We start from the raw sequence: 55,362 nt of genomic DNA on the forward strand, positions 1-55,362 counted from the left end.
GGTGCGGCACTGCCAGTTTCCGGTCATGTCGAAATCGGAGAACGGCTGAGGTTTTTTGGCAACGATTGTGGCGAGAACATCCACCTCACGCTTGAGGCCACCCTTGGCCTCGTCGAGCGCCTCTTTGCGGGTGGCGTCGTATTTCTCGAGCTTGGCCTTGTCTGCCGGCGTAATCAGCTTCTGGACCACGCCGTCGGCGTGGGCAACGCCTGACGATACCAGCAGGAGTGCTGCAAGCGTCAATTTGCGAACGAGCATCGGACCTCTCCCGAACGTGCCTGTTCCTGTTGCGGAATCAGGCGTTCAGCGATTTGCCGCTGCAGACGTCGCGTTGGCAAGTGCCTGGGTGAGGTCGCCATAACCGGTGGCGCGACGCTCATAGACAAGGCCGAGCATTCTGGCGGCATCTTCCGCCACCTTGTCGAGGGCGGGGTCGTCGGTCTGGGCGAGGTAGATCAGCTTTTCATAATTGCCGAAATAATCGGTCACCAGCTCCGGGTGGCGGTCGAGACCGAGTGGCTTGATGAAGAAAGCCTGGAACTGGCGGCACAGGAAATCGGTCATGTAGAACGACATCATGTCGTCCTCGGCGACCTTGGCGTAGGCTTCGGCTCCCTGATAGAACGCAAAGCAGTGCGGCCCTTCGATGCGCTCGACGCCGTGCTTTTCGCAGACGCGGTCGAGCAGGCCGCCGGTGCCGCAATCGGCGTAGCCGACATAGATGTTCCGGTAGCCCTCCTGCCTGGCCTCGGCGATCGCCTTGTCCATGGCGGGCGCGATGCGGTCGGGATGGAAATGGAAGTCGGCCGGCAGGCAGGTGAGTTCGAGATGGTCGAGGCCGAGCCGCTGTTTGACCGCCAAAATCTCGCGCGCGATCATGCCGCAGCCTATGACCAGCACCTTGTCGGCGGATATCTGATGTTGTGTTCGCGGCGCGCTCATGCGACCAGTTTCGCAGGGTTTAGGGTCTCGGGGGCGAGTCTACAGAACGAGGGAGACATCGTCCATGAAGCTGTCACATCTGGCGCCGATCGCCGTCATCGCCTGCGCATTGGCGCTTTCATCCTGCGCCAACACCATCCGCGGCGTCGGCAAGGACGTCAAGGGCACCGCACACGCCATCCAGGACACGGTCCGCTAGGACGGCCCCCTGGGGCATAAACGAAAAGGCCGCGCTGCGAGGCGCGGCCTTTTCTGTTTTGGATTACGCCGAGGCGCGGACGTTGTGCCGGCGCTTCATGAAATCCTTGGCGGTTTCCACCGCAACGGCGGCGTCGCGGCAGTAGGCGTCGGCACCGACGGCCTTGCCGAATTCCTCGTTGAGCGGCGCGCCGCCGACCAGCACGACATAGTCGTTGCGGATGCCCTTTTCCTTCATCGTGTCGATGACGACCTTCATATAGGGCATGGTGGTGGTCAGCAGCGCCGACATGCCGATGATGTCGGGCTGATGCTCCTCGATGGCGTTGAGATAGTTCTCGACCGGGTTGTTGATGCCGAGGTCGATGACGTCGAAGCCGGCACCTTCCATCATCATGCCGACGAGGTTCTTGCCGATGTCGTGGATGTCGCCCTTGACGGTGCCGATCACCATCTTGCCCTGCTTCGGCGCGCCGGTGGCGGCGAGAAGCGGACGCAGGATGTGCATGCCGGCCTTCATGGCGTTAGCCGAGAGCAGCACTTCCGGCACGAACAGGATGCCGTCGCGGAAATCCTCGCCGACGATGCGCATGCCTTCGACGAGGGCCTCGGTCAGCACCTTGTAGGGCACCCAGCCGCGTTCGAGAAGGATGTTGGTGCCTTCCTCGATCTCTTCCTTGAGCCCGTCATACAGGTCGTCGTGCATCTGCTGCACGAGTTCGTCGTCGGAAAGCTCGGACAGGATGATTTCGTCGTCGGACATCTTGGAAGGCTCCCTGGTGCAGGCCGTATCGCGGCGTGCGGATACTTCGCTATTCCTAGCCTGCAAGCATTCCAAATCCATAGCTGATTTGCGACTTCCTGCAAGACGAAAGCGACTGACAATCTATCGTTTTTCTTGTCGAATTTGCGACAGCTCTTGGCGCTGACAAGCCGTTTCGATAAGGGTGCATGGCTACGATCCGGCAAGGAGCCGCGACAGGCGGCGCAAAACGGATTCAGGGAAGAAACGACGATGAGCGATAACCCGTCAGTCGATCAGGAACAGGCAGGCGGCAGGCGTGGGCGTGGCGCAAGCGGTGGTGCCGCGGCACGGCGCGCGGCGCGCAGCGGCGGCGGTCCGGGCACCCAGCTCACCTATATCAAGCGCAAGGTGAACGTGTACGAGGTGCTGAACGAGGAGGGTCTTGCCCTCATCGAGAGGAATGCCGACACGGTGCTGGAAGAGACCGGCATCGAATTCCGCGATGACGCCGAGGCATTGCAGCTGTGGAAAGAAGCCGGCTGCGACGTCAAGGGCGAGCGGGTCCACTTCCCCAAGGGCCTCTGCCGCGAGCTGCTGAAGACGGCACCGTCCATCTATACCCAGCATGCGCGCAACCCGGAGCGGTCGGTGCAGATCGGCGGCGACGCCACTGTTTTCGCGCCGGTCTATGGCCCGCCCTTCGTGCGCGATCTCGACGGCAACCGCCGCTACGCCACGATCGAGGATTTCCGCAATTTCGTGAAGCTCGCCTACATGGCGCCGTCGATTCACCATTCGGGTGGCACGGTGTGCGAGCCGGTCGATGTGCCTGTTAACAAGCGCCACCTCGACATGATCTACAGCCACATCAAATATTCGGACAAGCCGTTCATGGGCTCGGTGACCGCGCCCGAGCGCGCCGAGGACACGGTGGCGATGGCCAAGATCGTTTTCGGCGACGACTTCGTCGAAAACAACACGGTGCTGACCAGCCTGATCAATGCCAATTCGCCGATGGTCTTCGACGAGACCATGCTTGGGGCGCTGAAGGTCTATGCACGCCACAATCAGGCCTGCATCGTCACGCCTTTCATCCTCGCCGGCGCTATGAGCCCGGTGACGGTCGCGGGCACGCTGACCCAGGTTCTGGCCGAGGTTCTGGCCGGCGCCTCGTTCACCCAGCTGATCCGCAAGGGCGCACCTGTGCTGTTCGGCACCTTCGCCTCGTCGATCTCGATGCAGTCAGGAGCGCCGACCTTCGGCACGCCGGAGCCGTCGCTGGTGTCTTACGGTGCAGCGCAGCTGGCACGGCGGCTCGGCCTGCCGTTCCGCACCGGCGGTTCGCTCTGCGCCTCGAAGGTCCCGGACGCGCAGGCAGCCTATGAAAGCGCCAACACGCTCAACTCGACGCTGCTTGCCGGCACCAACTTCGTGCTGCATTCGGCTGGCTGGCTCGAAGGCGGTCTCGCCTCCTGCTACGAGAAGTTCATGATGGACATCGACCAGCTCGGCATGCAGCAGAAATTTGCCGAAGGCGTCGATCTCTCCGAGAACGGCCAGGCGATGGACGCCATCCGCCAGGTCGGCCCGGGCAGCCACTATCTTGGCTGCGACCATACCCAGGCGAACTTCCAGACGGCCTTCTACCGTTCGAACATTGCCGACAACAATTCCTACGAGCAGTGGCTGGCCGAAGGGCAGAAGACAGCACCCCAGCGCGCCAACGAACTGGCCCGCCGCTGGCTGGAGAGCTACGAGGCGCCATATCTCGATCCCAGCATTGACGATGGGCTCAAGGACTTCATCGCCGCGAAGAAGGCGTCGATGCCCGACGCCTTCACTTGAAGGGAGCCCGATACAGGCGGGGCTAAAGTCGCCAGCATCATCCACAAGGAAGTCTGGCGGAGCGCATTCTCCGACCCGGACCCGAAGGGGTAGCGCTTGCCGTCCCCCGACGTGGACATAATTTCCGCCGCGCTGGCCAGCCATGGCCTCATCCAGCGCGGCGGTTTCGTTTTCGGCAATGAGGAGACGGCACCGAATGGCCCGACAGGCAGGCCGGCGCAGTCGGTGCTGCTGATCGGGCAGGCGGGGGCGGCGCCGTGGCCGCATTTTCAGCGATGGCGCGCAACGCAGCCGGCCAAACTCGAAAACCCGCTCGACAGCTGGTCGCGTGAGGTGATCGGCGATGTCGCGAAAAAGTTCGGCGCGCGCGCCGTGTCGCCATCCGACAAGCCCTATCTGCCGTTCCAGCAATGGGCCATGCGGGCCGAAGGGCTCAAGCCGTCGCCGCTGGGCATCCTGATGCATCCCGAATATGGGCTCTGGCATGCTTATCGCGGGGCATTGCTGTTCGATGTCGGGCTGGAGTTTGCCGAGCTTCGCGAACAGAGTCACCTTTGCGATCTATGTGTCGGAAAGCCCTGCCTTAAATCCTGTCCTGTGGAAGCCTATTTGGTTGCGGGTTTTGCCTATGAACGATGCCTTGCGCATGTGCGCGGCCCTGACGGCGGGACCTGTCGCACGGCGGGGTGCGTTGATCGCAATGCATGCCCATATGGGACGGCCTATCGCTACCCGGCCGATGTTCAGGCCTTTCACATGAAGAGCTACGCCGGCCTCTGAGCTCGCTCGGCTGGCCCAATCGCTTTCCCGGCTCGCTTGTTGCCTTTGCCGGCCGACAGGCATATTCAAAGTCATCAGATGACTTGATGAATGTTGCCATGCAGCCAGCCACCCGAACCAATCTCACCGACAGCGCCGCCGACAGCCTGCGAGCCGAAATCGTCAGCGGCCGCTGGGCCGTGGGCGAGCGTATTCCCAATGAAATGGCATTGACCGACCTGTTGTCGGTAAGCCGCGGCACCGTGCGCGAAGCCGTGCGTGCCTTGGTCTCGCAAGGTCTGCTCGATACGCGGCAAGGCTCCGGCACCTATGTCCGCTCGGCAGTCGACCCTTCGGCGGTGCTGGACCGCGTCAAGCGCGCCGGCCTGCGCGACCAGTGGGAAACGCGCGCCGCCCTGGATGCGGAAGCGGCGCGGCTGGCAGCATTGCGCCACACACCAGCGGATCTGGTGAAAATGCGGCGGTTGCTCGAGGCGCGCGGCACCGTGGCCGATGGCGGGCACGAAGCCTTCATCCGCCGCGACATCGACTTCCACAAGTCGGTTGTCGAAGCTTCCGGCAACCGGGCGATGATCGAACTCTACGACTTCTTCACCGGAGCGATCACCGAGACCATCAAGGCGACGCTGTCGGGCGAACTGCCCGAGCCCGATGCGCCGGCCCATGAGGCCATCGTGGATGCCGTGGCCTCCGGCGATCCGGACCGGGCCGCAGCCGCGGTTCGCGCCTTCATGGCGCCCGTACTTTTCGAACTCGACAGGTTACTTGCCCAATGAACCAGACTTTTGTTCCCTCGGGCCGGGCCGCTGAGGCGGTGGCCATCGAAGGTCTCGACGACCAGCTGATCGATGCCGAGGTCGACAGCCGGCCGGCACCGCAGGCGCCGGTTCTGCGCAGCGGCATGGCGCGTTTCGTGCTCGGCGCCAGCCTGGTGCTGATCGCCTTCAATCTCCGCCCGATCTTTTCCAGCCTGTCGGTATTGTTGCCCGAGGTGATGCAGGCGACGGGCCTTTCGCCGGTCGGCGCCAGCATGCTGACGACACTGCCGGTGCTTTGTCTCGGCCTGTTTGCGCCGCTGGCGCCCAAACTCGCGCAGCGCTTCGGCGCCGAGCGTACGCTGCTCATCGCATTGTTGCTGCTCGCCTTCGGCACAGCCCTGCGGGGGCTTGGCACTGTGCCGCTGCTGTTTGCGGCAAGCTTCATGGCGGGTGCGGCAATTGCCATCGGCAATGTGCTGCTGCCCGGGCTGGTCAAGCGCGACTTTCCAGACAAGGCGGCGATGATGACCGGGCTTTATACCATGGCGCTGTGCGCGGGGGCCGCTTCGGCGTCCGGCCTCACATTGCCCATCGAACACCTTGTTACCGGGTCCTGGTCCGGGGCGTTGGCTGTCTGGGCGGTGCCGGCCTTCATCGTGCTGCTGATCTGGACCCCCCAGGCACTCGGCAGCCGCAGGCAGGTTAGCCACAGCGGCTTCCGCGTCGTTGGGCTGTGGCGCGACCGGCTGGCCTGGCAGGTGACGCTGTTCATGGGGCTGCAGTCGGCGCTCGCCTATTGCGTCTTCGGCTGGCTGGCGCCGATCCTGCGCGAACGCGGCTTCGACGCCACGACCGCCGGCGCCATCGTGTCGCTTTCGGTCATGGCGCAGGTGGTGACCTGCCTTGCCGTGCCATCCATCGCCGTCCGCCGCAAGGACCAGCGCGGCGTCAACGTGGCGCTTGCCGCGGCTGCGGTCATTGCACTGCTGGGCATCCTGTTTGCGCCGACCTCGACCATCCTGTTCTGGGCGGTGCTGCAGGGCATCGGTCAGGGCGGGCTGATTGCGGCGGCGATGACGCTGATCGTGCTGCGCTCGCCGGATTCGCATGTCGCGGCCCATCTCTCCGGCATGGCGCAGGGCGTGGGTTACACGCTGGCTGCCATCGGCCCGCTCCTGGTAGGGCTTATCCGCAACTGGACCGGCAGCTTCGCTGCCTCCTCGGTGCTGTTCGTGGCGCTTGGCCTCGGCGTCGCCGTGATGGGGCTGGGCGCGGGCAGGGCGCTACATGTCGGTGCCCGCGCGGAGCCGATCGACGCCGCCTGAGCTTGTCTGGCTGGCCGGAGTCCCTATGTTCGCGACGGGACATCAGAAGGAGCTTTGCCATGGCGACCAAGCGCGACATCGAAATTGTGACGGCGGATGGCGTCGCCAAGGCCGGACTGTTTGGACCTTCGAATGCGAAAGCCGGTGTGATCCTCTACATGGATGCCTTCGGGCCGCGAGCCGCGCTTGACGAGATGGCCGAGCGGCTGGGCAGCGACGGTTACGCGGTGCTAGTGCCCGACCTGTTCTATCGTGCCGGCGCCTATGGTCCCTTCGACGCCAAGACTGCCTTCTCCGAGGAAAAGACGCGGACGGAACTGCGGGCTCTGATCGGCGGCACCACGCAGGAGATGACGATGCGTGACACCGGCGCCTTCATCGAGGCGCTGGCGGATGCTGGCGTTGCTGGCCCGGTCGGCGCCGTCGGCTATTGCATGGGCGGCTCGCGCGCGCTCAATGCGGCCGCGACCCATCCCAACCGCATCGTTGCCGCGGCAAGCTTCCATGGCGGCAATCTTGCCGGTGATGCACCCGACAGCCCCTGGCGCAACGCCGCCAGGCTCAAGGCGCGCATCTATGTCGGCTCAGCCGGCGTCGACGGCAGCTTTCCGCCCGAACAGTCGGCGCTGCTCGCCGAGGCGCTGCGTTCGGCCGGGGTCGACCACATCCTCGAAAACTATGTGGGCATGGGCCATGGCTGGTGCGTGCCCGATCATGGCGTCTATGACGAGGCGGGCGCCGAGCGCCACTGGCGGCGCCTGCTGACGCTGTTTGCGGAGACGCTCAGCTAGCGCCCGGCTTTGCCAATTCCATCGATGTCGGCTATCAGGCCGGCACATGCGTCCGGCTTGCCGTCGGGCGCCGATTTTTTGCCAGCGGAAAATCCTGATGCAATCCTTTGATGTGGTCGTGATCGGCGCAGGCGCAGCCGGCATGATGTGCGCTGCCGAAGCGGGCAAGCGCGGCCGCTCGGTGCTGATCGTCGATCATGCCTCGGCACCCGGCGAAAAGATCCGCATCTCCGGTGGCGGACGCTGCAACTTCACCAACATCAACGCCAGCCCGAAGAATTTCCTGTCGCAGAACCCGCATTTCTGCATTTCGCCGCTCAGCCGCTACACCCAGCGCAACTTCATCAGTCTCGTCGAGCGTTACGGCATCGCCTATCACGAAAAGACACTAGGGCAGCTGTTCTGCGACGGCTCGGCGCGCCAGATCATCGATATGCTGGTGACCGAGATGCGCCACGGCGGCGTCGAGCTGCGGCTTGCGACGTCAGTCGAGAGCGTGACGCGCTCGATTGACGGCTTCGACCTGAAGCTGGACGGCAACAAGGTGCGCTGCAAGTCGCTGGTCGTTGCCTGCGGCGGAAAGTCTATCCCCAAGATGGGCGCCACAGGCTTCGGTTACGAGATCGCCGCTCAGTTCGGCCTGCCTGTCGTCGAGACGCGGCCGGCGCTGGTGCCGCTGACCTTCGACGCCAACACGCTCGAGCGGCTTGCGCCGCTGTCGGGTGTCGCCGTCGACGCCGAGGTTTCCTGCAACAAGACGCGTTTTTCCGAAGCGATGCTGTTCACCCATCGTGGCATCAGTGGCCCGTCCATCCTGCAGATCTCGTCCTATTGGCGCGAGGGCGACGAAATCGCCATCTCGATGCTGCCGGGAACTGACGTCGCCGCCATTCTGCGCGATGCCAAGCGGGGCAACGGTCGCCAGGCGGTGCAGACCGTGCTTGCGGCCCATCTGCCCAAGAAACTCGCGCAGACGATTGCCGAACGGCTCGGCTTCAACGGCAATCTCGCCGATTTGAACGATGCCCACCTGAGGTCGGTCGACGCGGCGGTCAACCAGTGGCGCATCAAACCGGCGGGTTCGGAAGGCTATCGCACGGCCGAGGTGACGCTGGGCGGGATCGACACGCGTGTGCTCGACCAGAAGACCCTTCAGGCGAAGACCGTGCCCGGCCTCTATTTCATCGGCGAGGTTGTCGACGTCACCGGTTGGCTCGGCGGCTACAATTTCCAGTGGGCCTGGTCGTCCGGCTGGGTCGCCGGGCAGGCCGTCTGATCTCTCCGGTCTCTGTCGCCGATCTGCATCCGGTGCGGAGGGCATCGCGACATCCTGCGGATACATAGGTTTCCGATACCGACCGACATCTTTCTCAATCAGAAGGTGTGGTGCGGATGTCGTCAACAATCAAGGCGTTTGCTGTTTCACTGGCGCTCGGAGGCACTCTGGCGATGCCAGCTTTGGCCAACCAGCAGCAATGCTCGTGCGGGAACCTGCAAAGCGTCCAGGAAGAGCTGAAGAACGCGGACTATCTGGCCAAGTTCTTCGCTGACATGGCAGCCCAGCTCAAGGCGGTCGAGGACCCGCTGATCGAGGCGCACAGGGACCCGACGCACCCCGATTCCGATGTCAGCATCCACGATCGCTCGTCGCGAAGGCGGGCCGAGATTATGTTGACGTTCAGGCTGCCCCATCGCCCCGCGCATGGTTACACGGGGCCGGCAACGGTGGATATGAGATATGGCAGCTGCGAGCAGAAGCCGGCCATGCTCGAAGCCTTGCGGGCAGGTTCCCAGTGCAAGGAACTTGCCGACTTTGCCTTGGAACACGAGGCCGCGCATCGCACGAAATGCACAAAAGACACCGTTGCCGCCTACTGGGACCGGTATCCGAGCCAGTTCGCTGCCGAAGAAGCCGAGCGCTACCGCGAGCAGGCCAAGGCCACGCGCGCGTTGCTCAAACGTATCATCGACGAGGGTACCGTTACCATCGAGGCGAAGCTCGAACCGCGCATTTCGGGGCCGCAGTTCGACGTGACCTATTCTTACGTCACGCAATCGGCGGAGATGGAAGGCAACAGCTCGCCGGGATCTGACACCTGGACGCTGAAGGGCAAGACGCGACGAGCGGGCAAGATCAAGAACATCAAGCTTGCCGGCATGTCGTGCACACCGAGCGGCCAGATAAACGACGATATCGACCTGGCGCTGAAGCTCGACGGCCTGACCATGGGGCTCGACAGCAAGTCCAAGGGCAAGCCGGGCGACGTCAAGATCCGCTGCAAGGGTGGTCACGGCATGTCGATGCGGCCGCAGGGCGAGGTCTCTGGCGGCAATATCTTTGCCGATGAAGCCTTCACCATTGGCACCGACGTGTCGCAGGACGTCCGCAGCTTGCCATTCGCGAGATACGTGCCCAGCGGCATGTCCGTCAGTGGAACGAACACGGTCAGCGTCAAGCTGGTCTGCCCGGGCAACTGAGGGAGGCGAAAAAAACTTCCCACCACCCCAAGGATCGCCCAAAAGCTTTCGTCCAAGTGGCGATGATGGCGATGATGCTGGAAGAGGGCGAGGCCTCCGACACTGATCTGGTCGGACGGGCCCGCGATGGGGACAGGCAGGCTTTCGGCGAACTCGTCGGGAGACATTACGACTTTATCCATCGCGTCGCCTGGCGCTGGTGCGGCAACGCATCTGATGCCGAAGACATCGCCCAGGACGTCTGCGTGCGCCTGGGGCGCGCCGTGAGGGACTATCGCGGCGGTGCGGCCTTCACCACCTGGCTCTACGCGATGACGCTGAACGCCGCGCGCGACGCCTTGCGCAAATCGTCAAGGGAAACCGCCAAGACCGCGGCCTATGGTGTTCACACGCTGGTCGCGGAAGGAGCGGCGCCGGTCGAAGACCCGGCGGAAGCCTTGTGGGCGGCGGTCAGGCTGCTGCCGGACAAGCAGCGCGACGCGGTGCTTCTGGTCTATGGCGAGGGCCTGTCGCATGCCGATGCGGCAGAAGCCATGGCAATCGCCGAAGCCACCGTCTCGTGGCACATCCATGAAGCGAAGAAACGGCTGAAGCTGCTCATGCGCTCGGCCGGGGAAGTATGATCATGGTCGACGACACCGAACTGGACATGCTCAGGGGCATGAAGCCGCCGGCGCCTGGTGCAGCCGCCAGGTCGCGCGCGATCGCTGCCGCCATGGCTGCTTTCGACGAAGAAAAAATCGCAGCTACGCCCCAAGGAACCGAACCGGGCAATCGTCTCACCGAGCGAGCAAGGAAGCTCTGGAGAGACATCATGCACAAGAAGCTGATCGCGGCGCCGGCACTGGCCGGACTCGTCGCCCTGCCGATCGCCGGCTACGCCACGTTTTACCTGATGGAGCAGTCGCCGTTCCAGTTTTCGGCGCCAGAGAAGGCGGAACTCGCACGCCAGCGCGCCGAAGCCCCTGTCACAACGGCCGAGCCCCTGCAGAAGCCAGATACCGAACTCGGCAACAGCGTCGCCAAACCGTTGGCGGCCTCGGGGGCGGCCAAGCAGAAGGCGGAAAGCGCAAGCGGCGAGGCTGCCGTCATGAGTGAGATTGCGCCTGCCAGCCCGGTTGCGCCTGCGCCGATGGCGGATGCCGCGGCACGGATGAGCGTGCAGAACATGCCGACGCTGATGGTGCAGCCGCAAGCCACCATCGCGCCTGGCGACATGCCGATGGCGCCGGTCGAAAACCGTGACCGCATCCAGGACTTCAAGACCAACCCGGTGCGCTCGGCGCTGGAGGACCCTGTCTCGACCTTCTCCATCGATGTCGATACCGCGTCCTATTCCTTCGTTCGACGCTCGCTGAAGGAGGGCGTTCTTCCCCAGCCAGACACCGTCAGGGTCGAGGAGATGGTCAACTACTTCCCTTATGACTGGAAGGGGCCGGACCAGGCGTCCGTGCCGTTCAACACGACAGTCAGCGTCATGCCTGCGCCGTGGAACGAGCACACCAAGCTGATGCATGTTGCGATCAAGGGTTATGACGTGCAGCCGACTGAGCGGCCCAAGGCCAATCTGGTGTTCCTGATCGACGTCTCGGGCTCGATGGACGAGCCAGACAAGCTACCGCTGTTGCGCTCGGCCTTCCGGCTTCTGGTCAACAAGCTGTCGCCGGACGATACAGTCTCGATCGTCACTTATGCCGGTGACGCAGGCACCGTGCTCGAACCGACCAAGGCGTCGGAGCGCGACAAGATCCTTGGCGCCATCGATACGCTTTCGCCTGGTGGCTCCACCGCAGGCGAGGCCGGCATCCGCGAAGCCTACCGGCTGGCGCAGAAGTCGTTCGTCAAGGATGGCGTGAACCGGGTGATGCTGGCAACCGACGGCGACTTCAATGTCGGCCAGACCGACGACGACGACCTCAAGCGGCTGATCGAGGACAAGCGCAAGTCGGGCGTGTTCCTGTCGGTGTTCGGCTTCGGCCGCGGCAACCTCAACGACCAGATGATGCAGACCATCGCCCAGAACGGCAATGGCACGGCCGCCTATATCGACACGCTGGCCGAAGCCGAGAAGGTGCTGGTGCAGGATGCATCGTCGACGCTGTTCCCGATCGCCAAGGATGTGAAGATCCAGGTCGAGTTCAATCCGGCCGTGGTCGCGGAATACCGGCTGATCGGCTACGAAACCCGCGCGCTAAACCGCGAGGACTTCAACAACGACCGCGTCGATGCCGGCGAAATCGGCTCGGGCCATTCGGTGACCGCGATCTACGAGATCACGCCCAAGGACAGTGCTTCGCTGGCGATGGATCCGCTGCGCTACGGCCAGGCCTCGACCGGCACAGGCGGTGTCGTCAACGCAGACGAATATGCCTTCGTGAAGATCCGCTACAAGGCACCGGACGGCGACACGAGCAAGCTGATCACCACGCCGGTGACCAAGGCCAACGAAGTCGCGAGTTTCGATGCGGCAGGCACCGACCAGCGTTTTTCGGTGGCCGTGGCAGCTTTCGGGCAGAAGCTGCGCGACGAAGATGCCACCGACAAGTTCGGCTTCGACAAGATTTCCGAGATCGCCTCGGCGGCGCGCGGAGCGGACCTCTACGGCTATCGCGCCGAGTTCCTGTCGCTGGTGCGGCTCGCATCGTCGCTTGAGGGCAGCAACAGACCCTAAAGGTACCGCTGGGGCAGGTGGGCCGGCCGGCGGAAAGGGGGCTTTCCGCCGGCCATTCTTCAATGATCTCCAGGCGGCGGAAAGGGGGCTTTCCGCCGGCCGTTCTTTTGTGATCTCTAGGCGGCCAGCCGAAAACGGGTGGCGCTTCGGAGAATGTTGATGGCTGACCGGCAGCTTGACGAATGGGATATCGCGCATGGCGGCCTGCGCTCGCTGTCGTCGCGTGAGATCAAGATTTTCTGGGACGGCTATCTCGCTCGCCGCAACGACCCCAGGATACGCCATGGCAGCCTCTATTCGCGCTGGCGGCATGTCGCCGACGATCTGGTGGTTTCACTCTACCTGACCAACCGAAGCGTCGGGCTGTTCGTCAGGGGCCAACGCGGCGAGGGTTTTACAACCACCTTGAACCGGCTGTCAGCCTTCGAGCCGGCGTTGGGCAAGGCGCTCGGCGTCAGCCTGCGTGGCGAGTATGCCCTCTGCTATCTGTCCAACCATCGGGTCGCAATGATCGATCCGGCCAACTGGCCACAGGCCTACGAGTGGCTGGAGAGACAGGAAAAGCACTTCAGTAATGTCCTGAGCGACATGGTTGTCGGCACCTAGACGTCTGGCGAAGCGAAATTTTCTATCGGCAGCCGAAGTGCTCGCCAGAACATATCTATTCACCTGTAACTATCTGAAAATCATCGGAAAACCGATCTGGCAACAGGCTGGAAAGGGAAGTCCTTGCCCGCCCTTTTCCGCACGCGGTCCAGCCGCGGGCGCAGAAATCGTTACGTTCTATCTTGCAAAAGATATATCTTTGAATAGATATAGCGGCATGAAGCAAACATCCTGGAGAGGTACTCACATGTTCAATCACCCCAATTTCAACGATCGTTGCCGCGGAGAATGGTCCATGTCGGGCCAGAACGAAGGCGGCAGGGGCGGCGGCCGCCACGGTCGCGGCGGTCCCTTCGGCCGCCATCGCGGCGGACCCTTCGGCGGCCGCGGCCCGCGCATGTTCGATCCCGGCGCGCTGCGCCTGGTCGTGCTCGGCCTGATCGCGGAGGAGCCGCGCCACGGCTACGACATCATCAAGGCTCTGGAGGCTAAATTCCAGGGCGCCTACAGCCCGAGCCCGGGTGCGATCTATCCGATGCTGCAGATGCTGGAGGAGGCCGACCTCGTCGTCTCCGTCGCCAACGGCAACAAGAAGCTCTATTCGATCACCGAAGCAGGCCAGGCCTATCTGGACGAAAACGCCGCCGAGCTGGCCAAGATCAATGGCCAGATCGAGGAAAACTCGACCCAGGTCAGTGGAGTCGCCCTCGGCGACGAGGTCAAGGCGCTGAACTTCGCCGTGTTCAGCCGGCTGCGCAGCGGCTCGCTGACGGCTGAGCAGGCCGAGAAGGCACGCGAGATCCTCAAGAAGGCGCGCCGCGACCTCGAAGACCTCTGATTCCCGAGACCCGCAAGACTGCTGGAGCTCCCGTCGCAAGGCGGGAGCTTTTTTGTGCAAAACTGAGCAAAAGGCCAGATTTGCGAGCCGTTACGAACAATTCAAGTTAAAGGCAGAGCTCTTCCAAAACCTGATCGCAACGATCCTTGGCTAATATAGCTGCGGGTGAACAAAGGGTGGCTTGAGAATGCAGGTTGGTGGCGTGATGTCGGGTGCGGTTTCGAATGTTCGCACCGCCGACCCCTTGGTGATGCCCGCGAGACCGGAGGCCGCAAACGACGCGGCGCAGGTCGAGCAGGCGGCCGCCAACAGCCATATCTATGTGCCCGCCAGGCCGATCCAGCAGGTTGAGCAGGGCTCAGTTCGAGGCCCGTCGCCATCGCGGATGAGCGCCATCGACGATGCCCACCGCACGGCCTGGTCGGCGCTCAACAACGAACGCTTCCGGCTAGCCATGGAAAAGCTGGCCGACGTCAGGACGTTGGATGCGGTGATGATGATGCGTCCGGTCGAAGGTGCCGGCACCGACGTCAGGTCGGCGCTTGCGCGCTACGAAGAAAACAGCTGACGCCAGCGCATCGCCCCCGAAAATCGGAATCGATTTTCGGAAAACAGAATGCACAGCCCCAGTGAATTGTCTCAGCTGCGGCGGCGACGCTCGCGGCGGCCTTCGCTCGTTTCCGGAGCGTTCGCTTCGGCAAGCTTGTTGCGCATCGGGCCGATGCGCTCGATGATCGCCTCGACGGTCGGGCGCGCGTCCTTCTTGTGGGCGTCGAGCGCCTTGCGCATGGCGGCCAGGTGCTCGAACGAGGTGCCGCAGCAGCCGCCGATGATCTTCGCACCGCCATCGACCGCGAGGCGGACATAGTCCGACATCAACTCGGGTGTGCCCGAATAGTGGATTTCGGTGCCGCGGAATTCCGGGATACCGCAATTGCCCTTGATGATGATGGTGGCGTCGGGCTTGGCTTCGCTCATGTCGAGCAGCGAGGCCAGGATGTCGGAGGCGCCGACGCCGCAATTGGCGCCCACGCCCAGCGGCGCCTCGGTTAGGCCATCGGACACCGCATGGATGTCCTTGGGCAACAGGCCCATCATGGTGCGGCCAGCGGTGTCGAACGAGCCCGTGTAGGTGTAGGGCAGGCCGACGCGGATGGCAGCCTCGGCCGCCGCACGGATTTCGTCCGGCGCGGACATCGTTTCGATCCATGCGACTTCGGCGCCACCGGCCTTCAGGCCTTCTATCTGCTCGGCGAATGCGTCCACTGCCTGGTCGTAGGTCAGCGCCCCGAGCGGCACCAGCAACTCGCCGGTCGGACCGACGGAACCGGCGACGATCACCTTGCGGCCGGCCTTGTCGGCGACGGAACGCGCGATTTCGGCGGCGCGCTTGTTGAGTTCGAAGACGCGGTCCTGGGCGTGGTGGAGCTTCAGGCGATGGCGCGTACCGCCGAAGGAATTGGTCAGGATGATGTCGGCGCCGGCGTCGACGAATTTCTGGTGCAGCGTCTCGATCTTCTCGGGCGCGCTCTCGTTCCACAACTCAGGCGCTTCGCCGGCCTCGAGGCCCATGCCGAAAAGATTGGTGCCGGTGGCACCGTCGGCAAGCAGAACGCCTTTTTCAGCAAGCAGGGCATAGATCGGATTGGCGGTCATCGAGACGGCTTTCATCTATCTGGAGGATGGATAAGGATATAAAGAAGTCTTTATGTCTCGTCAATGTCCGGTGTCGCCGCCGGCGAACACCTCGACCGCAATCTCGGTGCAGATGCCGCCGTTGGTCGGGTAGTGGTCGACCGAGCAGGCGGTGACCACGACCAGCAGGTCACATTCGGCGCGCAGGGTGACGTTGCCGCCGGGCGGATTGATCGAGGCAAATACGTCGATCGTGCCGTCGGGCTGGGGCAGTGAGTTCTGGAACAGGTCGACCGGATCCGGCGTGAAGGGCAAGACGAGGCCTTCCGAGGCGAGGGCGGCGTGCAGATTGTCCTGGCAATTGGGGTGCTGGTCGAATCCGGCACGAACGTAAAGAGCATGGTTGCAGGCCGGATACAGCATGTCGTGCGGGCCCGGCGATGCGTCCTCGATCAGCGTCAGCAGCTTGTTTCCCGTCGTGCCGTAGAAATGTTCGCCAACCTTGGGGAACAGCCGTTCGCCGATGTCGCGGGTGTTCGACGTGCTCAGCCAGTCCTTCATGTCCGATGTGAATGCCCAGAGGTCGGCCACCTGCTGGCCCTTCACATCGGTGATGCGGACAAGCTCGCCCTTGCTGACGCGCAGGGCGCGGCCGGATTGCGGCGGGATGACGATGCTGTGCACGGATTTTCCCTCTGGAGAGCGGCTTGCGGGATCGTTGCGCGAACTTCAACTATGCCTGAGGTAAGCGGTCAACTCGTGAAGAACGAGTTCGCCAGCTTGCGGGCAAAACCTGCCGTCTCATGCGGGTTGATGTCGGCGGCGCGGATCAGCTGCTCGAAATGGCGGGTCAGCGTGCGGATCGGCTCGGTCGCATAGAGCACCAGATACATGTCGCCGACATAGATGGCCGCACGCGCCTGACCGAAGATCGTATAAGGGACGGAATAGCGCAGGCGGCCGTCATAGAGAAACAGCCGGAATGTCGGATAAAGGTCGTCGAGCAGATCGGCCATATGGCGCAGCTGCGCCTTGCGATGGCGATCGGGGAAACCGGACCATACGCCGAGCCCACGGGCGAAGATCTCCAGCGTGTGGCGCGGCATGCAGACCTCCATGTCGGTCTCGGGGCGCCTGTTGTAGTCGATGCGGTACTGGGTCTCGCCGGCCTGCGTCTCGCGGCTCTTGTTAGAGATGTCGGCCTCGTAGTCGACCAGCGCCTCGGTGCGCAGCAGATCGGGAATGCCCGCCGGCACGTAGCGGATCTTGGTGCCGGCAGCTTCCGCGTGCCATTTGGCGATGAGCGTGCGCTCGAAGCCGCCCGACGCCTCCTCGATCTCCAGGCTTTCGCGGATTTCGCCGGTCATGCCTTCGTCCTGGCTGACGCCGAGCAGCCAGTCGAGCGACACCTTGTGGACCGAGACGATCGTCAGCAGCGTCTCGGCGCGCGGAAGGCGCGTGGTGGTGCCTGACAGAAGCTGCGACAGCGCCGAGCGGTCGATGCCGACAGATGCGGCAAAGGCCGACTGGTTCTGGCCCGAGCGCTGCACGAGGATGCGCAGGCGCTCCCTGAAGACATCAGATAGATCGCGTTTGTCCATGCCCTGGCACCTCCCGGATTCAAATTGCCCCGAGGGCAAGTTTGCCTGCGGAAAATAGATTCATCGTCCTGTGTGTTTACTAAGTGTAACATCTGCGGCCTAAGCAGCGCAATGTAAACATTATGTGCGCATTGTCGCGTTGAAGCAGCGCATGATTACTGACAACATTATGTCAGGAATCATTAGGTTCCAGCATTCGGGGACAGCAGGCATAAGCATGGCACAGCGAGGCAAAAGGCGCGGCACGGCCACGGCGGTCGAGTGGCCGACGGTATTTCTCATCGCCGCCTGTTACGGTGCGTGGCTGGTGGCGGGCTTCTTAATCTGGCCGAACTATCCCCTGGTGGCGCTGGCGCTGATGATTTTGACGGTTGGGCTGCAGTCGTCGCTGGTCCACGAGGTGCTGCACGGACACCCGACGCGCAACGCGCGCCTCAACGAGGCGCTGGTTTCGCTGCCGATCGGATTGCTGTGGCCCTACAGGCGCTTCAAGACCATCCACCTGCGCCACCATGCCGACGACAAGCTGACCGACCCGTTCGACGATCCGGAGAGCTACTACCGGGCGCTGTGGCAGCACGACAACCTGCCGGAGGCGATGAAGTTCGTGCTCAAGGTCAACAACACCATGGCCGGTCGCTTCGTGCTCGGGCCGCTGCTCTCCTGCATCGGCTTCTTCATTGACGACGCCAAGGCGATTGCCGCTGGCGACAAGGCCATCCGCAAGGCGTGGCTGCTGCACGCCGCAGGGCTCGCCATCGTGTTGCCGGTGATCCAGTTTGGCTTCGGCCTGCCGCTCTGGCTCTATGTGCTGGTGCCGGTATGGCTCGGACATTCGCTGATCTCGATCCGTACATTCGCCGAGCATCAGTGGTCGGAGCATCCGGAAGGGCGCACTGTCATCGTCGAGCGTTCGCCGCTGGCGATCCTGTTCCTCAACAACAACCTGCACTTCGTCCACCACAAGAGCCCGACGGTTGCCTGGTACAAGCTGCCGGCGCTGTTTCGCGAACGCCGCGAGCACTGGCTCAAGCTCAACAAGGGCTATGCTTATCCGAACTACCTGTCGCTGGTGCGCGCCTATGCGTTCCGCGCCAAGGAGCCGGTCTGCCATCCGGCACTGCGCCGCGCGCCCGAGCCGGGCAGGGCATTTGCGCCGCGTGTCAGGGCGCGCAACGTCAACGGCCTGGGCACTGCTCCCGTGCCAGCGGAACCACCGAAGGAATGATATCGGTTCTGCTTGCCCTGATCTGCATTCAAGCCTGAAATGACATCATGAGCGACTTCATCGCCGCATTGCCCATGTATGACTGGCCCGAGATGCGGGCCGAAGTCGACGCCCGATGGGCGCAACTGCGCGACCGGCTGCACGTCATGGGCGTCGATGCGCCCGTTTCCGTTGTCAGGCGCAATGGCGACATGCCAGCGGTTTCCGGCGGCATCCGCAACGCCGCAAGCGAACTGGTCGCGCCAGATCCTGCGACGCTGCCGCCCGACGAACTCCACCTGCCGACGCTCTGGAGGCATCCGCGGCTCTTGTTCGGCCAGACCTGCTGGGGGCCGATGGAAACAACCGGCCTCGCCGGCGATGTGCGCGTCATCGGCCAACCGAGCTATGACGGCGTCGAGGGCGGGCGCGGAGGTGACTATTCCAGCGCCATTGTCATGCGGCGTGGCGTGGTCGCCGGTGACGTGCCGGCGCCTCGGGGCGAGGCAGCATCCGTGCCGCTCGATCTGATGCGCGGCAAGCGTTTTGCCTTCAACAGCCATGATTCGATGTCCGGCTACGTCGGCATTTCGCGCGATCTGGCCGCGCTGGGCGAGAGTCTGGCGATCTTCCCTGATCTCCATGAAAGCGGCGGGCACCGGGCGTCGATCGTGGCAATCGCCCAAGGGCGGGCCGATGTCGCGACCGTCGATTGCCAGAGCTGGGCGCTGGCCCAGCGTTTCGAGCCTGCCGCCAAAGAGGTCGTGGTCGTCGGCTGGACGGCCAAGCGCAAGGGATTGCCCTATATCACCTCCAGAACAACGCCGGAGGCTGTCGTCGGGGTGCTTGTAGAGGCGCTTCTGGCTTAGAGCTTTGTGCCTCCGAATGGACGCGCAGTGTTTCGATGAACGGAGCGCGCCTTCCGAAAGCCTGCTGCGGTTTGCTTCGCGGCCCTTTGGTCCTGGCCGCTAACCGAGCAGGCGCTTGTCCAGCGGGTAGCTCGACAGCTGCTCGTAGCCGGTTTCGGTAATCAGGATCTGTTCCTCGATCTTGACGCCTTCGTGCCCGCCGAGGCGGCCAATATAGCTTTCGACGCAGACCACCATGCCTGGTTCCAGCACACCGTCCGGCGTGTCGGCAGTCCAGTCGGAGGCATGGGGTAGGGTGGGATATTCGTCTGCGAGGCCGACGCCATGAAACAGCACGCCATAACGCGCTGGATAGCAGTCGGGCGGCGGCACGGCTGCACGCTCGACCAGTTCGCGGAAGCCGATGCCGGGTTTCAGCAGCGCGGTGTTGTAGGCGATCTGGTCGGCGGCGATCCTGTAGAGCTCGCGCTGTTCATCAGTGGGGTCGCCATCGCCGCACAGCCAGGTCCGCGACAGGTCGGCGCAAAAACCGTAGGGGCCGATGAGGTCGGTGTCGAAGGCGACGAGGTCGCCCGCCTCGACAACACGCGACGAGCATTCCTGGAACCACGGATTGGTGCGCGGGCCCGATGCCAGCAGCCGGGTCTCGATCCATTCGCCGCCGCGGGCGATGTTGCCGCGATGCAGTTCGGCCCAGAGCTCGTTTTCGGAAATGCCAGGGCGAAGTGCTGCCTCCATTTCGCCCATCGCCGCCTCGCAGGCTGTGATTGAGCGGCGCATGCACAGGATCTCGTCCGGCGATTTGATCAGGCGGGCGTTTTCCATCACCGCTTCGCCGTTGCCGACCGAAATGCCCAGCCTGGCAAGAGCGTCGACGCCCTCATGGTCGAGGTGGTCGACGGCGATGCGCCTGGCGCCGCCGCCATGTTCGCGGACGACGTCGGCAATGCCTTGCGCCCAGCGCTCGACCTTCATGTCGGTCAACTCGCCGCTGTAGAGATACATCCACGACACCGCCGGACGAACCTCGTCGACGATGCCGGAATGGTCGGACAAATGCTCGCAGGAAAAATAGTCGAACAGGACCACCGGGCCGTCGGTCGCGACGAAACAGTGGCGGGTCGGATTGTGCGCCACCCATAGCTGCATGTTGGTCGAGTCGGTGGCATAGCGGATGTTGACGGGATCGTAGAGCAGGGCGCCGGCATAGCCGCGCCGCCTGAGTTCGGCACGGATGCGCTGCAGCCGGTATTGGCGCATTGCCGGCATGTCGGGCGCCGCGATCCCGGCTGCTGCCCATTCGGCTTCGGCTTGCGCGCCGTAACCAAGGATGTGGCTGTTGAGCCCGGCAGCCTTGGTGCGGGCCTGCTCACGCAGGTCTTCCACCGAGCCCGGCTCGAACGGCATGATCTTGCGGTGGCGGCCGAATTTGCCTTTCGTTGAGGCGTCCATCAGCGAGGATCTCCCCCCTTGTGGGGGAGATGTCCGGCAGTACAGAAGGGGGCGACGTAGCGCATCTGTTCTCCTGAGGCCTTATCCCCGCATCTTCTCCCCGCTCGGGTCGAATGGCGGCTCGACATTGATGCGGGCAGGGCGGCGGTGGCCGAGTATCTCGATCTCGAACAGGCCTTCCGCCTCGTTTTCGGCGAGTGCGGCCGGCACGTAGCCCTGAGCCATCGATTTCTCGACATAGTGGGCGTAGCCACCCGAGGTGACCCAGCCGACCACACGCCATTCGCCGTCGACGATGCCGCGCACCGCCGATGCGCCACGGGCGGCGTCCGAGCCGCGCACTTCCTTGCCGGCCTCGTCAAAGCGGGGTGCGCCATAACCATGCGGCTTTTCGATCGTTCCGTAGTCCTTGGCTCCGATCCTGGCCCAGATAGGTTCGTCGCCCATCACGTCGGCATCTGCAGCGTCGACATAGAAGGAGACGCGGCGCAGCTTCGGACCGTCGGCGTGCTCCTTTGCGGCAGCCTCGCGGCCGATGAAGTCGTTCTTCTCGAGCTTGATGAAGCGGTCCATCGCGCCTTCGAACGGGCCGTAGATCGGACGGAGCTCGCGGAACCAGGTCGGGAAGTTCTTTTCGAGGCGCATGGACAGCAGCGCACGCATGCCGAAATCGACAATGCCGAACTCTTCGCCGGCATCCTTGATCGCCTTGTAGACCAGGCGCTGATAGGCCGGCGCCATCCAGATCTCGTAGCCGAGATCGCCGGTATAGGTGATGCGGTTGACCATGCAGGGCGCGCCGCCGACGGCCATCTCGCGGAAATCCATGAAGCGGAAGGCCTTGCTCGACACGTCGACATCGACGAGCTTCTGCAACAGCGCCTGCGACTTCGGGCCGGCGATGGACAGGCCGACAAGCGTCTGGTCGAAGCGGTGGATGCGCACCGAACCATCGCTGGGCAGGTGCTTCTCGAACCAGCGCATGTGGTACTTCTGCGCCGCCGACGAGCCCCAGATCATGAATTTGTCGTCGCCCGTCTTGGCGATGGTGAAGTCGCCGATCAGGCGGCCGAATTCGTTCAGCATCGGCGTCAGCACAATGCGGCCCTTTTTCGGCATGCGGTTGGTCATCAGCCGGTTGAGGAAATCCTCCGCTGCCGGGCCCGACACCTCATACTTGGCGAAGTTTGCGATCTCGGTCACGCCGACGCGGTCGCGCGTGGCACGCACTTCATTGCCGATGTGCTCGAAGTCGTTTGAACGGTGGAAGGAGACGATGTCCTTTGGCTCGGTTCCCTTGGGGGCAAACCATAGCGGCGTCTCCAGGCCCCAGCTGTCGCCCATGACGGCGTTGTTGGCGACCATGGTGTCGTAGAGCGGGGTGGTCTGGGCAGGGCGGGCTGCCGGCAGCTCCTCGTTGGGAAAGCGGATCGAGAAGCGGCGCGAATAGTTCTCACGGACCTTGGCGTTGGTGTAGCGCAGGCTGGCCCATTCACCCCAGCGCGCGACGTCCATGCCCCAGACGTCGAAGCCCGGGTCGCCGTTGACCATCCAGTTCGACAGCGCGAGACCGACGCCGCCGCCTTGGCTGAAGCCGGCCATGACGCCGCAGGCGACCCAATAATTGGTCAGGCCCTGGACCGGGCCGACCAGTGGGTTGCCGTCGGGCGCAAAGGTGAAAGGGCCGTTGATGACCTGCTTGATGCCGGCGTTGGCGATGCCTGGGAAGTGCTGGAAGCCGATTTCCAGCGACGGTGCGATACGGTCAAGGTCGGGCGCCAGCAGTTCATGGCCGAAATCCCAGGGTGTGTTGACAGGCGACCACGGCTTGCAGGCCTTCTCATAGGTGCCGAGCAGAATGCCGTTGCGCTCCTGGCGCGTGTAGATCTCGCCCTTGAAATCGAGCACGCCGATCATTTCGCGGCCGGTTTCCTTGTTGAAAGCCTCGACCTCCGGCATCGGCTCGGTCAGCAGATACATGTGCTCCATGGCGAGCACCGGAAGCTCGACGCCGACCATGCGGCCGACCTCGCGCGCCCACAGGCCGCCGCAATTGACGACGTGCTCTGCCCTGACGGTGCCCTGTTCGGTGACGACGTTCCAGGTGCCGTCGGGATCCTGGGTCAATTCCTTGACCGGGTTGCGCAGCACGATCTCGGCACCGAGCTTCTTCGCCGCCTTGGCGTAGGCATGGGTCGTGCCCGAAGGATCGAGATGGCCTTCGACCGGGTCCCACATGGCGCCGACGAAGTGCCTTTCGTCCATCAGCGGGAACATCTTTTTGGCTTCGGAGGGCGTGATCAGCTCGGTGTCCATGCCGAGATAGCGGCCCTTGGCGTGCGCGAGCCGCAGGAAGTCCATGCGCTCCGGGCTATCGGCCAACATCACGCCGCCGGTCAGGTGCAGCGAGCAGGACTGGCCGGAAATCTCCTCCAGCTCCTTGTAGAGCTGGACCGTATAAGCCTGCAGCTTGGCGACGTTGGGGTCGCCGTTGAGAGTGTGGAAGCCGCCTGCGGCGTGCCAGGACGAGCCGGAGGTGAGCTCCGAGCGCTCGATCAGCATGATGTCGGTCCAGCCAGCGCGGGCGAGGTGGTAGAGCATCGAGCAGCCCACAACGCCGCCGCCGATGACAACTGCTTTCACATGGGATTTCATAAGGTTATGTCCGGTTTTGCGTAAGATGAATCAGGAGTAAGGTCGCGCGTCAGGCGGTGGCGACGCCTTCGATTTCGAGCAGCCAGGCCTCGTCGAAGATGCCGGCTATGATCACGGTCATTGCGATTTTCCTCTCACCGAGAACCTGAGCGCGTATGCGCCTGTTATCGAGGGCATGGGCGCGGTCGGACAGGAAGACGGTGACCTTGACCAGATTGTCGAGGTTCATGCCTGCTGCGTGCAACTGGGCCTCGAGATTGCGCCAGGCGAGCCAGCATTGGCCTTCGAAGTCGTCGGGAATGGCGCCGTCCTTGGCAACGGGGATCTGCCCGGAGATGTAGAGCGTGCGGGCGTTGTTGGTTACTTCGATCGCCTGGGCGTAGCCACCGGCGGGAAGCGGAGCGTCGGGCGAGTTGATTTCGCGCTTGTGCATAGAGCCCTCCTAGAAATCCGTCGGCGCGCCGCCCTCGGCCTTGCGCTTGTCGACGAAGGCGTTGAGCTCTTCGCGGATGGCGGGGTCCATCCATGGCTCCTCATAGGAGGCGAGGCGCTCCTTCCAGACGCGATTTGCCTTTTCCACCGCGGTCGGGCTGCCCGCCTCGGCCCAGGTCTCGAAATTGCGCCAGTCGGAGATCACAGGCGAATAGAAGGCGTTCTTGTAGCGCGACTGGGTATGCGGCGTGCCGAAGAAGTGGCCGCCGGGGCCGACGTCGCGGATGGCATCGACGGCGAGCGCGTCCTCGGACAGGTCGAGCGGGGTCAGGAACTCGGCCACCATCTGCAGCATGTCGATGTCGAGGATCATCTTCTCGTAGGAGCAGCGCAGTCCGCCTTCGAGCCAGCCAGCGCCGTGCAGCATGAAGTTGGCGCCGCTCTGGACGGCGCCCCACAGCGAGAAGACACTTTCATAGGCGGCCTGCGCGTCGACGGCGTTGGCGGCGCAGACGTTGGAGGTGCGGTAGGGAATATTGTAGCGGCGCGCGAGCTGGCCGCCGACGAGCTGGGCCTTCATGTATTCGGGGGTGCCGAAGGCGGGCGCGCCCGACTTCATGTCGACATTCGAGGTGAAGCCGCCATAGCCCACGGGCGCACCCTTCTTGACCATCTGGGTGAAGGCGAGACCGGACAGCGCTTCGGCGTTCTGCTGCACCAAAGCACCGGCAATGGTGACGGGCGCCATCGCGCCCGACAGGGTGAAGGGGGTGACGATCACCACCTGGCCCATCGACGACATCTGGATGATGCCTTCCATCATCGGCACGTCGAGCTTGAGCGGCGAGTTGGTGTTGATGATGGTGTAGACCGAGGGCTCTTCCATCATCTGCTCGCGGGAAATGCCGCGGGCGATGCGGGTGATCTCGATGCCGTCGACATTGCGTTCCTTGCCGAGCGAATAGATGTGGAACACCTTGTCGGTCAGCGTCGCGAGGTCCCTGATGCATTCGAGGTGGCGGACCGAGGGGTGGATATCCACCGGCTCGACCGGATAGCCGCCCGTCGTGTTCAGGATGTTGTGCATCTGGGCGAGCTTGAGGAAATTGCGGTAGTCGGCCTGGTTGCCCGGGCGACGGCCGCGATCGAGATCCGAGCAGTTGGGTGCCGACGCCATCTGCGAAATGACGAAATTGTTGCCGCCAAAGCGTACGTTGTGCGCCGGATTGCGGGCATGCAGGGTGAATTCGGCCGGCGCATGCGAGATCAGCTCGAGGATCATGTCGGAATCGAAGCGGACGCGCTCGGAGCCGTCGCGCACGTCGGCGCCATGCGCCTTCATGATGCGGCGTGCCTCGTCGTGCAGAACGTCGACACCGATTTCCTTGAGCACCCTGAGCGAAGCGAGATGGATCGATTCCAGCTCGTCGTCCGAGATCAGCTTGGTCGGTGTGAAGGGAATCTTGAGCTGGCGGAATGGCGGCTGCTCGAAGGCCTGAGAGCCGCCGGCGCGCTTGCCGGCACGGCCGCCACGGCGAGCGCGGTCGGAGGCGGGAGCCTGTTCGGCTGTTTGCAGGGCCACGGTCATGGAATCCTCACGGCAAGCTTCAGTATCGCGGGCATAATGGACTGGGGCAGCGAAGCTCATTGCGGTGGCGGCGACCAGTAGCGCGAGGGAAACGACATTGCCGGTGGGCTGTTGGGGACTGTGGCCAATGGGACTGGACCGACGTTCTCCGTCGTGGTGAAGCATCCGGCACATGGCCGTCCCTCTGTAGGATCGGCGCTGATCGATTCTCGTGGTGACAAACTTGTCTTCTCCCGCTTCCACTGCCGCCGAACCGCCGTTGAGGTGGGCTCCGCTTGTCGGCGTCACCGCAGCACTTGCGATGTTCGGCGCAGCCCAAGGGCTGAGCTATCCGCTGTTTTCTCTTTTGATGCAGAAGCAGGGCATGTCGCCGGCGATGATAGGCCTGTCGGCAGCGATGATGCCGATGGGGCTGATCGCGTCAGCGCCATTCGTTCCGGCGGCGGTGCGACTGTTCGGCGGGCGCAGGCTCGCAGTGTGCTGCTCGATTGCGGCTGCAGTCTGCTTCCTGCTGATCGGCTATCTGCAGGACTGGTTCGCCTGGTTCGTCGTGCGCTTCATGATCGGCGTCGTCATCAACCCGCTCTACATCCTTGGCGAAGTGTGGGCGCTGTCGATGGCGCCACCGTCGCGGCGTGGGCGCGTCATGGGGGTGTTCAACACGCTGATGGGCATAGGCTATGCCAGCGGGCCGCTGGTGCTGACCTTCGTCGGCACGGCCGGCTGGACGCCGTTCGTCATCGCAATCGTCGGCTTCCTCGCCTGCGCCGCCGTCCTGCGCATCATGTCGGTCCAGTCGGGCTTCGAGGAGGACGGCCAGTCCAAGGGCGGCGTGCTCGGCTTTGCGGCGCTCGCGCCGGCGCTGCTGTTTGCCGTTCTTGTCTCTGCTGCCAACCAGCAGAGCACCTATTCGCTGCTGCCCGTGTTCGGCGCGGCTCATGGACTGCCCGAAGCCATGCTTGCGGCCATGCTGACGGCACTGTCGATGGGCAACATCCTGCTGCAGATACCGCTTGGGCTGATGGCCGAGCGGGTCGGAGGGCGCACGATGATCCTGTTCTGTGCCGCAGCGACCGCAACCTGCGCCGTGCTGCTGCCGCTGCTGATCGATACACCGCTGATCTGGGTTGTGCTGGTGGTGATGGGAGCCGTCGGCTACGGCGTCTACACCATGGCACTGGTCGAGCTTGGCAACCGGTTCAATGGCAGTCTGCTCGTTGCCGGAAATGCTGCGTTCGCGCTCATGTGGGGCCTGGGTGGCATTGTCGGCCCGCCGAGCTCCGGGCTGGTGATGCAGAGCTTCGGACCGATCGGCCTGCCGGCGGTGCTGCTGAGCCTCAATCTGGCCTTGCTCGCCTTCGCCTTTTATCGGGCCGCGGCGCGCAAGCGCAGCGGAGGCTAGCGAAGCGGGGAAAGGGTAGGCAGGTCGACGCGGCGGCAATCCAAGACAGCGGTTTGCGCCGGGTCATTGAGCCTTGGCGACGTGCCACTTTCCACCCATGTCGTTGCCTTTCATTTCACCGGCTTTGGTGTCGAGCGCAAATGTGTAGAGCGGCCTGCTGTCGTAGGCCCACATATGGGAGCCGTCCGGTCGCTTGACGATCGTCCATTTGCCTTCGGCCTTGGCGTCAGCAGCTGCCTTGAAGGGCAGCCAGGTTTCGGTACAGGTTGCCTCGCAATTGGACTTGCCCTTGGCGTCTTCGTCGAATGTGTAGAGGGTCATGCCCTTGGCTGTGGCGTAGATCTTGCCGCTCGGACTGTCCATCACCTTGGCCGGGGTGGCGGCCAAGGAGACGGCCGAGCTTGCGAGCAAGACTGCAAATGCCGAGAGTATCGTTTTCATCGTGATCGCTCCCTTTTTTGCAGTGGCCGGGGAACATTCCGGCGCACCCCCGATAACGATTGTTGCCGGGGCGGTGTTCCCGATCTACGAGGGATGAAGACGCCTGGCACCTGTCGGCGGGCGCGCAGGCACAGCGGGAGCCGAACGAGAGGTTAGGCGAACCTGCGCGGCAGCCGAAGGGCGCCGCGCAGGGAAAAAAATCAGTTGGCCTTGGCTACATGCCAGACGCCGCCCTTGCCGTCGCCGGCCATATCTCCGGCTTTCTTGTCGCCGACAAATGTATAGAGCGCCTTGCCGTCGTAGGCCCACATATGCGAGCCGTCCTTGCGCTTGATGAGGGTCCATTCGCCCTCGGCCTTGGCGTCCGCTGCAGCCTTCAGCGGCGGCCAGTTCTCGGCGCAGGTGGCTTCGCAGCTCGACTTGTCCTTTGCGTCCTTGTCGAAGGTGTAAAGCGTCATGCCCTTGGCATCGGTGTAGATCTTGCCGGCCTTGCTATCCATGACCTTGGCAGGTTCGGCCGCGTAGGAGGCGGCCACGCTGGCAAGCAGAATGGCAAGTGCAGAGACTAACGTTTTCATTGATGTGCTCCCTATCCAGAAGACCGGCCAGAAAAGGCCGGCCACACACAAGGACAACGAAGCTGGAGGCGCTGGTATTCCGGGGCATGCGCGAAAGGGTGTCGCCGGTGCTTGTCGTGTCGCGAAATGCCGGGTTAGACTGTGGTCATGTGCGCGCTCAACGCCCATACTCCGCTGCAGGAGGCCGCATCGAAGCCGTCGCCGCGCACGCGGCATACGGAGCTTCTGCGTCTTTGCGCGCGCATCGGCTATTCGCCGCCTTGCCGTCTTTGAATCCGCCCCGGCGCTTGCCGGATTGATTCAAGAGAAAGGCACAAGCCAATGACCTATCAGAACTATTCGCTGACACAGCTTCAGCAGATCGACGCTGCGCATCATCTCCATCCCTTCACCGACCACAAGGAACTGCGCGACATCGGCTCGCGCATGATCACCCGTGCCGAAGGCCCGTTCATCTACGATTCGGAAGGGACGGAACTGCTCGACGGCATGGCCGGCCTCTGGTGCGTCAATGTCGGCTACGGGCGCACCGAACTGGCGGAGGCTGCCTATCAGCAGATGAAGGAGCTGCCTTACTACAACTCCTTCTTCAAATGCTCGACGCCGACGCCGGTGCTGCTGTCCAAGAAGCTCGCGGAATTGGCGCCGAAGAACATCAACCAGGTATTCTATGGCTCGTCGGGTTCCGAATCCAACGACACTGCGCTGAGGCTCGTCCGTCACTACTGGGCGCTCGAGGGCAAGCCGCAGAAGAACCGCATCATCTCGCGCAAGATGGCCTATCATGGCTCGACTGTCGCCGGCACCTCGCTCGGCGGCATGGACGGCATGCACCACCAGCTTGGCGGCGCAGTGCCCAACATCGTCCATGTGATGATGCCTTATGCCTACGAACTGGCGCTGCCGGGCGAAAGCGACCATGATTTCGGCCTGCGTGCCGCAAAGTCGGTCGAGGATGCTATCCTGGAGGCAGGTGCGGAAAACGTTGCTGCCTTCATCGGCGAGCCGATCATGGGCGCCGGTGGCGTCAAGATTCCGCCGGCGAGCTATTGGCCTGAAATCCAGCGCATCTGCCGCAAGCACGACGTGCTGCTGATGCTCGACGAGGTCATCACCGGTTACGGCCGCACCGGCGAATGGTTTGCCGCCCAGACCTATGGCATCGAGGCCGACACCATCACCACCGCCAAGGCGCTGACCTCGGGTTATCAGCCGCTGTCGGCTCTGCTGGTCGGCGATCGCATTGCTTCTACGCTGGTCGACAAGGGTGGCGAGTTCTACCATGGCTACACCTATTCCGGTCATCCGGTCGCCTGTGCGGTCGCGCTCAAGAACCTCGAGATCATCGAGCGCGAAGGCCTGGTCGAGCGCGTCAAGAACGATACGGGCCCGTATTTCGCCCAGATGCTCAAGGATCGTATCGCCGGTCACGGCCTCGTTGGCGAGGTACGGTCGGTCGGCCTGATGGGCGCCATCGAGATCGTCAAGGACAAGGCGACCAAGGAGCGGTTTTCGCCCGGTGGCAGTGCTGCCGTCGTTGTCCGCGATCACGCCATTGCCAATGGCATGATGATGCGGGCGACCGGCGACTCGATGATCCTGTCGCCGCCGCTGATCTGGACCCGCGCCACCATCGACATGGCCGGCGATCGCATCGTGAAAGCGCTCGACCTTGCCGAGCGCGATCTGAGGAAGGCCTGATTACGGGGCCGGGCAGGGCAACCTGCCCGGCCTTTTCCAACCAGGGAGGAAATGATGAGCGGAAAACCGATCGTGCCATTGATCGAGTACGAGCAGGCAAACGAAGCCGTTCGCGCCGTCTATGACGACATCATGGCAACCAGGAAGGTCGATTGGGTCAACAATTTCTGGAAGGTGCTGGCGCATGACCCGGCATTGCTCAAGCGCACCTGGGACACGCTGCGGGAAGTGATGGCGCCGGGCGCGCTTGATCCGCTCGTCAAGGAAATGATCTACATCGCGGTTTCGGCGACCAATGGCTGCGAGTATTGCACATATTCGCACACCGCTTCGGCGCGCGCCAAGGGCCTGAGCGAGGCGCAGCTGATGGAGTTGCTCGCGGTCGTCGGCATGGCCAACGAGACGAACAGGCTCGCCAACGGCCTGCGTCCGCCCGTCGATGCCGCCTTCGAGCCCAAAGGCTGATTGCTTCCTGCTTGTTCATGACAGGCTTGTGGCATATATTGTGCACTGCACAATAATTCTCGACCGCCACTGGCGATCGAGGCGGGCCTGTTGCCCAGCAGGAGTGCCTTTCGCATGAAAAGACACCAGGCGATGAAGGCGCAGCGGCAGTCGACGGCCATTGCCGGCAGCTTGATGCTGGCGCCGATGGTGATGGCGATGCGGCTGCCGGTCATGGCGACCGAGGCCCACAGCGGCAGAGTGCTGAAAGGCGAGAGCCTTGCGGCAGTCACGGAAAAGACGGCGGCCATTGCCGAGGGCATGGTTGCTGCCCAGATGTCCTATTTCCAGTCGGCGATGCAGTTCTGGCCGGAGGTGCTTTCCGGCAAGACGCCGTCGGTGCTGAATGGCGTGGCGGCACAACGTTCGGTCACGGCGGCCCTTCGCCCGGCCAGTAAGAGGGTCAAGGCGAACTTCCGGCGCCTTTCGACAAAGGCAGGCGGGTAAGAAAGCTGAGATAGGGGCTGAACGCAAAAACCGCGCCCCTGACGGGAACGCGGCTTTGCCACTTTCAACGCATGGCCCTTCGCAACTGACCCGCGAAGGTTACAGCTCCGGTACGCGATACCTGATCCGGAGCGCCGGCGGCTGCGATGACCGCCTTGCAAACCGTTTTAGCGGAACATCGTTACCGCCCGGTTATCGAGAGCTTAATCAATTCTAAATTTTAGCTTTTTTTGACTTAATCGATGCGCAGGACAGGCGGCACTTGCCGCCGAACATAGCTGTCCTCGACGACAGGAGTATTTCTGCGCGTCATTCAGGCGCGCAGGAAGCTGTTCGATCCTGGAGGCGCGGTCAGCCGACGTCGCCGCGCAGGAACTTGATGATGCCGGAGAAGTCGGTGCCGCCATGGCCCTGGCCGGCGAAGAGCGAATAGAGCTGCGTTGCCTCTGCCCCGAGCGGGGTCGCGGCACCGGCCTGCTGGGCTGCCTCCTGCGACAGCTTCAGGTCCTTGAGCATCAGTGCCGCGGCGAAGCCCGGCTGGTAGTCGCGGTTGGCTGGCGAATTGGGCACCGGGCCGGGCACGGGGCAATAGGAGGTCAGCGACCAGCACTGGCCTGACGAGGTCGAGGCGACGTCGAACAGTGCCTGGTGCGACAGGCCGAGCTTCTCGGCCAGCACGAAGGCCTCGGCCACGCCGATCATCGATATGCCGAGGATCATGTTGTTGCAGATCTTGGCGGCCTGGCCGGCGCCGGCGTTGCCGCAATGGACGATGCGCCCGGCCATCGGCTTCAGCACCGGCTCGGCCGCATCGAAGGCTGCCTTGGCGCCGCCGGCCATGAAGGTCAGCGTTCCCGCGGTCGCGCCGCCGGTGCCTCCGGATACGGGAGCGTCGACCGAGAGCAGGCCGTGCTTGGCTGCAATGGCGTGAGCCTTGCGGGCGGAATCGACGTCGATGGTCGAGGAGTCGATGAGCAGCGCGCCTTCCTTCACCTTGGGCGCGATGTCTTCGTAGACTGACAGCACATGCTTGCCGGCCGGCAGCATGGTGATGACGACGTCGGCGTCTTTGACCGCCGCGACCGCATTGGCCATGACCACGACGCCGTTGCTCCTGGCCGTCTCCAGATGCTCGGGCATCAGGTCGAAACCGTGGACGGCATGGCCGGCCTTGACGAGATTGGCCGCCATGGGATTGCCCATGTTGCCCAGACCGATGAAGGCGACAGTTGTCATTGGGTGGTTCCTCCGGTGAGAAGGGAGTAGCGAACGGCGAATAGAAAGAGGGCTGGGAGGACAGCGACGGCTTACGTTCAGCTTGCTCTATTCCCTATTCGCCCTTCGCTATCTCCCGATCAGATGCCTGGCGATGATGACGCGCATGATCTCGTTGGTGCCTTCGAGAATCTGGTGGACGCGCAGGTCGCGGACCAGCTTCTCGATGCCGTAGTCGTGCAGGTAGCCGTAGCCGCCGAGCAGTTGCAGCGCGTTGTTGGCGACGTCGAAGCCAGTGTCGGTGACGAAGCGCTTGGCCATGGCCGACCATTTCGAGGCGTCGTGCGCCTTGCGGTCGAGCTTCGAGGCGGCCGCATAGAGGAACAGGCGGGCGGCCTGCAGTTCGGTCTCCATGTCGGCGAGGCGGAACTGCAGCGCCTGGAAGCGGTCGATGGTCTGGCCGAAGGCCTTGCGTTCGGCAGTGTAGGCGAGTGCCTTGTCCAGTGCCGACTGGGCGCCGCCGACCGAGCATGCGGCGATGTTGAGCCGGCCGCCGTCGAGGCCTGCCATGGCAATGCCGAAGCCCGCGCCCTCGTCGGACAGCCGGTTCTCGACCGGCACGCGGCAATCGGTGAACATCACCTGCCGCGTCGACTGCATGTGCCAGCCCATCTTGTGTTCATTGGCGCCGAAGAACAGGCCCGGCGCGTCCTTGGGCACGACGATGGTCGAGATGCCCTTGGGGCCATCGACGCCGGTGCGCACCATGACAACATAGATGTCGCTGTCGCCGGCGCCCGAGATGAATTGCTTGGCGCCGTTGATGACGTAGTGGTCGCCGTCACGCACGGCGCGAGTGCGCAGGGCGGCGGCGTCGGAGCCGGAACCGGGTTCGGTCAGGCAGTAGCTTGCCAGCCATTCCATCGAGATCAGCTTGGGCAGGAAGCGCTGGCGCTGCTCCTCGTTGCCGAAGCGGTCGATCATCGACGCGGCCATGTTGTGGATGGAAATGAACGACGAAAAACCGGGACAGGCCTGTGCCAGCTGCTCGAAGACGAGCACCGCGTCGAGCCGGGTCAATGCCGAGCCGCCGACATCGTCTCTGACATAGAGCCCGCCAAAGCCGAGCGGGCCGGTCTCACGGATCACATCTGCGGGGAAGGTCTTGGCCTTGTCCCATTCGAGGGCAAAAGGGGCCACCCGCTCGGCGGCAAAGCTGCCTGCGAGTTCGCGAATCGCCAGTTGGTCTTCGTTGAGTTCGAATTGACCGGCAGTCGCTTCGTTTGCGGCGTCCATGTCGGCCTCCCTGACGTTTTTGGCTATGCGCGAAGTTCAATCTAGACCAATGATGCGGCCGCGCAACCCGATGACTGACAGAGCGGCTGTGCGCAAATGCATATGCGGGAAGCGACGTGACGACAAATTTTGATGAGCTGCTGGCGGCGTTTCGAAGCTATTTGCAAGACTGCAGCGCCAACCCTGTTGTGACCAGCTTTCTGGCCGAAATCGACTGGTCGATGCCTGCCCGGACACTGGAGCCGAATGCCGTCGCATGTTCGGTCCTCCTCGATCGCGCCATCATTCTTGCATCGGATGCAACGCGGCCACTGACCGAGTTGCTGGCCAGGCATCGCGACGAACTGCGCTGGGGACAGACCTACACGGCAGCCGATTTCGGTCAGCATTTCATCGACAACTATGGCTGGGTCGAACTCTTTGGCACGCGTGGCCATTTCGCCAATGAGCAACTGGCGGCGGGTTTTCTGGTCCTTGGCCCCGATGTCGAATATCCCGACCATCACCACCTTGCCGAAGAGCTCTACATCCCGCTGTCAGGCGGCACCTGCTGGCGCATGGGCGGTGAGCCGTTCCGCCTGCGTTCGGCAGGCGAGATTGTTCACCACGCCTCCAATGTCAGCCATGCGATGCGTACGGGCAACGAGCCGCTTCTGGCGCTTTATCTCTGGCGCGGCGGCCCATTGGCGCAACGCTCGACAATCTCTGCGACGGGAGCCTGACATGGCGAAAGCGATCATGCTCCAGGGCACCGGCTCCGACGTCGGCAAGACAGTGCTGGTGGCAGGACTGTGCCGGGCCGCGCGCAACCGCGGCCTCAGCGTCCGGCCGTTCAAGCCGCAGAACATGTCTAACAATGCTGCCGTCGCCGATCTTCCAGGCGAGGTGGGCGGCGGCGAGATCGGGCGCGCGCAATGGCTGCAGGCCATAGCCTGCGGGGTCAAGCCGTCCATCCACATGAACCCGGTTTTGCTCAAGCCGCAGAGCGACATCGGCAGCCAGGTGGTGGTGCAGGGCAAGGTATTTGGCCATGCCAAGGCACGTGACTACCAGCAGCTCAAGCCGCAGCTGATGGGGGCGGTGCTCGATTCATGGGAGAAGTTGGGCGACGGCGCCGACCTGATCATCGTCGAGGGGGCGGGCTCGCCGGCCGAGATCAATCTCAGGCCACGCGACATCGCCAATATGGGCTTTGCCACCCGCGCCGACGTACCCGTCATCCTGGTCGGAGACATCGACCGCGGCGGGGTGATCGCGTCCGTGGCCGGCACACATCTCATCCTGCCCGACGATGACCGGCGCATGATCGTCGGCTACCTCATCAACAAGTTCCGCGGCGACGCCAGCCTGTTCGACGAGGGCATCGACGCCATTGGCCGCTTCACCGGCTGGCGCTGCTTCGGCGTGGTGCCGTGGCTGAAGGCGGCAGCACTGCTGCCGTCGGAGGATTCGGTGATCCTCGAACGCCTCGCCGGCGGCGAAAAGCGGGCGCTGAAGGTCGCGGTGCCGATGCTCGGCCGTATCTCCAATTTCGACGATCTCGACCCGTTGCGGGCCGAGCCACAGGTGGAGGTGGTGTTCGTGCCGCCCGGCCAGCCGCTGCCCGAGGATGCCGGGCTGGTGGTGATCCCCGGCTCCAAATCGACCATCGGCGACCTTCTGATGTTCCGCGACAATGGCTGGGATCGTGACCTGGAGGCCCATCGCCGTCGCGGCGGCCATATCGTCGGCATCTGCGGCGGCTACCAGATGCTTGGGCAGGTGGTGCGCGATCCCTTGGGCATCGAGGGCAGCGTCACCGAAACGCGCGGCCTCGGGTTGCTCGACGTCGAGACTGTCATGGAGCCGGAGAAGACAGTGCGCAATGTCGAGGCACGCTCGCTGCGCTTCGACGCACCGCTGACGGGCTATGAAATCCATCTCGGCCGTACGACCGGACCGGACTGTTCGCGTCCGGCTGCAATCGTCAACGGCGTCGAGGATGGCGCCACCTCGGCCGACTGCAAGGTGTTCGGCACCTATATGCACGGGTTGTTCGGCGCCGATGTGTTTCGCGGGCGTTTCCTCGAAAGCCTCGGCATCAAGGGTGGCGGTATCGACTACCGCGCCGAGGTCGAGCGCGCGCTGGACGAGATCGCCGCCGAGCTGGAGCGCCATCTCGATTGTGATGCGATCTTCGCCGCAGCGCGCTGACCGCGGCTATTCGGCTGGCGCTTCGACCTTCGGCCAATAGGTACCGAAGCACCAGACGTCGCCTTCCGGGTCGCGACAGATGAATTCGCGGCTGCCATAGTCGCGGTTGGCCAGTTCCTGAACAATGGTCGCATCCGCGGACCTTGCCCTGAGGTAGACCGCGTCGACATCCTCGACCGCGATATAGACCGACTTGCCGCCATTCTGGCCGGGTTCGCCAACGATGCTGCCATAGCCATCCGGACGCGACGAGCCGATCATGATCATCGAATGCCCGAAGGCGAGTTCGGCATGACCGACGTCGTCGCCATTCATGTACCTGGCATGGATCGTGAAGCCGAAGGCTTGGCCGAGCCAGTCGATCATGGCGGCGGCATCTTTGTAGCGCAGTGTCGGGAAAATGCGTGGAGCTTCGGGAGCGGGCATCTGTACCTCCTGCATGGTGGGTTGAGGAGGCCCCAATCTGCCGAAGCGCGGCTCTGCCGTATTGAACAAATGTTACCGGATCAGCCGAGGCCGAGCAGGACCGTCGGCGGTGCGCCTGCCAGCTCGCGGAACTCGCGCACCAGATGCGCCTGGTCGGCATAACCGCAGTCTGCGGCAAGAGCGGCCCAGCCGATGCGGTCGACGTCATCGGACATCCGCGCGGCGCGATTGAACCTGACGATGCGCGAAATCGCCTTGGGGCCGATGCCGACCTGGTCGGCGAAGCGGGCGGCCAGATGTCTGCGGCTGCAGCCGATTTCGCTGGCGAGGGCCGCTACGCGGATGCGACCGCCGCTCGACGCGATCCTTGCCATAGCCCAGTCGACGTCGGCTGCGGCTGCCGGCGAGCTCGACATGCGCTCGACCAGGTAGCATTCAGTCAGGTCCAGGCGGCGGCTCCAGTCGGCTTCCTGGCCGAGCCTTTCACGCAGCGCGTTGCCATTCGGGCCGAGCACTTCGTCGAGCGTGACCATGCGATCGGCGAGTTCGTACATCGGGATGCCGAAGAAGCGACGCGCGCCCAATGGCGTGAAATTGACCTGGATGCAGCACGAACTGCCGAAGGAATCGATGATCACAGGTCCGGCATGGAGGCCGGAGGCAAAGCTGGCGAAACGGTCGTTGTTGCCGGGCGTCCGGCTCAGGCCGATGGCGAACGGTTCGCCGAAGCTGATGACGAGCGGCACTGTCAACGAAGCACCTTCCGTCTGCCTGGTGTAAGCAGGGGCAAGTTCACGGTAGCCGATGAGGTCTGTGACGATGCCCGCCAGCACCGGCGATGGCGCGCGCCGCATCATCTCGACCTGAGTTGCCGGATGATCGGCAGGTCTGATCGCTTGTGGCTCGCTGCTGGCCATTTGCCCGGTTCCGCTGGAGCCGCAAACGTAACTCAGCGACAGGAGCCGGTCAAAACGGCGTCAGAAGCCCACCATTACCCGCAATGGGTTGGTCGGGTCGATCAGGAGCTTGATGGCCAGCGCCACGCAGGTGCAGACCAAAAGCGGCTTGATCAGCTTGGCGCCGCTGCGCATGGCCATGTGGGCGCCAAGCCTAGCGCCGAGGAACTGTGCTGCGCCCATCAACAGTCCGATCTTCCAGTGGACCGCGCCGACGAACGCGAAGGCGACCAGCCCGCCGAGATTGGAGGCGAAATTCAGGAACTTGGTGTGGGCAGTGGCCTTGAGCACGCCGTAGCCGGCCAGCGCCACGAAGGCGAGCATGAAGAACGAGCCGGTGCCCGGGCCGAACACGCCATCGTAAAAGCCGATGGCGGGCACCACGGTCATGCCAAAGAGGAAGGGCGAGATGCGCTCGCTGCGATCCAGATCGTCCATGTTCGGCTTGAAGGCGAAGTAGAGGGCAATGGCGACGAGCAGGATCGGCATCACCACACGCAGGATGTCGCCGGGCAGCACGGTCGCCAGCAAGGCGCCGGCCACGGAGCCGACAAAGGCAACCGCAGCCCAGGGCAACTGCTTGCGGATGTCTACGTGACCCTTTGCGGCATAACTGATGGTGGCTGATCCCGAACCGAACAGCGATTGCAGCTTGTTGGTGCCGAGCGATTCCACCGGCGGCACGCCGGCGAGCAGCAAAGCGGGGATGGTGATCAAACCGCCGCCGCCGGCGATCGAATCGATGAAGCCGGCTATGAAGGCGGCCGCAGTGAGGACGAGGACGATATCGGTGGAGAGTTCAAACATCTGCGCCGGCTTGGGCTGGGAAGGATGGCGCCTTCGAACACAGCCGGGCGGCCGGTGCAATAGCGGCGGGCCGTGAGCCGTTGGTCCAAGTGTATTTCAAGCCACTTTGTTCTATATCGGAGACAGCAACCGCTGACGTGGAGAGGATTCGCATGGCGACAGGACTGCTGGCCCAGATTCGTTCGCTGTTTGAAGGTGACGCTGGCGTGCGCAAGGTGGCTGAAGACCCGGTGCTGTCGGCGGAACTGCTTTTGCTGTTCCGCATGATCCTCGCCGACGGTGTAGCGAGCGAAAGCGAGATGGCGGTTTTCCGCCGGATCTGCGCCCAGTCCTTCGGCATCGCCGAGGGCAGCATCGACGCGGTGATCGAATATCTCAACGACTTTGGCTACGAGACCAACGGCTCGCAGGCAATCGCCATGTTCCAGGACCTGGATGTCGAGCGCCGCAAGCTTCTTGCCCGCCACATGGCCGACCTCGCCAAGGCCGACAAGCACCTTGCCGAGAACGAGGTGAAGCTGCTGCGTCGCACGATGGATCTGCTCGACATCAGCCCTGTCGATGTGGTGAAGCCGGCAGGTTAGGGCTTCCAGGCCGCCGGCCAGCCCCCATTTCCCGGCGTTTACCTGCTGCTACCCTTCAGGCGTGCCGCCGGCACGCCCTTGCGAAGCGGCCGGTTACCCCTGTTCCTGAAGGCGGCGGGCGATGGCCCGGTGCAGGTCAGGCGCTGCCGAAACCAGCGCCTGGGCCGCCTCAGACTGCGGGTGGTCGAGCACCTCCGATGTCTTGCCGCGCTCGACGATGCGCCCTTCATGCATCACCAGCACGTCGTCGGTGATGGCCCGCGCCACGGTCAGGTCGTGGGTGATGAACAGGTAGCTGATGCCGAGGCGGTGGTTCAACTCGGCGAAAAGATCGAGAATCTGGGCGCGGATCGACACGTCGAGGGCCGAGACGGGCTCGTCGGCAACAATGAGCTTTGGCCTGGTGATGATGGCGCGGGCGATCGACAGGCGCTGGCGCTGGCCGCCTGAGAATTCGTGCGGGTATTTCTCCATGTCGGCACGGCCAAGACCGACTTCGTGCAGCGCCTTGGCGACCATTTCACGGCGTTCCTTGCGGTTGAGCCGCCGGTCGAGCAGGTACAGCGGCTCGGCCACCAGGCGCTCCACCGTGTGGCGCGGGTCGAAGGAGCCGTAGGGATCCTGGAAGACGACCTGCATGTTGCGGCGCGGACGCCTCAACTCATCGTCGCTTGCCTTGGTGATGTCGAGGCCGCGGAACCTGATGGTGCCGGAGGTCGGCTTGTCGAGGGCGAGGATCATGCGAGCGAGCGTGGATTTGCCGCAGCCGGAGCGACCGACCAGCGCAATCGACGCGCCCGGCTTCATCGTCAGCGATACATTGTCCACTGCGCGCACAGGCTCCGGCCTGGAAAACAGCGACCGGCGTCGGCCGGGATAGTCGCGCGTCACATTGGTGAGCTCGAGCAGGTTCTCGCTGTCATCGACATAAGGCTTGGTCCGCAGCGGCATATGCATCGAAGCGAGCGCCAGCTGGCGCGTGTAGGGGTGGCTGGCTTCCGAAAGCGTACGCGCCGTGTCTCCGGTTTCGGTCACCTGGCCCTGTCTCAGGATGGTGATCCTGTCGGCCATCTCGGTGACCACGGCCAGGTCATGCGAGATGAACAGCAGGCTCATCTTGTTCTCGGCGACGAGTTCTCGCAGCAGGTCGAGGATTTGCGCCTGCAACACGACGTCGAGTGCGGTCGTCGGCTCGTCGGCGATCAAAAGCTTGGGCTTGAGCGCGCAGGCAATGGCAATCGCCACACGCTGGCGCTGGCCGCCCGACAGTTCGTGCGGATAGCGCGACAGCGGAAATTTCTGTTCTGGCATGCCGACGCGGTCAAGGATCTTCCGCGCAAGCGCTTCCGCCTCGGCGCGGCTGGCCCGGGTGTGCCATCTGATGCCCTCGGCGACCTGTGCGCCGATCGTCTTCACCGGGTTCAAGGCCGTCATCGGCTCCTGGAACACCATGCCGATATCGTCGCCGCGCAGCGCGCACATCTGCTGTTCGGTCGCATTGAGGATCTCGGTGCCGTCGAAGGTGATGCGCCCCTTGATGCGGGCGTTGGCCGGTGCGAGCTGCATGACGGCAAGCGCGGTCATCGACTTGCCCGAGCCTGACTCGCCCACGAGCCCCATCACCTCACCGGGCGCGATAGACATGTCCACGTCGTTCAGCACAAGCTGGTTGCCGATCTTCAGGCGCAGCTTTTCGATCGCAAGAAGGCTCATGCGCGACGCCTCGCGCGCGGATCGAAGATGTCGGAAATGCCGTCACCGAGCAGGTTGAGGCCAAGCACGGTGAGCAGGATGGCGCAGCCGGGGAACAAAGCGAGCCACGGCGCCACCATCATCACCGTCTGGGCATCGAACAGCATGCGGCCCCAGCTCGGCATCGGCGGTTGAGTGCCGAGCCCGACATAGGACAGGCCGGCCTCGGCCAGAATGCCGAGCGCGAACTGGATGGTGCCCTGGACCAGCAGCAGGTTGGCGATATTGGGCAGGATATGCTCGACGGTGATGCGTGCGGGGCCCTTGCCGGAGGCGCGGGCCGCAAGGATGTATTCGCGCGGCCAGATCGACAGCGCGCCGGCACGCGCGACGCGGGCAAAAACCGGGATGTTGAAGATGCCGATGGCGATGATGGCGTTGATCGCACCGGGTCCGAAGACGGCTGTTATCATGACGGCCGAGAGCAGGGCGGGGAAAGCGAAGACAACGTCGTTGAAGCGCATCAGCACCTCGTCGGCCCAGCCGCCGCGCGCGGCCGCCCAGCAGCCCAGCGGCACGCCGATGCCCATGCCAATGCCAACGGCGACCAGCGCCACGGCAATCGAATTGCGCGAGCCGATCATGATCATCGACGCCACGTCGCGGCCAAAATGGTCGGTGCCGAACCAGTGCTCGGAGGAGGGCGGCTGCATGCGGTCGGCGACGACAAGCTTGGCGACGTCGAACGGCGTCCAGAAAAACGAAATCACAGCCATCGCAACGACGATGAGCGTGATGAAAAGCCCGATGACGAAAGAACGGTTGGACAAGGCACGCCTGATGAAGCCGCTCCAGCCATGCTGTTGGTGGGTGACGGCGCCGGTCATTGCCGTGTCCTCAGGCGCGGGTCGACCAGCGCATAGGAGAGATCGACGAGCAGATTGACCACCACGACGGTCGCGACCAGCAGCATGACCACGCTTTCCACCACGATCAGGTCGCGCTGGGTGATGGCCTGGAACACCAGCCGGCCGAGCCCGGGCAGGTAGAAGACGTTTTCGATGATGATGGTGCCGGCGAGCAGGAAGGCGAATTGCAGGCCCATGATTGTCAACACCGGGATCATGGCGTTGCGCAGGGCGTGGCGCCAGAGCACTGCCCGCATCGGCATGCCCTTGGCGCGGGCGGTGCGGATGTAGTCCTCGCCGAGCACCTCGACCAGGGCGGCGCGGGTAACGCGGCTGAGGATCGCGGCCTGGGGCAAGGCAAGTGCGACCGCCGGCAGGATGAGCGCCTTGAGCGCTGGCCACATGCCTGCGCTCCAGCCTGGGAAGCCGCCCGCCGGAACAAGCCGTAGCCAGACGGCGAAGATGTAGACGAGCAGCAGCGCGAACCAGAAATTGGGCATGGCGACCCCCACCTGTGCTGCGGCCATCGCGGCTGTGTCGGCAGGCTTGCCACGCCGGGCGGCGGCGAACAGCCCGACGGGGATTGCGATCAACGTCGAGAGTGTCAGCGAGATCAGCGCAAGCGGCAGCGAGACGACGAGCCTTTCCCTGATCAGGTCGATGACCGGCACCGAGTAGGTGTAGGACTTGCCGAAATCCAGCTGCAGCAGGCCGCGGATCCATTCGAGGTAGCGCAGGATGAGTGGCTGGTTGAGCCCCATCTGCTCGCGCAGCAGTTCGACCTGGGCATCGCTGGCGTTCATGCCGAGCATCAGCCGGGCAGGATCGCCAGGCACCACCTCGAGCATCAGGAACACCACGACCGAGGCGACGACGAGGGTCGCAGCTCCGATCAACAGGCGTTTGAGCAGGTATGCGGTCATTGGCTCAAACTGCCCGAGAAAACACCGCTCCGAAAGCTCGCACAGGTTGCGCAGCGGTGTCTGTTCACAGGGTTCTTGTGATGCCCCCAGAAAGAGTGGCCGTGAGACTGGCCATTCGAACCTTCATGTTCGAATGGCGGGATGTCGCGTCCGCGGGCTGGAGTGTGGCGCACCGGCGGAGGTGCGCCGCTTCGTCATCAATCCACCCACTTCACCTTGGTCAGGTCGTTGGCCTGGATCGGGGAGTTCTCCCACAGGCCTTCGACCTTGGCGTCCCAGATGCCGACCTTGGGCAGTTCGAACAGGAAACCGTTGACGGCATCGTCGGCGAGGATCTTCTGCGCCTGCTTGTAGAGCTCGGTGCGCTTGGCCTCGTCGGAGGTCAAGTTGAGCTCATCGATGACTTTGTTGAAGGCCGGGTTGTCGTAATTGAAGTAGTAGTCCTTGCGGGCATAGATATCGATGTCGTTGGGCTCGGTGTGCGAGACGATCGACAGGTCGTAGTCCTTGTCGGTGAACACCTGCTTCAGCCAGTCGGCCCATTCCACTGGGATGATCTTAAGGTCGATGCCGATTTCGCGCAGTTGCGAGGCGATGATTTCGCCGCCCTGGCGGGCATAGCCGACCGGCGGCAGTTTCAGCGTCGCCTTGAAGCCGTCGGGGAAACCCGCTTCCTTTAGCAGTTCCTTGGCCTTGGCGATGTCGTACGGATAGGTGCCGGTCAGGTCGACATAAGCAGGATTATGCGGGGCAAAATGCGACCCGATCGGGGTGCCCAAGCCGCCCGTTGCGCCGTCGATCAGCGCCTTGCGGTCAATGGCGTGGGCAATCGCCTGGCGCACCTTGAGGTTGTCGAAGGGCGGACGCTTGTTGTTGGTCGACAGGACCGTCTCGCCTTCGGTTGTGCCGATCACCACCTTGAACCTGGGGTCGGCGCGAACCTGGGCAAGTGCGTCGCCGAGCGCGAAATTGGGCAGCGCCTGGACGTCGCCCGACAGAAGTGCCGGCACGGCGGCGGCGGCATCGGGGATGATGCGGAACTCGGCCTTGTCGAGCGCGATCGGATCGCCCCAATAGCCGTCGGCCTTGACCAGCGTGATCGACGAGCCCTTGGCCCAGTTCTGGAACTTGAACGGCCCGGTGCCGACAGGCTTTTCCTTGTTGGTGTCAGCCGTCTCCGGCGCGACGATGACGGCGTCGCCCCAGCCGAGATTGTAGAGGAACGAACCGAGCGGGTTCTTCAGCGTCACCTTGACCGTCGCGGGGTCGACGACTTCGACGGTATCGATGGCGGCGAACAGTCCTTTCTGGGCGTTGACCGAGTTTTCGCCGCGGGCGCGGTCGAGCGAGAACTTGACATCAGAGGCGTCGAAGTCGCTGCCGTCATGGAATTTGACACCGGTGTGAAGCTTGAAGGTATAGACCTTGCCGTCATCGGAGATTGTCCAGCTCTCGGCCAGGTCGGGCAGCACTTCGCCGCGCGAGCCGATGCGCGTCAGTCCCTCGAAGACATTGGCATAGAGCACTTCGTCGATCGCTGCGGCAGCACCGGCGGTCGGGTCGAGATGCGGCGGCTCCAGCGGCATGCCAAGCACCAGGTCGGTGCGCGCAGCCATTGCGGCGGTGCTCGACGCCAGCGCGATCGCGGCGGCCGCGAGAATGGTCTTCCACTGCTTCATCTGATGTCTCCCCCGCTTGGACTTGGTTGGGCCGGATAGAAGCGCGAAATTCCGGCCGAGTAAATCATGTTTGTTGCAATCGCAGCGCCGGAACAGGAATGAAATTCCGGCGCCATGTTCCTGTTTTGCTTGGCTGATCAGCCCTTGGCCCGGCCACGCAGCAAGACGTCGAGGCCGACAGCCATCACCTTGGCCGACTGCACCATGTCGTCGATGCCCACCCATTCGTCGGGCCGGTGCGCGAGGTCGAGGATACCAGGACCGTAAGCGATGCAATCGTACAAATGGCCGATACGGGCGACATGCTTCTGGTCGTAGGTGCCGGGCGAGATGACATATTCGGGCTCTTTGTCGAAGATCGCCCTGATGCCCTCGGCGATAGCCGAGGCAACCGGGGCGTCGCGCTCTGTCATCAGCGGCTGGACCTCCATGATGTCACGGATCTCGTAGTCGAATTTTTTCCGCTCGCGTTTCAGCTGGTCGAGGATGCCGGTCACCTCGCGCTTCACGTCGTCGATCTTTTCTTCCAGCAGGAAGCGGCGGTCGATGGTCAGCCGGCAGGAGTCGGGAACGTTGGGCGAGGGCAGGCCGGGGCGGAAGTCGTCGGTCTGGCCGCCATGGATCGAGTTGATGTTCATGGTCGAGCGCCGGGCGCCTTCGGGCACCACCGGCATGCGCGTTGTCTTGAGGTCGAGCGCTGGAAAGAGGTCGCGTTCGAAGGCTTCGAGCACCGCACCCATGTGGCGGACGGCGCAGTCGCCGAGGAAGGGCATCGAGCCATGGGCGATCTCGCCCTTGGTCTCGATCTCGGCCCACCACACACCCCGATGGCCGAGGCAGATACGGTCCTTGTTCAGCGGTTCAGGAATGATGACGTGGTCGACCTTAGGCCTGGAGAAATAGCCCTTGCCGGCGAGATAGGCGACGCCGCCGAACCCGCCCGATTCCTCGTCGACCGTGCCCGAAATCTCGATGGCGCCGGGAAAATCGGGATTGACGTCCATGAAGGCTTCGGCCGCGATGATGGAGGCTGCAAGCCCGCCCTTCATGTCGCACGCGCCGCGGCCATAGACGCGACCGTTCCTGATGACGCCGGCAAAGGGATCGACCGTCCAGCCTTCGCCTGCCTCGACCACGTCGATATGCGAGTTGAAATGGACGGTCTGTCCCTTCGACCTGCCGTCGAAGCGGGCGATGACATTGATGCGCGGATAGCGATCGGTGTCGCCGGGCGTACCCTCGGCGCGAACATATTCGACGCCGAAGCCGCGTTTCTCCAAGCGCCTGCCGAGATAATCGGCACAGGGGCCATAGGCGTCGCCGGGCGGATTGATGGTGGGGAAGCGGATCAGTTCTGCCGTCAGTTCCGCCAGTTCGTCACGACGATCGTCTATAGTCTTGAAAAGCTTGTCATACATGCTGCTGACGCGAACCTGTTTGCCTTGGTCGACCGCCAGTCTTGCGCATCCCGGCAAGCGTGTCGAGCACAGCCGGCCGCCCCGATATAGGGACAGCCGGGGACAAGATTTCCGTCAGGGGCGCACGGCCGTCACTTCGATCTCGACCAGCCAGCCGGGTGCGACGAGGCCCGCGACCTGCATCACCGAGCGCGCCGGCAGGTTCGGCTGCTCCTTGGTACCGAAGAACTGCGTGTAGCCTTCCATGAAGCCTGCAAAATCCATCTTGCCGCCCATAGCGGGGTCGCCGACGAGGAAGACCTGCATCTTCACCACGTCGCCCATCTTGAGCCCGAGATCGGCAAGCGTCTTGTCGATCGACTTCAGCACCGATTCGGTCTGGGTCTTGGTGTTGCCATAGGCGGCGAGGCTGCCTTTCTCCGCCTTTTCGTCGACGACCGAAGGGACGGCGCCGCTGACATAGACAGTGGTCTTGCCCGACGGCACTTCCACGGCGCGGGCGATCGGGAAATCCGAGTTCGGCGTCTTGTGGCGAATGACGTCCTCGGCCAGCGCGCTGCCCGACATGAAAACGCCAGCCAGCAGCGTGGCGGCGGCGATCCGCATCTTGGTCATTTCTGTCTCCTTTTTTGGAAGGGGAGCGGGCGGCCCTGCCTGGAAAGCCGCCCGGCCTTTCTTGTCAGCGGGCGCCGGCGACATCCTCTGCCGTCACCGGGTCCTTGTAGTCGTTGCCGAAATTGGTTCGGACATAGTTGACGACGGCGGCGACCTGATCGTCGGACATCATCTGGCCGACCGGCGGCATTCCCTTGAGGCCGTGCAGGATCACGAAGACGGGATAGCCGCCCGTTTCGAGATTCGTGTTCTTGGCGAGTGCGGGATATTTGCCGGCGCCGACTGCGCCCTGTCCCTTGTCCATGTGACAGGCCTGGCAGACATTGGCGTAAAGCTCCTGGCCGGTCTTTTCCGAGAACTTGTCGCCCGTGGAAAACGTCGCTCCGGCTGAATCTGCCAGGGCCGTGGTTGCCGAAAGCGCTGTTGCGAATGCCGTTGCGACGAGAAGGCCGAGTGGCCGTGCGTGTTGCTGGGTCATGGTGGCATGCCTTGCGAAAACGAGGGGTGAGGAATGACAGGCCATGGCCGTCATCCCGAAACGACGCGCTGATGCAGCCGGGTGATCGCATCCAGCGACGACAGGATCGCTCCTTCCATCCAGGCGGGAATGTAGGAGGCGTGTTCGCCTGCCAGCACGATGCGCCCGTCGATCTTGCAGAGGTTCTCGTAGTGCTCCTTGCGGGCTTCCTCGGTCCAGTCGCCGGCGCAGCCAAGGGTGAAGGGCGAGCGGTGCCAGGCCATCGAGATGCCGTTCTCGAACTCGTCCTTGTATTGCGGATGGATCATCGTGCCGTATTCGACGGCGCGCTTGACCCGCTCCTCCGGTGCCATGGCGGTGAACTCGTAGGAGTGCGGGCCGTTCCAGGTGTAGGCGCCGAGCAGCACGCCCTTGCCGTTGGTGTTGAAGCTGGTGCTCGGATAGGAGATCTGGGTGATCGGCAGGTCGGTGTAGCTGACGCCGCCGAAGATCAGTTCGTCCTGTTCCCAGAAGCGGCGCTTGAACTGCAGGCCGACCTTGACCGAAGAGGCGTAAGGCACGGCTTCGATTGCCGCCTGCATGGGGGCGCTGACGTTGAGCTCGATCTGGCTGAGAATGGTCAGCGGAATGGTGCAGATGCACCAGTCGGCCTTTTCCTCGACCATGGTGCCGGGCTTCTGCTGGTCTTCATAGGTGACCGTCACGCCCTTGTCGTCCTGGTGAATCTTGGTGACCTTGGCGTGGTAGGTGATGAGGTCGCCGACTTCCTTGGTGAAGGCCTTGCCGATCATGTCGATGCCGCCGACAGGCTGGAACATGGTCGTCTGGAACTCGTAGAGGGCGAAGTTGGCGAGGCTGCCCCACAGGCCCGAGCTCAATATATCCTTGAGCGCGATCGGCTCGCTCGGCGTCGGCACCGCGGTCAGGCCGCCGCCGGGATCCTTTGCAAAGCCGCGGAATTCCGATGTCGCAAGGCTCTTCACATAGGCATAATCCTTGTCGAGCGCGCCCCAGGACTGGAGCGCTTCGAGCAGCATCTCCTGGTCTTCCTTGGTCACCGCGCCTTCGAGCTTGCCGGTGTGGGCAGCCTTGGCCAGCAGTTCCGAGACATGGCCCTGGAAGTCGATCTTGATGTCGCGGACACGCTGCGGTTTGCCGCCGAAGGCCTTGGACGAGTGCAGGAAGGCGTTGTGGTTGAGCTGCTGGAACGGTTCCAGCGTCACGCCGAGGCGGCGGCAATAGGCGAGCAGGCCATTGTGGTGGTAGGGAATACGCCACGGACCGGGGTTGATGTAGAGGCCCTCGTCGAACTCGCATTTCTGCGTCGCGCCACCGAGCTCGGTGTAGGTGTCGCCGCCACGCAATGTCCAGTTACGGCCGCCGGAGCGGCTGTTGTATTCGAGAATCTTAACCTTGTAGCCTACTGCCCGCAGTTCCAGCGCAGCTGTCATGCCGGCGAGGCCGGAACCCAGGATCAGGACGGTAGCGCCCTTGGGGTCGCCTTCAAGCTTCGGTGGTCCTCGGTATCCGGATTCAACGGCGAGGCCCAGGCTGGTCATTGCCTGGTACATGGCCGCCGAACCGGCGGTCAGGCCGATCAGGGACAGCAATTGGCGCCGGCTCATACCGGTAAAATACTGGGATTGTTGCATGATTTGACATCCTCCGGGCGACGGTGGGCGGGGGCCGCACGTTATCCGGCTGGAGCATCGTGGAACCAGGCTCCAGCTGCAGCACGCAGCCTATGCCCATGCTCGGGCGTGTCAACTGGGCCAGATCAGGGCGGCGATAGGGGCTGGCTGGACCAGTTTGGAGCCGGCAAAGGTCATTTTCAGGCGCCAGTATTCAGGGAAGCCGGCGGCTTTCCGCCATATGATCGGTTTACCAACCGTATAATCTTTCGTGGTCCCATTTCTCCTGGAAGGCAGAAAAGCAGTTGGTTCAGGGGATGGGCGAAAGATGTTCAAGACGCTCTTCATGGCCGCGGGCTTGGCGATGGCGGGATTTCCCTGTCAGGCCTTTGCGGATGTTCTTGTGGCCAGGGTCAGCATTGCCACACAGACAATGACCGTCAGCGTCGACGGGAGGGTCATCCATCAATGGCCGGTGTCGACGGCCCGCAAGGGTTATGTGACGCCACGCGGCAGCTGGCGGCCCAAGCGGCTGCATCGCATGTGGTATTCGAGCAAGTATGACAATTCGCCGATGCCCTATTCGGTCTTCTACAATGGCGGCTACGCCATCCACGGTACCGGCTCCGTACGGCAACTCGGCCGGCCGGCCTCGCATGGTTGCGTTCGCTTGCAGACCGGCAATGCCGCGTTGTTCTATTCGCTGGTCCGCGAGGTCGGAGCCGGCAATACGCGGATCATCGTCACGAATTAGGTGAGGTGAGAGCTATGACGTTGGCCACTTAGTTGCCGATTTACCTCACTGGCGCAGCGAATGTGCCTGACGAGGCGGGATTGGCGCGTTAGGCGCTTGGACTAATTTGGTCAGATGCTAATATATACGCATTCAATATTCTGACGTCCTGACCAAGCTTGGTCGTGGATGTCGAAAGCGCGGCGTGGGGATGCGCCGTCGAAGACGGTACGGGGATGACGGGCCTACGAGAGGGCCGGGGAGTGGGGACTCCCCGGCCTTTTCATTTCCGGCTTCCGACGCGACTTTAGCTGTCCAACCTAAGTTCCCTCGAAGATATAGACAAATTTTGCCCAGGAGCGTCGTTCTGGGGCATTTCCTTTCGCGACCTCACTCGATAGGACTCATTGTCAGGGAGGTCGCCTGATGAAATCGGAACCGCGCGTAGCGCTTTCGGAGCCCGTCTCCGACGAGATACGCAAGACCACCTGCTACATGTGCGCCTGTCGCTGCGGCATCGACGTCCATCTCAAGGACGGCAAGGTCCGCTACATCGAGGGCAATCGGGACCATCCGGTCAATCGCGGCGTGCTGTGCGCCAAGGGTTCCGCCGGCATCATGCAGCATTATGCGCCAGCGCGGCTGAGCGCGCCGATGCTGAGGACCGGGCCACGCGGCTCCGGTGAATTCAAGCAGATTTCCTGGGACGAGGCGCTGTCGCTTGCGACCAGCTGGCTCGACGACGTGAGGCAGAACGATCCGAAGAAACTCGCCTTCTTCACCGGCCGCGACCAGTCGCAGTCGCTGACGGGCTTCTGGGCCCAGCAGTTCGGCACGCCCAATTATGCCGCCCATGGCGGCTTCTGCTCGGTCAACATGGCCGCTGCCGGCATCATGACCATCGGCGGGGCGTTCTGGGAATTCGGCGCGCCCGACTGGGACCGGACCAAGCTGTTCGTCATGTTCGGCGTGGCCGAGGATCACGATTCCAACCCGATCAAGATCGGCATCTCCAAGCTCAAGAAGCGCGGCGCGCGCTTCGTCTCGGTCAATCCGGTGCGCACCGGCTATTCGGCCGTCGCCGACAACTGGATCGGCATCCGTCCCGGCACCGATGGTCTGCTGATCCTGTCGCTGGTGCACGAACTGCTCAAGGCGCGAAGAATCGATGTCGACTACGTGGTGCGCTATTCGAACGCGACATGGCTGGTGATCGACGCGCCTGGCACGCCCGAACACGGGCTGTTCCTGCGTGACAAGGACGGCAAGGTACAGATCCACGAGACTGTCACCGAACAGGTGGTGCCGCTGGGAACGTCAGGCGCGCGGGCAGGGCTCTACGGCCGCGTCGAGCTGCCGGATGGCCGCTTTGCAGTGCCGGCATTCCAGTTGCTGGCGGAAAAGTATCTCGATCCGCAATATGCGCCGGAGGCGGTCGAGAAGGAAACTGGCGTTTCGGCGGAGACGATCCGCGGGCTGGCCACCGAGATCGGCCGTGTCGCCTTCGAGGAGACGATCTCGATCGACCAGCCATGGACCGACGTCAACGGCCAGCGCCACGAGAGTTTTGTCGGCCGGCCGGTCTCGTTCCATGCCATGCGCGGGCTTTCTGCCCATTCCAACGGTTTCCAGACGGCGCGCGCGCTGCATATGCTGCAGGTGCTGATCGGGGCGGTCGACTGTCCCGGCGCCTTCCGTTTCGAGCCGCCCTATCCGAAGCCCATCAGCGCTCATCCGACGCCGCATGGCAAGGCCGAGCACTTCGGCTCCAACAAGCCGCTTTCGGGGCCACATCTCGGCTTTCCCAGGGGACCGGAGGACCTTCTGGTCGATCCGGAAGGACGGCCGATGCGCATCGACAAGGCCTTTTCCTGGGATGCGCCGATCTCTGCCCATGGGCTGATGCATATGGTGATCGCCAATGCCCATGCCGGCGATCCATATTCTGTCGATCTGATGTTCCTCTACATGGCCAACATGGCCTGGAACTCGTCGATGAACACGTCAGGCGTCATCAAGATGCTGGAAGACAAGGACCCTGATACAGGCGAGTACCGCATCCCGAAGATCATCTATTCGGATGCCTATTCCTCGGAGATGGTCGCTTACGCCGACCTCATCCTGCCCGATACGACCTATCTCGAACGGCACGACTGCATCTCGCTGCTCGACCGGCCGATTTCCGAGCCCGATGCCGTGCAGGACGCCATTCGCTGGCCGGTGGTCGAGCCAGACCGGGATGTGCGCGGCTTCCAGACGGTTCTGCTCGATCTCGGCGCGCGTCTGAGGCTGCCGGGCTTCGCCGACAACCACGGAAAGCCGCTTTACAAGGATTACGCAGACTACATCGTGCGCCATGAGCGGCGGCCGGGCATCGGACCGCTGGCCGGCTTCCGCGGCAGTTCAGGCGATCGCGCCGGACGAGGGGCGTCCAATCCCGAACAGCTGGAACGCTACATCGAGAACGGTTCTTTCTTTTCGGCCCACATTCCGCTGGAGGCGCAGTTCTTCAAGCACGCCAACCAAGCCTATCAGGATTTTGCCGTGCGCATGGGCTTCTTCGACACGCCCCAGCCGGTGACCTTCCAGCTCTACCAGGAGACGCTGCAGAAATTCGTGCTCTCGGCGGAAGGTGTGCGCGAGCCGTTTGCACCTGAAACGCACCGGGAGCGCATCCTCGAAACCTTCGATCCGCTGCCGGTCTGGTATCGGCCGTTCGAGGAAGCGGTGGTGAGCGGCGAAGAATACCCCTATCACGCCATCACCCAGCGGCCGGCGGCGATGTACCATTCCTGGGGCTCGATGAATGCCTGGCTGCGCCAGATCCACACCAAAAACCCGCTTTATGTGCCCGGCGCGATCTGCGATCAGCACGGGCTTTCGACGGGCGACTGGGTCTGGGTCATCTCGCATCACGGCCGCATCAAGGTCGAGATCGCGCGCATGGAGGCGGTCAATTCCAGCACGTTGTGGACCTGGAACGCGATCGGCAAGCGGGAAGGGGCATGGGCCCTCGATCGCGATGCACCGGAAGCGCAAAAAGGCTTCCTGATGAACCATCTGATCCACGAGCTTCTGCCGCCCAAGGGCGACGGGATGCGCTGGTCGAACTCCGACCCGATCACCGGGCAGGCCGCCTGGTACGACCTGCGCGTGCGTATCGAGAAGGCCGAGCCTGCAACGGTCAGCGAGCCGCATTTTTCGGCGGTAGCGCAGCGGCGGCGGTATGCGGAAGAGCTGCGCTACGGCCAGGAGTGGGCAAAATGAGGGGAATGTCGGGCAAGACCTTGCGGACAAGTCTCCTCTCCCCGTTCACAGGGAGAGGATTCCGGCAGGCAGGTGAGGGGCAGAGTAATCGCCGCAGGTTCGCTCTGCCCCTCATCCGGTCCTTCGGACCACCTTCTCCCCGTGAACGGGGAGAAGGAAGTGAGGGCTCATGACCAGCCTGCCGTCACTGCCGACGCCGAAGAAACTAGGGCTGGTCATCGACCTCGATGTCTGCGTCGGTTGCCATGCCTGCGTCATCAGCTGCAAGGAATGGAACACCGGCGGCTACGGCGCGGCGCTGTCGGACCAGGAGCCTTACGGTGCCGATGTCTCGGGCACCTTCCTCAATCGCATCCACACATTCGAGGTCGTGCCCGAGGGCGGCCAGGTGATCGGCGAGGCGGGCGACGCCCGGATCGTGCATTTCCCAAAATCCTGCCTGCACTGCGAGGATGCGCCCTGCGTCACCGTCTGCCCGACCGGTGCTTCCTACAAGCGAGCCGAGGACGGCATCGTTCTCGTCGACGAGAGCAAGTGCATCGGCTGCGGTCTGTGCGCCTGGTCCTGCGCCTATGGTGCGCGCGAGATGGACCTCGCAGCCGGGGTGATGAAGAAGTGCACGCTCTGTGTCGACCGCGTCTACAATGAGACGCTCAAGGAAGTCGATCGCATCCCATCCTGCGTGCGCACCTGCCCGGTAAACGCCAGGCATTTCGGCGATCTTGGAGATCCCGGCTCTGACGTTTCGCGCATGGTCGCTGAACGCGGCGGTTTCGACCTGATGCCGGAGCAGGGTACGCGCCCGACCAACAAATATCTGCCGCCACGCCCGCGCAAGTCGCTCGCCGCAAGTGCTGCCATGCTTGCTGAAAACACCGACGGGGCTAGGGGCTTCTTTGCCTGGCTCGATGGAATGCTGGACAGAATCTGAAACATGCATCCAGCACCTTCCATCATCATTTTCACCACGCTTTCGGGATTGGGCTACGGACTGGCCGCCATGCTCGGGCTCGGCCTGCTCGATCCCTCCGCCGTAGCCACCAAACTCGCCCATGTGCTGGCGCTGGCGATGATCTCGGGCGGGCTCCTGGCGTCGACGCTGCATCTCGGCAATCCGCAGCGCGCCTGGCGGGCGCTGTCGCAATGGCGTTCGAGCTGGCTGTCGCGCGAGGGTGTGATGGCGCTGGCGACCTTCGTGCCGCTGGCGCTTTCGGCCTGGTTTGCCGTCATCGACGGACGCTACGTGCCGGCAGTTGGCGTCGTCGGGGCCGTGATGTGCGCGGTAACCGTCTACTGCACCGGCATGATCTATGCCTCGCTGCGGTCCATTCAGGGCTGGAACACGCAAGCGACGCCGCTCTGTTACCTGCTTTTCGCAGCCGCCGGCGGGCTTGTGCTCGCGACGGCATTCGCCGCCATCGCAGGCAGCAGCACAGTCGTGCCGGCGATAGTGGGCATCATAGCGGTCATCGCCGCCTGGTCCGCCAAGCATCTCTGGTGGATCCGGCTGCGCACGCTATCGTCTTTGTCGACGCCCGAGACCGCCACCGGTCTTAGCGGTATCGGACGCGTCAGGCTGTTCGAGCGGCCGCATATCAACGACAACTACCTCACCCGCGAAATGGGCTTCAAGGTCGCGCGCAAGCACGCGCTGAAGCTGTCGAAGCTTGCGATGATATCGGGCGGAGCCGTGCCGATCCTGTTGCTGGTGGTCGCGATGCTCTCAGGCGCGGGCGCCGTGGCGGTCACCGCATCGGTGCTGGCGGTGGCGTTTTATGCGCTCGGCGTCGTCACCGAGCGCTGGCTGTTCTTCGCCGAGGCCAAGCACGCGGTCATGAACTACTACTGACGATAATCAGGAGTCGGCAGCCAGCTTGCCGGCCTTGTTCGCCTTGCGCGGCTTGCCGTCCGAGAGCATCCAGCGCTTGTGGAACCACATCCACTGGCCGGGATCCTCGCGCACCCAGCGTTCGACCGTGTCGTTGAGCATCTGGGTAAGGGACTGGACATCGACTGCACCATCCTCGCGGCGCGGCAGCGCGAGCTTGTCCTCCACCGTCAGTCGGTAGCGATTGCCAGGCAGGCGGATGCAATGGGCCGGGTAGACGTCGCAGTCATAGTGGCGGGCGAGCATGGCGAGCACCGGGTTGGTCTCGCATTCGCGGCCGTAGAAGGTCGTCCTCAGTCCGCGATTGAACTTCTGGTCGACGAGCACGCCGACATTGCCGCCGCGGTCGAGGATGCCGGCGAGGGCGAATGAGGCGCCGCGCTGCGATGCCAGCAGGTCGCCCATGTTCGAGGTGCGCCTCGAAAGGATGTATTCGGCGAGGTAGGGATTGTTGGGCGGCCTGAACAGGGCGGTGATCTTCATGCCGAAAGTCGCGGCCGCGATCGGCAGCAGCTCGAAATTGCCGAGATGGGCGGTGAAGACGATGTGTGGTTTGTCTTCGCCTGCGATCTCCAGGAAATGGTCGATGCCCGACACCTCGATGCGACCGGGCGTCTTTGCCGCGGGGTCGAAATCGAAGATCTGGTCGAGGAAGATGTATTCCGCGCCCAGCCGGCCCATATTGCCCCACATGTCCAGGGCGATGGCCTCGATCTCGGCGTCGCTCTTTTCCGGATAGGCGTTGCGCAGATTGTCGACGGCGACGCCATGGCGGCCGACCCAGGGGCCGACCGTGCGGGCTGCCCGGTCGGCGAAGTTCAGCGCCCTGTCGACAGGCAGAAGTCGAAGCAGCTTCAGCACCACCAGTGCCACCTGGGCGACAAGCCAGTAGTTGAGCATGCGGAGCCGCCCCATGATGCGCATCATCGTGGGGTTGGGAATCTTGCTGGCCTTCCTGCGGGGCAATTCGGAACGATCCTCAGTCGATGCGGAGGATGATCTTGCCGAAGACGTCGCGGCCTTCCATGCGCTTCAGCGCCGTGTCGATGGAGCCGAAATCGACCTCAGTGTCGATGACAGGCTTGACCAGCCCGGCGGCCATCTTCTGCATGGCGTCGGCCATATTTTCCATGCGGCAACCGAAGGAGCCGAGCAGCTTCAGCTGCTGTTGGAACAGCATCATCAGGTTTACTTCGGTCGACACACCAGAAGTCGAGCCGCAGGTGACCAGACGGCCGCCGCGCCTCAGGCTGAACATCGAGCCGGCCCAGGTGTCCTTGCCGACATGCTCGAAGACGACGTCGACCCCCTTCTTCTTGGTCAGCTTGCGCACCACGCCTTCGAAGCGATCCTCGCGGTAGTTGATGACGTGGTCGGCACCGAGCGCCTTGGCCTTTTCGATCTTGTCGTTGGAGCCGACAGTGGTGATGACGGTGCAGCCCATCTTCTTGGCGAGCTGGATCGCTGCCGAGCCGATGCCAGAGCCGCCGGCATGGATGAGAATCGTCTCACCGGGTTCCAGCTTGGCGTTGTCGAACAGCATGTGCTCGACCGTGCCGAAGGTGACAGGTGCAACTGCAGCGCCAACGGCGTCGACGCCGGGAGGGGCCGGCACCAGCAGGCGCGCCGGCAGGTTGATCTTTTCCTGGGCGAAGCCGTCGAGATGAAAGCCGTGCACGCCCGAGACGTGTTCGCAGAGATTGTCGCGGCCTTCGCGGCAGGGGCGGCACAGGCCGCAGGTGCGGGCGCCGTAGATGGACACCAGCTGGCCGGGCGCAAGGCCGGTCACGCCGGGGCCGACCTGGTCGACTTCGCCAGAGGCTTCGGCGCCGATGACCAGCGGCAGCTTGCGCTTGGCGAACGCCATGCCGCGCCAGCCCCAGACGTCGATGTGGTTGAGGGCAACCGCCTTGATGCGGAGCGTGACTTCGCCGAGGCCTGGAGGCGGCGGCGGGGCAATGTCGACCTGCTCGAGCCGGCGGTCCTCAACGAGCTGCAATGCGCGCATGGTGTCGCTAATCCTTGTCGCTGCGGCGCCCGCGCATCGCATTCGATGCCCAAGCGGCGTCGCAGTGCCTAATTTCGTGTAGGCGGTCGCTTAGACCGGTTCCCGCGCCATGACAAGGCAGGTGTTCTGGCCGCCAAAGCCGAAAGAGTTGGAAAG

General features: G+C 63.5%; 54 protein-coding genes (2 of these 54 running past the window's edge). 26 read left to right on the top strand and 28 right to left on the bottom strand.

The features are described from left to right. Together NDO48_RS09205 and NDO48_RS09210 are read right to left on the bottom strand one after the other, a co-directional pair. A protein-coding gene (locus tag NDO48_RS09205) for a DUF4893 domain-containing protein (RefSeq protein ID WP_018428380.1) crosses the window boundary here: on the bottom strand, window positions 1-258 show its 5' portion. The gene continues 318 nt to the left of window position 1, outside the view; 258 of the gene's 576 nt are visible here — the first part of the coding sequence; it begins with the start codon at window positions 256-258; the stop codon falls past the left edge of the window. A gap of 45 nt (window positions 259-303) precedes the next feature. Further along, complete coding sequence (locus NDO48_RS09210; protein WP_026227278.1) at window positions 304-942, bottom strand: DUF1638 domain-containing protein; 639 nt, start codon at window positions 940-942, stop codon at window positions 304-306. Between the two features lie 64 nt (window positions 943-1,006). Here NDO48_RS09210 and NDO48_RS09215 point away from each other — a divergent pair, with 64 nt between their 5' ends. Continuing rightward, on the top strand, window positions 1,007-1,141 hold the full coding sequence (locus NDO48_RS09215) for an entericidin A/B family lipoprotein (protein WP_018428378.1): 135 nt from the start codon (window positions 1,007-1,009) through the stop codon (window positions 1,139-1,141). Window positions 1,142-1,204: 63 nt separating this feature from the next. On the opposite strand, the gene NDO48_RS09220 is transcribed toward NDO48_RS09215, so the two are convergent. Further along, a complete protein-coding gene (locus tag NDO48_RS09220) occupies window positions 1,205-1,903 on the bottom strand; it encodes a corrinoid protein (RefSeq protein ID WP_018428377.1) in 699 nt (232 codons plus the stop codon). 252 nt (window positions 1,904-2,155) lie between these two features. Here NDO48_RS09220 and NDO48_RS09225 point away from each other — a divergent pair, with 252 nt between their 5' ends. From NDO48_RS09225 to NDO48_RS09280, 12 genes are all read left to right on the top strand, one after another. Beyond that, window positions 2,156-3,730, top strand: coding sequence for a trimethylamine methyltransferase family protein (locus NDO48_RS09225; RefSeq protein ID WP_018428376.1), 1,575 nt, complete (start codon window positions 2,156-2,158; stop codon window positions 3,728-3,730). Between the two features lie 96 nt (window positions 3,731-3,826). Continuing rightward, on the top strand, window positions 3,827-4,510 hold the full coding sequence (locus NDO48_RS09230; protein WP_018428375.1) for a hypothetical protein: 684 nt from the start codon (window positions 3,827-3,829) through the stop codon (window positions 4,508-4,510). Between the two features lie 98 nt (window positions 4,511-4,608). Continuing rightward, window positions 4,609-5,286, top strand: coding sequence for a FadR/GntR family transcriptional regulator (locus tag NDO48_RS09235; RefSeq protein WP_026227277.1), 678 nt, complete (start codon window positions 4,609-4,611; stop codon window positions 5,284-5,286). Beyond that, window positions 5,283-6,593 carry a CynX/NimT family MFS transporter gene (locus tag NDO48_RS09240; protein ID WP_018428373.1) on the top strand — a complete coding sequence of 437 codons (1,311 nt, stop codon included), beginning with the start codon at window positions 5,283-5,285 and terminating at the stop codon, window positions 6,591-6,593. The genes NDO48_RS09235 and NDO48_RS09240 overlap by 4 nt, the downstream gene beginning before the upstream one ends. A 59-nt stretch (window positions 6,594-6,652) precedes the next feature. After that, window positions 6,653-7,384, top strand: a complete 732-nt coding sequence (locus NDO48_RS09245; RefSeq protein WP_018428372.1) for a dienelactone hydrolase family protein — start codon at window positions 6,653-6,655, stop codon at window positions 7,382-7,384. A gap of 97 nt (window positions 7,385-7,481) precedes the next feature. Next, window positions 7,482-8,660: an NAD(P)/FAD-dependent oxidoreductase gene (locus NDO48_RS09250; RefSeq protein ID WP_018428371.1), complete on the top strand. Its 1,179-nt coding sequence runs from the start codon at window positions 7,482-7,484 to the stop codon at window positions 8,658-8,660. A 116-nt stretch (window positions 8,661-8,776) separates the two neighbouring features. Then, window positions 8,777-9,862, top strand: coding sequence for a hypothetical protein (locus tag NDO48_RS09255; protein WP_018428370.1), 1,086 nt, complete (start codon window positions 8,777-8,779; stop codon window positions 9,860-9,862). A 65-nt stretch (window positions 9,863-9,927) separates the two neighbouring features. Then, window positions 9,928-10,485, top strand: a complete 558-nt coding sequence (locus NDO48_RS09260; RefSeq protein WP_026227276.1) for an RNA polymerase sigma factor — start codon at window positions 9,928-9,930, stop codon at window positions 10,483-10,485. Window positions 10,486-10,487: 2 nt separating this feature from the next. Beyond that, on the top strand, window positions 10,488-12,533 hold the full coding sequence (locus NDO48_RS09265) for a vWA domain-containing protein (RefSeq protein WP_026227275.1): 2,046 nt from the start codon (window positions 10,488-10,490) through the stop codon (window positions 12,531-12,533). A 159-nt stretch (window positions 12,534-12,692) separates the two neighbouring features. Beyond that, the gene (locus NDO48_RS09270; protein WP_157632739.1) at window positions 12,693-13,139 is read left to right on the top strand and encodes a hypothetical protein; all 447 of its coding nucleotides are present in this window, start codon (window positions 12,693-12,695) and stop codon (window positions 13,137-13,139) included. A 295-nt stretch (window positions 13,140-13,434) separates the two neighbouring features. Next, the gene (locus NDO48_RS09275; RefSeq protein ID WP_245262175.1) at window positions 13,435-13,977 is read left to right on the top strand and encodes a PadR family transcriptional regulator; all 543 of its coding nucleotides are present in this window, start codon (window positions 13,435-13,437) and stop codon (window positions 13,975-13,977) included. Window positions 13,978-14,164: 187 nt separating this feature from the next. Continuing rightward, a complete protein-coding gene (locus NDO48_RS09280) occupies window positions 14,165-14,545 on the top strand; it encodes a hypothetical protein (protein WP_018428365.1) in 381 nt (126 codons plus the stop codon). A gap of 71 nt (window positions 14,546-14,616) precedes the next feature. Here the strand turns inward: NDO48_RS09280 and bmt are convergent, their stop codons facing one another. The 3 genes from bmt to NDO48_RS09295 form a co-directional block, all read right to left on the bottom strand. Further along, window positions 14,617-15,648: a betaine--homocysteine S-methyltransferase gene (gene bmt, locus NDO48_RS09285; protein WP_416377190.1), complete on the bottom strand. Its 1,032-nt coding sequence runs from the start codon at window positions 15,646-15,648 to the stop codon at window positions 14,617-14,619. Window positions 15,649-15,693: 45 nt separating this feature from the next. Further along, entirely contained in the window at window positions 15,694-16,296 is a 603-nt protein-coding gene (locus NDO48_RS09290; RefSeq protein WP_018428363.1) for a DUF1989 domain-containing protein, read from the bottom strand. 68 nt (window positions 16,297-16,364) lie between these two features. After that, on the bottom strand, window positions 16,365-17,213 hold the full coding sequence (locus tag NDO48_RS09295) for a helix-turn-helix domain-containing protein (RefSeq protein WP_018428362.1): 849 nt from the start codon (window positions 17,211-17,213) through the stop codon (window positions 16,365-16,367). Window positions 17,214-17,430: 217 nt separating this feature from the next. Here NDO48_RS09295 and NDO48_RS09300 point away from each other — a divergent pair, with 217 nt between their 5' ends. Continuing rightward, entirely contained in the window at window positions 17,431-18,441 is a 1,011-nt protein-coding gene (locus tag NDO48_RS09300; RefSeq protein WP_267321376.1) for a fatty acid desaturase, read from the top strand. 47 nt (window positions 18,442-18,488) lie between these two features. Continuing rightward, window positions 18,489-19,289 carry a phosphate/phosphite/phosphonate ABC transporter substrate-binding protein gene (locus tag NDO48_RS09305; RefSeq protein WP_018428360.1) on the top strand — a complete coding sequence of 267 codons (801 nt, stop codon included), beginning with the start codon at window positions 18,489-18,491 and terminating at the stop codon, window positions 19,287-19,289. A 99-nt stretch (window positions 19,290-19,388) separates the two neighbouring features. Here NDO48_RS09305 and NDO48_RS09310 read toward each other — a convergent pair whose 3' ends face one another. From NDO48_RS09310 to NDO48_RS09325, 4 genes are all read right to left on the bottom strand, one after another. After that, a complete protein-coding gene (locus tag NDO48_RS09310; RefSeq protein WP_018428359.1) occupies window positions 19,389-20,741 on the bottom strand; it encodes a M24 family metallopeptidase in 1,353 nt (450 codons plus the stop codon). 81 nt (window positions 20,742-20,822) lie between these two features. After that, entirely contained in the window at window positions 20,823-23,396 is a 2,574-nt protein-coding gene (locus NDO48_RS09315; protein WP_267321377.1) for a GcvT family protein, read from the bottom strand. Between the two features lie 49 nt (window positions 23,397-23,445). Beyond that, the gene (locus NDO48_RS09320; protein ID WP_018428357.1) at window positions 23,446-23,829 is read right to left on the bottom strand and encodes a RidA family protein; all 384 of its coding nucleotides are present in this window, start codon (window positions 23,827-23,829) and stop codon (window positions 23,446-23,448) included. Window positions 23,830-23,838: 9 nt separating this feature from the next. Then, window positions 23,839-25,416, bottom strand: a complete 1,578-nt coding sequence (locus NDO48_RS09325; RefSeq protein WP_018428356.1) for a trimethylamine methyltransferase family protein — start codon at window positions 25,414-25,416, stop codon at window positions 23,839-23,841. A 259-nt stretch (window positions 25,417-25,675) separates the two neighbouring features. Between NDO48_RS09325 and NDO48_RS09330 the strand changes: the two genes are divergently transcribed. Further along, window positions 25,676-26,818, top strand: a complete 1,143-nt coding sequence (locus NDO48_RS09330; protein WP_018428355.1) for an MFS transporter — start codon at window positions 25,676-25,678, stop codon at window positions 26,816-26,818. Between the two features lie 63 nt (window positions 26,819-26,881). Here NDO48_RS09330 and NDO48_RS09335 read toward each other — a convergent pair whose 3' ends face one another. Together NDO48_RS09335 and NDO48_RS09340 are read right to left on the bottom strand one after the other, a co-directional pair. After that, window positions 26,882-27,259 (bottom strand): hypothetical protein, encoded by a 378-nt coding sequence (locus tag NDO48_RS09335; RefSeq protein WP_018428354.1) that lies wholly within the window; start codon window positions 27,257-27,259, stop codon window positions 26,882-26,884. 200 nt (window positions 27,260-27,459) lie between these two features. Further along, complete coding sequence (locus NDO48_RS09340; protein ID WP_018428353.1) at window positions 27,460-27,837, bottom strand: hypothetical protein; 378 nt, start codon at window positions 27,835-27,837, stop codon at window positions 27,460-27,462. Between the two features lie 321 nt (window positions 27,838-28,158). Here NDO48_RS09340 and NDO48_RS09345 point away from each other — a divergent pair, with 321 nt between their 5' ends. The 3 genes from NDO48_RS09345 (at window position 28,159) to NDO48_RS09355 (ending at window position 30,489) form a co-directional block, all read left to right on the top strand. Beyond that, the gene (locus NDO48_RS09345) at window positions 28,159-29,538 is read left to right on the top strand and encodes an aspartate aminotransferase family protein (RefSeq protein ID WP_018428351.1); all 1,380 of its coding nucleotides are present in this window, start codon (window positions 28,159-28,161) and stop codon (window positions 29,536-29,538) included. 51 nt (window positions 29,539-29,589) lie between these two features. Next, window positions 29,590-30,003: a carboxymuconolactone decarboxylase family protein gene (locus NDO48_RS09350; RefSeq protein WP_018428350.1), complete on the top strand. Its 414-nt coding sequence runs from the start codon at window positions 29,590-29,592 to the stop codon at window positions 30,001-30,003. A gap of 114 nt (window positions 30,004-30,117) precedes the next feature. Continuing rightward, a complete protein-coding gene (locus NDO48_RS09355) occupies window positions 30,118-30,489 on the top strand; it encodes a hypothetical protein (protein ID WP_040456220.1) in 372 nt (123 codons plus the stop codon). 351 nt (window positions 30,490-30,840) lie between these two features. Here the strand turns inward: NDO48_RS09355 and mmsB are convergent, their stop codons facing one another. Continuing rightward, complete coding sequence (gene mmsB, locus NDO48_RS09360; protein ID WP_018428348.1) at window positions 30,841-31,725, bottom strand: 3-hydroxyisobutyrate dehydrogenase; 885 nt, start codon at window positions 31,723-31,725, stop codon at window positions 30,841-30,843. A gap of 108 nt (window positions 31,726-31,833) precedes the next feature. Beyond that, on the bottom strand, window positions 31,834-33,000 hold the full coding sequence (locus NDO48_RS09365) for an isobutyryl-CoA dehydrogenase (RefSeq protein WP_018428347.1): 1,167 nt from the start codon (window positions 32,998-33,000) through the stop codon (window positions 31,834-31,836). A gap of 116 nt (window positions 33,001-33,116) precedes the next feature. Between NDO48_RS09365 and NDO48_RS09370 the strand changes: the two genes are divergently transcribed. Together NDO48_RS09370 and NDO48_RS09375 are read left to right on the top strand one after the other, a co-directional pair. Continuing rightward, on the top strand, window positions 33,117-33,722 hold the full coding sequence (locus NDO48_RS09370) for a dimethylsulfonioproprionate lyase family protein (protein WP_018428346.1): 606 nt from the start codon (window positions 33,117-33,119) through the stop codon (window positions 33,720-33,722). A gap of 1 nt (window position 33,723) precedes the next feature. After that, entirely contained in the window at window positions 33,724-35,193 is a 1,470-nt protein-coding gene (locus NDO48_RS09375) for a cobyric acid synthase (protein ID WP_018428345.1), read from the top strand. A gap of 6 nt (window positions 35,194-35,199) precedes the next feature. Here the strand turns inward: NDO48_RS09375 and NDO48_RS09380 are convergent, their stop codons facing one another. From NDO48_RS09380 to NDO48_RS09390, 3 genes are all read right to left on the bottom strand, one after another. Next, entirely contained in the window at window positions 35,200-35,619 is a 420-nt protein-coding gene (locus NDO48_RS09380) for a VOC family protein (protein WP_040456758.1), read from the bottom strand. A gap of 80 nt (window positions 35,620-35,699) precedes the next feature. Then, complete coding sequence (locus NDO48_RS09385; RefSeq protein ID WP_267321378.1) at window positions 35,700-36,536, bottom strand: helix-turn-helix transcriptional regulator; 837 nt, start codon at window positions 36,534-36,536, stop codon at window positions 35,700-35,702. 60 nt (window positions 36,537-36,596) lie between these two features. Next, window positions 36,597-37,382, bottom strand: a complete 786-nt coding sequence (locus tag NDO48_RS09390) for a TSUP family transporter (protein WP_018428342.1) — start codon at window positions 37,380-37,382, stop codon at window positions 36,597-36,599. A gap of 152 nt (window positions 37,383-37,534) precedes the next feature. Here NDO48_RS09390 and NDO48_RS09395 point away from each other — a divergent pair, with 152 nt between their 5' ends. Continuing rightward, the gene (locus NDO48_RS09395; RefSeq protein WP_267321379.1) at window positions 37,535-37,966 is read left to right on the top strand and encodes a TerB family tellurite resistance protein; all 432 of its coding nucleotides are present in this window, start codon (window positions 37,535-37,537) and stop codon (window positions 37,964-37,966) included. 93 nt (window positions 37,967-38,059) lie between these two features. Here the strand turns inward: NDO48_RS09395 and NDO48_RS09400 are convergent, their stop codons facing one another. The 8 genes from NDO48_RS09400 to NDO48_RS09435 all read right to left on the bottom strand — a co-directional run bounded on the left by NDO48_RS09400 (window position 38,060) and on the right by NDO48_RS09435 (window position 47,331). Then, window positions 38,060-39,679, bottom strand: a complete 1,620-nt coding sequence (locus tag NDO48_RS09400) for an ABC transporter ATP-binding protein (protein WP_018428340.1) — start codon at window positions 39,677-39,679, stop codon at window positions 38,060-38,062. Continuing rightward, window positions 39,676-40,545 (bottom strand): ABC transporter permease, encoded by an 870-nt coding sequence (locus NDO48_RS09405; RefSeq protein ID WP_267321380.1) that lies wholly within the window; start codon window positions 40,543-40,545, stop codon window positions 39,676-39,678. The genes NDO48_RS09400 and NDO48_RS09405 overlap by 4 nt, the downstream gene beginning before the upstream one ends. Beyond that, on the bottom strand, window positions 40,542-41,489 hold the full coding sequence (locus tag NDO48_RS09410) for an ABC transporter permease (RefSeq protein WP_018428338.1): 948 nt from the start codon (window positions 41,487-41,489) through the stop codon (window positions 40,542-40,544). Before NDO48_RS09410 ends, NDO48_RS09405 begins: the two co-directional genes overlap by 4 nt. Before the next feature lie 197 nt (window positions 41,490-41,686). Further along, on the bottom strand, window positions 41,687-43,168 hold the full coding sequence (locus NDO48_RS09415) for an ABC transporter substrate-binding protein (RefSeq protein ID WP_267321381.1): 1,482 nt from the start codon (window positions 43,166-43,168) through the stop codon (window positions 41,687-41,689). Between the two features lie 137 nt (window positions 43,169-43,305). Beyond that, window positions 43,306-44,586 (bottom strand): acetylornithine deacetylase/succinyl-diaminopimelate desuccinylase family protein, encoded by a 1,281-nt coding sequence (locus tag NDO48_RS09420; RefSeq protein ID WP_018428336.1) that lies wholly within the window; start codon window positions 44,584-44,586, stop codon window positions 43,306-43,308. A 114-nt stretch (window positions 44,587-44,700) separates the two neighbouring features. Then, window positions 44,701-45,201, bottom strand: a complete 501-nt coding sequence (locus NDO48_RS09425; protein WP_040456756.1) for a RidA family protein — start codon at window positions 45,199-45,201, stop codon at window positions 44,701-44,703. Between the two features lie 64 nt (window positions 45,202-45,265). After that, window positions 45,266-45,679, bottom strand: a complete 414-nt coding sequence (locus NDO48_RS09430; protein ID WP_026227270.1) for a c-type cytochrome — start codon at window positions 45,677-45,679, stop codon at window positions 45,266-45,268. Between the two features lie 50 nt (window positions 45,680-45,729). Beyond that, window positions 45,730-47,331 (bottom strand): flavin monoamine oxidase family protein, encoded by a 1,602-nt coding sequence (locus tag NDO48_RS09435; RefSeq protein ID WP_267321382.1) that lies wholly within the window; start codon window positions 47,329-47,331, stop codon window positions 45,730-45,732. Window positions 47,332-47,638: 307 nt separating this feature from the next. Here NDO48_RS09435 and NDO48_RS09440 point away from each other — a divergent pair, with 307 nt between their 5' ends. The 4 genes from NDO48_RS09440 (at window position 47,639) to NDO48_RS09455 (ending at window position 53,159) form a co-directional block, all read left to right on the top strand. Continuing rightward, on the top strand, window positions 47,639-48,064 hold the full coding sequence (locus tag NDO48_RS09440) for a L,D-transpeptidase (protein ID WP_018428332.1): 426 nt from the start codon (window positions 47,639-47,641) through the stop codon (window positions 48,062-48,064). Between the two features lie 405 nt (window positions 48,065-48,469). Next, window positions 48,470-51,310: a molybdopterin oxidoreductase family protein gene (locus tag NDO48_RS09445; RefSeq protein WP_267321383.1), complete on the top strand. Its 2,841-nt coding sequence runs from the start codon at window positions 48,470-48,472 to the stop codon at window positions 51,308-51,310. 169 nt (window positions 51,311-51,479) lie between these two features. Continuing rightward, window positions 51,480-52,241, top strand: coding sequence for a 4Fe-4S dicluster domain-containing protein (locus NDO48_RS09450; protein WP_267321384.1), 762 nt, complete (start codon window positions 51,480-51,482; stop codon window positions 52,239-52,241). Window positions 52,242-52,244: 3 nt separating this feature from the next. Beyond that, window positions 52,245-53,159 carry a dimethyl sulfoxide reductase anchor subunit family protein gene (locus tag NDO48_RS09455; protein ID WP_267321385.1) on the top strand — a complete coding sequence of 305 codons (915 nt, stop codon included), beginning with the start codon at window positions 52,245-52,247 and terminating at the stop codon, window positions 53,157-53,159. Window positions 53,160-53,165: 6 nt separating this feature from the next. Here the strand turns inward: NDO48_RS09455 and NDO48_RS09460 are convergent, their stop codons facing one another. The 3 genes from NDO48_RS09460 to NDO48_RS09470 all read right to left on the bottom strand — a co-directional run. Next, window positions 53,166-54,125, bottom strand: coding sequence for a lipid A biosynthesis lauroyl acyltransferase (locus NDO48_RS09460; protein ID WP_018428328.1), 960 nt, complete (start codon window positions 54,123-54,125; stop codon window positions 53,166-53,168). Between the two features lie 52 nt (window positions 54,126-54,177). Continuing rightward, window positions 54,178-55,206, bottom strand: a complete 1,029-nt coding sequence (locus tag NDO48_RS09465) for a zinc-binding dehydrogenase (RefSeq protein WP_018428327.1) — start codon at window positions 55,204-55,206, stop codon at window positions 54,178-54,180. A gap of 90 nt (window positions 55,207-55,296) precedes the next feature. Then, window positions 55,297-55,362, bottom strand: the final stretch of a protein-coding gene (locus NDO48_RS09470; RefSeq protein ID WP_018428326.1) for a beta-ketoacyl-ACP synthase. 1,206 nt of this gene lie beyond the right edge of the window; only the last 66 of its 1,272 coding nucleotides appear in the window; its start codon lies beyond the right edge, outside the window; the stop codon is at window positions 55,297-55,299.

The organism is Aminobacter sp. MET-1 (genome assembly GCF_026521175.1).
Lineage (GTDB): Bacteria > Pseudomonadota > Alphaproteobacteria > Rhizobiales > Rhizobiaceae > Aminobacter.

What these genes read in the sequence shown, in the direction of transcription:
- NDO48_RS09210 (WP_026227278.1), bottom strand. Translation starts at nt 942, where the DNA reads ATGAGCGCGCCGCGAACACAACATCAGATATCCGCCGACAAGGTGCTG.
- NDO48_RS09215 (WP_018428378.1), top strand. Translation starts at nt 1,007, where the DNA reads ATGAAGCTGTCACATCTGGCGCCGATCGCCGTCATCGCCTGCGCATTG.
- NDO48_RS09220 (WP_018428377.1), bottom strand. Translation starts at nt 1,903, where the DNA reads ATGTCCGACGACGAAATCATCCTGTCCGAGCTTTCCGACGACGAACTC.
- NDO48_RS09225 (WP_018428376.1), top strand. Translation starts at nt 2,156, where the DNA reads ATGAGCGATAACCCGTCAGTCGATCAGGAACAGGCAGGCGGCAGGCGT.
- NDO48_RS09235 (WP_026227277.1), top strand. Translation starts at nt 4,609, where the DNA reads ATGCAGCCAGCCACCCGAACCAATCTCACCGACAGCGCCGCCGACAGC.
- NDO48_RS09240 (WP_018428373.1), top strand. Translation starts at nt 5,283, where the DNA reads ATGAACCAGACTTTTGTTCCCTCGGGCCGGGCCGCTGAGGCGGTGGCC.
- NDO48_RS09245 (WP_018428372.1), top strand. Translation starts at nt 6,653, where the DNA reads ATGGCGACCAAGCGCGACATCGAAATTGTGACGGCGGATGGCGTCGCC.
- NDO48_RS09250 (WP_018428371.1), top strand. Translation starts at nt 7,482, where the DNA reads ATGCAATCCTTTGATGTGGTCGTGATCGGCGCAGGCGCAGCCGGCATG.
- NDO48_RS09255 (WP_018428370.1), top strand. Translation starts at nt 8,777, where the DNA reads ATGTCGTCAACAATCAAGGCGTTTGCTGTTTCACTGGCGCTCGGAGGC.
- NDO48_RS09260 (WP_026227276.1), top strand. Translation starts at nt 9,928, where the DNA reads ATGGCGATGATGCTGGAAGAGGGCGAGGCCTCCGACACTGATCTGGTC.
- NDO48_RS09265 (WP_026227275.1), top strand. Translation starts at nt 10,488, where the DNA reads ATGGTCGACGACACCGAACTGGACATGCTCAGGGGCATGAAGCCGCCG.
- NDO48_RS09270 (WP_157632739.1), top strand. Translation starts at nt 12,693, where the DNA reads ATGGCTGACCGGCAGCTTGACGAATGGGATATCGCGCATGGCGGCCTG.
- NDO48_RS09275 (WP_245262175.1), top strand. Translation starts at nt 13,435, where the DNA reads ATGTCGGGCCAGAACGAAGGCGGCAGGGGCGGCGGCCGCCACGGTCGC.
- NDO48_RS09280 (WP_018428365.1), top strand. Translation starts at nt 14,165, where the DNA reads ATGCAGGTTGGTGGCGTGATGTCGGGTGCGGTTTCGAATGTTCGCACC.
- bmt (WP_416377190.1), bottom strand. Translation starts at nt 15,648, where the DNA reads ATGAAAGCCGTCTCGATGACCGCCAATCCGATCTATGCCCTGCTTGCT.
- NDO48_RS09295 (WP_018428362.1), bottom strand. Translation starts at nt 17,213, where the DNA reads ATGGACAAACGCGATCTATCTGATGTCTTCAGGGAGCGCCTGCGCATC.
- NDO48_RS09300 (WP_267321376.1), top strand. Translation starts at nt 17,431, where the DNA reads ATGGCACAGCGAGGCAAAAGGCGCGGCACGGCCACGGCGGTCGAGTGG.
- NDO48_RS09305 (WP_018428360.1), top strand. Translation starts at nt 18,489, where the DNA reads ATGAGCGACTTCATCGCCGCATTGCCCATGTATGACTGGCCCGAGATG.
- NDO48_RS09310 (WP_018428359.1), bottom strand. Translation starts at nt 20,741, where the DNA reads ATGGACGCCTCAACGAAAGGCAAATTCGGCCGCCACCGCAAGATCATG.
- NDO48_RS09315 (WP_267321377.1), bottom strand. Translation starts at nt 23,396, where the DNA reads ATGAAATCCCATGTGAAAGCAGTTGTCATCGGCGGCGGCGTTGTGGGC.
- NDO48_RS09320 (WP_018428357.1), bottom strand. Translation starts at nt 23,829, where the DNA reads ATGCACAAGCGCGAAATCAACTCGCCCGACGCTCCGCTTCCCGCCGGT.
- NDO48_RS09325 (WP_018428356.1), bottom strand. Translation starts at nt 25,416, where the DNA reads ATGACCGTGGCCCTGCAAACAGCCGAACAGGCTCCCGCCTCCGACCGC.
- NDO48_RS09335 (WP_018428354.1), bottom strand. Translation starts at nt 27,259, where the DNA reads ATGAAAACGATACTCTCGGCATTTGCAGTCTTGCTCGCAAGCTCGGCC.
- NDO48_RS09340 (WP_018428353.1), bottom strand. Translation starts at nt 27,837, where the DNA reads ATGAAAACGTTAGTCTCTGCACTTGCCATTCTGCTTGCCAGCGTGGCC.
- NDO48_RS09345 (WP_018428351.1), top strand. Translation starts at nt 28,159, where the DNA reads ATGACCTATCAGAACTATTCGCTGACACAGCTTCAGCAGATCGACGCT.
- NDO48_RS09350 (WP_018428350.1), top strand. Translation starts at nt 29,590, where the DNA reads ATGATGAGCGGAAAACCGATCGTGCCATTGATCGAGTACGAGCAGGCA.
- NDO48_RS09355 (WP_040456220.1), top strand. Translation starts at nt 30,118, where the DNA reads ATGAAAAGACACCAGGCGATGAAGGCGCAGCGGCAGTCGACGGCCATT.
- mmsB (WP_018428348.1), bottom strand. Translation starts at nt 31,725, where the DNA reads ATGACAACTGTCGCCTTCATCGGTCTGGGCAACATGGGCAATCCCATG.
- NDO48_RS09365 (WP_018428347.1), bottom strand. Translation starts at nt 33,000, where the DNA reads ATGGACGCCGCAAACGAAGCGACTGCCGGTCAATTCGAACTCAACGAA.
- NDO48_RS09375 (WP_018428345.1), top strand. Translation starts at nt 33,724, where the DNA reads ATGGCGAAAGCGATCATGCTCCAGGGCACCGGCTCCGACGTCGGCAAG.
- NDO48_RS09380 (WP_040456758.1), bottom strand. Translation starts at nt 35,619, where the DNA reads ATGCCCGCTCCCGAAGCTCCACGCATTTTCCCGACACTGCGCTACAAA.
- NDO48_RS09385 (WP_267321378.1), bottom strand. Translation starts at nt 36,536, where the DNA reads ATGGCCAGCAGCGAGCCACAAGCGATCAGACCTGCCGATCATCCGGCA.
- NDO48_RS09390 (WP_018428342.1), bottom strand. Translation starts at nt 37,382, where the DNA reads ATGTTTGAACTCTCCACCGATATCGTCCTCGTCCTCACTGCGGCCGCC.
- NDO48_RS09395 (WP_267321379.1), top strand. Translation starts at nt 37,535, where the DNA reads ATGGCGACAGGACTGCTGGCCCAGATTCGTTCGCTGTTTGAAGGTGAC.
- NDO48_RS09400 (WP_018428340.1), bottom strand. Translation starts at nt 39,679, where the DNA reads ATGAGCCTTCTTGCGATCGAAAAGCTGCGCCTGAAGATCGGCAACCAG.
- NDO48_RS09405 (WP_267321380.1), bottom strand. Translation starts at nt 40,545, where the DNA reads ATGACCGGCGCCGTCACCCACCAACAGCATGGCTGGAGCGGCTTCATC.
- NDO48_RS09410 (WP_018428338.1), bottom strand. Translation starts at nt 41,489, where the DNA reads ATGACCGCATACCTGCTCAAACGCCTGTTGATCGGAGCTGCGACCCTC.
- NDO48_RS09415 (WP_267321381.1), bottom strand. Translation starts at nt 43,168, where the DNA reads ATGAAGCAGTGGAAGACCATTCTCGCGGCCGCCGCGATCGCGCTGGCG.
- NDO48_RS09420 (WP_018428336.1), bottom strand. Translation starts at nt 44,586, where the DNA reads ATGTATGACAAGCTTTTCAAGACTATAGACGATCGTCGTGACGAACTG.
- NDO48_RS09425 (WP_040456756.1), bottom strand. Translation starts at nt 45,201, where the DNA reads ATGACCAAGATGCGGATCGCCGCCGCCACGCTGCTGGCTGGCGTTTTC.
- NDO48_RS09430 (WP_026227270.1), bottom strand. Translation starts at nt 45,679, where the DNA reads ATGACCCAGCAACACGCACGGCCACTCGGCCTTCTCGTCGCAACGGCA.
- NDO48_RS09435 (WP_267321382.1), bottom strand. Translation starts at nt 47,331, where the DNA reads ATGCAACAATCCCAGTATTTTACCGGTATGAGCCGGCGCCAATTGCTG.
- NDO48_RS09440 (WP_018428332.1), top strand. Translation starts at nt 47,639, where the DNA reads ATGTTCAAGACGCTCTTCATGGCCGCGGGCTTGGCGATGGCGGGATTT.
- NDO48_RS09445 (WP_267321383.1), top strand. Translation starts at nt 48,470, where the DNA reads ATGAAATCGGAACCGCGCGTAGCGCTTTCGGAGCCCGTCTCCGACGAG.
- NDO48_RS09450 (WP_267321384.1), top strand. Translation starts at nt 51,480, where the DNA reads ATGACCAGCCTGCCGTCACTGCCGACGCCGAAGAAACTAGGGCTGGTC.
- NDO48_RS09455 (WP_267321385.1), top strand. Translation starts at nt 52,245, where the DNA reads ATGCATCCAGCACCTTCCATCATCATTTTCACCACGCTTTCGGGATTG.
- NDO48_RS09460 (WP_018428328.1), bottom strand. Translation starts at nt 54,125, where the DNA reads ATGATGCGCATCATGGGGCGGCTCCGCATGCTCAACTACTGGCTTGTC.
- NDO48_RS09465 (WP_018428327.1), bottom strand. Translation starts at nt 55,206, where the DNA reads ATGCGCGCATTGCAGCTCGTTGAGGACCGCCGGCTCGAGCAGGTCGAC.